This window comes from Kribbella sp. NPDC050820, from assembly GCF_040653975.1.
Classification (GTDB): Bacteria; Actinomycetota; Actinomycetes; order Propionibacteriales; family Kribbellaceae; genus Kribbella.
On the sequence record NZ_JBFAHB010000050.1, the window covers coordinates 1 to 57,671 of the forward strand.

A 57,671-nucleotide genomic window follows, 5' to 3' on the forward strand; every position below is an offset into this window, starting at 1 on the left:
GATGGGCGGTGTGAGAACTCCCATCATCGGAAGACCTCGACCCTACCCGGCCACCGACGCGCCCACCCGCACTACACCCTCAACTGCGAAGAGCCACGTAACCTGCGGTTCAAGGTGCTCATCTTTCTCCTTCCAGATGTTGTGGATGATCAGTACGTCGCACGGCCTCGGCTGGGTCGTTCCACAGCACATGTGGTGAGAGCGCTCGTCAGATTTCAGCCGCGGCACGATGGGGGTCGGCGGATCGCGACCGGACTCACGAGGTGCTCAAGAACGTCGTCCGAGGTGTTCCTCCTTCATCGCGGCTGCGGGCGGCGCCGAGATACCGCTCATCGTGGCCGCGCGGCGCTGGCGAGCGCCACCAAGGCTGCACCTACCCGCGGAAGCCATCGGCGGGGCAGGGCGTGATTCGAAGGTTGCACGGAGTCCTCCACTTTGCTGGCGGGGTTCTCGAGACGCGAGGCCCTGGGCCGCTGTCCTGTTTTGGAACCGGCGTCCCCCGCTGGCCGGACCCGCGGCGGCACTGGATGGACTCTCAGTGCCGTCCTTGAGACATTGCGTCATCTCCTCAGGCCGCGAACCGCCGCACGCCACCGGTTCGCGTGACCTCCCAGACATGTACAGGCCTCGCTCGCTCGGAGGGCCCGCCCTGAGCGTCTTCCGGTCGCCCAGGGCGGACAGCGGGGTGGGATTGGTCCGATATTTCTCCCGTGCCAGCTACTTCGCGACCGCCAATGTGTGGCATGTCGACGGCTGCCGCCTTGAACAGTCTGGCGATCATCATTCGTGAGGCCACGGACGCGTTTGCTGCCTTGCCGGTCGAGCCCTGACTGCTTGATGCCGCCGAATGGAGGCGACCGGGTTTGGCGGCAGGCCCTGACTTGATGGCCGACGACTCCGGTCGCTAGTTGATCGGCGAAGTTGAAGTCACGGTCGAGGTCCTTGGCGATGCGGATGTCGTCACGGCCGAGATCTTCGGACAGATTGCCGCCGTCCAGCCGGTTTCCGGCTCAGGACGAAGCATCGCCCGCGAACAATACCGAGTTCGCCTACGACGTCTCCACCGGCTCCACGAAGTCGAGCGTGGCATGTCACCCCGGCAGGATCGTGGCGAGGTCGATGACCTGTTCAAGGTGCAGGATTCCGTCGATCAGCTTTCTGGCTGGGGCACGGCCCCAGACTGGTTCGAGGAGCGCGGTGCACTTGGCCATCAGGTCGTTGTCGGTGAACGGATCTGCGGGGGTGCCCCAGACGGGATCGGGCACCGTCGCCGCGACGGCGTCACCTGCTCGGCGGTGACAGATGATGCGCGACGGCATGTGCCCGGAGTAAAAGGACACCTCCATCGCCTCGTCGTGATGGACAGCGATGCGGGTGGCAAGATCGAGGATTGCCGGATCGGTGAGGTCTGACTCATGCAGCCCTCGTGCTGGCGTTCGCGCCGCAAGCTCGAGGGCGAGAAGGTACGGCAGGCTGAACTGGGCGTCGACGATGTCCTCGGGAGCTGCGTTAGTGAAGTTCGACGCCAGCTCCCGAAAGGTGTGGACTTCGATCCGGTCGATGTCGACCAGCGCGGGCAGTTTCCCGTCACGCCGCAGCTGTCTGATGCAGTCGAGGGCGGCGTGGGTCCAGCGGCAAGACGCGTATGGCTTGACTTGGGTCAACTGGAGCCGGAACTCATCGCCGAGGCCGGCGGTCAGGAGCTCGGCGTCGAACTGGTCCGAACCGGCCATGACCCAGAAACCGCGATCTCCATCCAGCACCGTCCGGCTGCTCCGGAACCCGTCGTGGGCCAGCATCGCTCCGAGCACCCCTCCCATGGCGGCCCACCCGTAGTTGTTCTTCGCCCAGGACAGTGGCCGATCCTCCGGCTCGAGACCTTCTTTGCGAACGCTCGGGACCGGAGCGTTGAACGCGGCAGCACCGAGGGCATGACGAGTGGTCTCGGTATCGAGCCTGAGCAAGTTGGCGGTCGCCGCCGCGGCGCCCAAGGTCTGCCAGGAGGCGAATCCCCAGACCTGGCGAAGTCGATGCGGACTCGGGAAGGCTGCTTCGGCCACCCGGATCGGAACCTCGTACCCGACCGCTACCGCGGCAAGGACGTTGCGTCCGTGGGCCGACAGTTTCTCCGCCACGGCCAACGATGGCGCGACGGCTGTGGCCCCAGGGTGGAGGAAGGTCTTGTAGGTGTCGTCGAAGTCCAGGGCGTTCGCGCATGCCGCGTTCACATAGGTGGCGGTCAGCAGCGAGGCGCGTTCGCCCGATCCGAGGATGCGAGCCACTGGCTCGGTGCCGAGCTCAGACATGATGCCGTGCTGGATCCGGGATGCTGTCGTGCGGAGACCACCCACAGCATTGGCGACCCCGTCGAGGATGAGCCGCTTCAAGTGCTCGACCGTGGAAGCATCGAGATCCTCGAACCGCGTCTCGGAGACGAAGCGCGCGATCTCACCTGTTGCGTCAGGCCGCTTACCACCGCCCACTGGTGCCCGCTGGTCGAGCCGCGCTGTTTCTTCCAGGTATGTGGGATCCGCGTCCGGCTCTGCTGGCACGGTTTCGACCAGTCGCTTCTCGTCGATCTTGCGCGTGCTCATGGCAACTGTTCCTTTTCGAGACGGGGACTAACACTTCCAAGCGCCGCCGGTCCGCAGTTCGTGTCGAGGTCGAGCACGTGGGTGTGGCGTTGGCGGAAACGCGCAAGCCCTGAATGCCGCGCAATTTCTTGCTGTTCATGAGGTTCTCTCTTCCTCGATTCCCGTGCGCTGTGGCACTCGGCCTCGCGCGAGGGTGTGGCAGTTGATGTCACACCTCGTTGTATGGCTGTCTGCCCGGGCCTCGATATCGTCAAGATTCCTAGGCCCCAGATTGTGGAAGAATCAGAAGGCTGATCTGCTAAAGGGTCGTGTCCGAAAGGTCACAGGCGTGGGACTCTGAAAGTACAGCATTCCCCGGCCGCTGAAGTAGTCATTGAACCGGTCGCTATCGATCTCGTATCCCTCTTGATTAGCGGCAGTTGTACCCGACGGGTTATGCAAGACGAGCACGTCTCGTCGAAGGGCGTACAGCAGTACGAGGTGACCCCCGCGACGTGCTGGCAGCTTTCGCGTTGTCCGCGCATCTCGGATCTCAGGGTGGACCGAGGCGATGGCCATCGCGCCTTCTCTGAGTGCCGATTGAAGCCAGAGTACGTCGCGATGCTCGAATATGGTTAATCTGACATCGTACGTTCGCTGAACCCAATCGACAAACGGTCTGTAAATAAGGCCCTTCAGCCCGATCGGGGTAGGAATGAATGCGCCTTGCTGGGCCGCCGCTTTGGCCATTGAGACAATTGGACCCGAGGAAAGTCCCTCCGCCTCCAAGAGCATTTTCAGGCACGCAAGCCCGCACGCGTGCCAACTCCAATACTCGTAATCCAGCGGATCGTCAGCTCCCGACCGCGTCCAGTCGGGGTCGTCCCGCGCAAGGATCTCGCCGCTCAGTATCGACGCGTTGAGTGAACGTGTCTGCCATTGACTGTGATAGGGGACCAACATCTGTGCAACCTCTGTTCAACGATGTGCGACGGCATGCGCCCGAGTGGAGCGCTGAACCAGAACGCGCGTCAAGGGCGCCGGCGCAGCTGGAAACCGCGGTCCGGTTGCGGGCTCAGGCTTGCCGCCGTGGTCGCGTACTTTCGTGGCGAGGGTGACGAGCGAGTGGTCGCCCGTGGTCCATCCATAGTCGGGGTCGTATGTGTAGCCGAGTGCTTCGGCGAGTGTCGCTATGCCTTCGGCTTGTTCGCTGAGCATGGCGCGTTCGCGCCGCGTGTAGTCGCTCATGGGTGCGTGTCGGGGTCGAGTGGGTCGGGTGCTCGGCAGGGCTGCAGCGCGGAAGCCCAGTGGATGGAACCGCCGCCGATGACCCGTTAGAGGGGACATGTCCGCGAAGTTGGGGTGGCAGCCCGAGGGGGATGAGGCGTACGGAGTGCCGGTGATCCGCGTCTCGCAGCCGTGTGCGCTGTGGTCGTGACCGCGGATGTACTGCTGCTGGCCCGTCATGGGCCCCTGTCGGGCCGGTCGCCACGCGGTCATGGCGCCGGGCGCTGCCGAGCCTGCCGCGGCGATCGAGGGGCCGGCTGTTCTCATGGCGTTGGACCCCTTCACGTCCGTTGCGACGATCTAGGTGTTTGGCGGGGCGGCGGGCCTGGCCTGGAGGGTCCCGCGGGCCGGATCGAGCGGATGGCCACGACTTTCGGCTGGGTCATGGCCAACAGGGTGTCGCGGACTCCTTCGCGGCCGAGGCTCGAACCCTTGGGGCCTCCGAACGGCATGCTGTCCAGCCGGTAGTCGCTGGAGTCGTTGATCATGACCGAGCCGACGGTCAGTCGCTCGGCTAGGTCGAAGGCGCGGTCGATGTCACGGGTGAAGACGCCGGCTTGGAGTCCGTAGTTGGTGTTGTTCGCGGCGCGGACCGCGCTGGCCTCGTCGTGGTAGGTGTTGACGCATACGACAGGCCCGAAGACCTCCCTGGTCCAGACGTCGGTGTCGTGCGGTACCTCGCTGAGCACGGTCGGGGCATAGAAGCTGCCGTAGCGCTGTCCGCCGGTAAGCAGCCTCGCGCCGGCTTTGACGGCCTGGTCGACCCACGCGTCGACACGCCGGGCTTCCGATTCGGTGATCAGCGGCCCGATGTCGGTCGTCTCGGAGCATTTGGTGCCGGTGGTGAGCTGTTTGACCTGCTTGACCAGGGTAGTGAGCAGCTGATCGCGAATCTCGCGGGCGACGAGGACCCGCTGGACCGAAATGCAGTTCTGCCCCGCTACCCCGAACGACCCTTCACGGATGCTCGTCGCGGCGGCGTCGATATCGGCATCCGCGCAGACGATGACCGGGCAGTTGCCGCCGAGTTCCATCAGCATGAGCTTCGCGCCGGCCTGACGCGCGATCTGCTCCGCTGTGTGTGGGCCACCGGTGAAACACACCAGGCGGACCGCGGGCTCCTCGACGAGTGCCCGGCCCGTCTGGGCACGACCCGGCAGGGTGCTGATGCGGTGTGGGGGGACTCCCGCGTCCAGAAGGGTTTCGGTGAGGAACAATGCCGTGAGCGGGGTCCACTCGGATGGTTTGACGGCTAGAGTGTTGCCGCCGAGCAGGGCCGGACCGACTTTGTGGACGAGCAGGTTCAGCGGGTCGTTGAACGAGGAGACGACCGCGACAATGCCGATCGGTGTGCGGGTGAACCAGCCGAAGCGGCCGCTGCCACGTTTGGAGTCCGCGAACGCGATTTCCTCTCCGGACAGGGATCCGGTCGAGCGAGCTGTCAGTTCTAGTGTTTCGACGGCGCGTTTGACTTCTGCTCGTGCCTCTCGGATGGTCTTGCTGCTTTCGAGGCTGATAAGCCGGGCTAGGACGTCATGGCGTTGCTGAAGCAGGTCCGCGGCCCGTGTGAGCGTCTCCCGGCGCTGCCAGAGAGGCCAGGTCCCGTGTTCCAGTTCGCGGGCGAGGTCCGCGACTGCCGCGGTGACGTCCTGCGGAGCGACATCGGCGACGACGCCGACGAGCGTCTCGTCTTCTGGGTTCAGGACTTCGATGGTGGATGGCGAGTCACGCCACCGGCCGGCCCAGAACGCGCCGGCCGGCGGGTGCCACACCCCAACCGACGCGTTCTGGGCAGGTTGGTGTGCCGTGTCCTGAGCGTGCGTCATTTGTCCACCGGCGCCGTCGGCGCGGTGGGGAACCGGTTCGGATCCAGGAGCGCGAGGTTGTTGTCGGAGGAACCGGTGAGTGCGTAGTCGGCGGTGATGTCGCCGAGCGCCGGTGCGAGTTTGAACCCGTGTCCGGACAGGCCGGTGGCGATGGTGACGCGGTCCTCGTCGCGGGCCTGCCCTACCAGTCCGTGCCCGTCAGGTGTGTAGCCCTCCATGTATGCGGTGACGCGGACCGGGTCGGGGTACAGATCCGGGAAGAACTCCGCCGCCAGCGCCCTGAACGTCTGCACTTCGTCGACCGAGACGGTTCTGTCGAGGGTGTCGGGGTCGGCAACAGGCGAGTTGACTTCGCCGGACAGGCCGAGCTTTACTCCGCTGCCGTCCATTGCTGGCAGCCCATACCACTCGGCGGGTGTCGCGCGGAGAAAGCACAGGAACGTGGCTGGGTCGAACAGTCCGCGTTCCTTCGCGACGAACCACGCAGAAACCGGGCGGCGGACGTCGATGACTGGCGCGAGATCGGGGAGGAACTTCCCGGCCCAGGGACCGGTGGTGATCACGACATGGTCGTAACGCTCGGCCTGTCCGGCGGAGTTGACCCAGACGCCATCGTCACGGGTGTCGATTCCCTCGACCGTGGTGTAGGTGCGCAGTTGTGCGCCGAGTGCCTCGGCTCGGCGCGCAGCATGCAGCACGGCCAACTCGGGGCGCAGATAGCCGCCTTCACGGTCGAGGACGACGATGTCGTCGTCACGGATTGGGTGTTGCGGCCAGCGGCTGCGCGCCTCGTCGCGCGGAATGACCGCCGCGTCGACTCCGAATTGGTCGATGGAGGTACTGACGTTAGCCATCTGCGTCGAGGAAACGTCTCCGAGCATCAGATGACCAGTGAGTGTGAGGAGTTCGGTGTGTGTCGCGGCTTCGAGCTGACGCCACAGTGTGTTGGCGTTGCGGAGCAGCGGCACGTATTCGGGATCTTCGAAGTAGGCGGTGCGAAAGATGCGGGACTCGCCGCCGTGCGCGCTGCGGTCGTGAGCGATGCCGAACTGCTCGTAGCCGATGACGTCGGCGCCGCGCGACGCCAGACGCCAGGCGGCCATGCTGCCGACGCTGCCGAGGCCGATGACGGCCACGCGGGGCCTGGCCGAGCTCATGCCGAAACCTCCCTGGCGAGAGCCATCAGCAGACCGTCGGCCGCGACCGCGGGGCTCGTGGTGATGAACAGCGGCGTGCCGGATTCCGGCGCCTCTACTTCGTGAGTCACGTCTCCGAACAAGTCGCTGACCCGGCCGACGAGTTCGCCTGCTTCGATGTGCTTGCCGAGTTCAGCAAGTGGCTCCCACCAGCCGCCGGCAGGTGTGTAGAGCCAGTTCCATCCGTTGTCGTGCTCGATCTGGCAGGGCGCCGGCTCCTGTTCGTAGGGGAGCATCTCGAGGTCGGCGGCGACGTTCCGCAGTCCTCGCAGGTGCGTGGCGATCGACTCGTTGTCCACGACTCCATTCCCGCCCGCCTCGGCGATGATCGCCGGCACGCCGGCATCGGCAGCCGCGGCGCTCGTGCTGCCACCGGTGACCCGTGCCGTGGCCGGCTGCTTGATGACATGGTTGGTTCCGTAGGCCAGTGCCATGCGTCGCGCGGTCTCGCCCACCGGCGACTCGTCGTAGATGGTCATCGCTTCGAGGGCCTCGGGAACGTCGCCCGAATGCAGGTCGATGACATAGTCGGCGCCGCGGATGAAGCGTTCGAACACGTGGTGTGCGAGCACGTCAGAGTAGGTGCCGTTCGGGTCGCCTGGGAAGCATCGGTTGAGGTTCTTGCCGTCGGCGGGAACGACGAACGGTGTCCGGCTCCTGTACGCGGGCAGGTTGACGACGGGAACCGCAGTAATCGTGCCGTGCAGTTCCGCGGGGTCCACCTCAGCAACGAAGGCCCGGAGCGCGGCCATGCCGACGTATTCGCATCCATGCACTCCGGCGAGCAGCGACAGCTGAGGCCCGCTGTGCGCGCCCTGGATCTCTATGTAGGGCAATTCCAGATCCCCGGGCAGAGCCGAGATCCGGAAGTGGTCGCGAGTGACGTTCATTGGTCTCCTCGGGCTATCAGAGGCGAGTTTGTCGGACAATGCTGTCCGACGTGATTGTCTGATAGTATCGGTGAGCGGGACGGCGTCAAGGCTCAGCGAGACGCAATCGGCGGATTCTGAGGAGGAGTCGCAGCGATGGAGAGCCGGTCGGTTACCGAGCCAAGCAGGACAACGATGGCGCGGACAGTCGCGCCCCGGACGTCCCATCGCAACACCCTCGTGGATCAAGTCGTGCAACGGATCCGGACCGAGGTCATCCGGGGAACCCTCGACCCAGGCCGACATCTAGTGGAGATGCGGCTCGCGGAAGACCTATCGGTCAGCCGGGGCACGATTCGTGAGGCACTGGCACGCCTGGCGTCGACAGGCCTAGTCGAATTCGCGCCCGGCTCCGGTCACCGGGTGCGGTACTTCAGCGACAACGACGTGGCTGAGATCGGCGAAGTGTTCGCTGCGCTCGAGGGGCGGGCGGCCATGCACACGAAGCTCCCCCTGCCCGGTGCCGTCCAGAGCACTCTCCGGGAGATCGCGGAGCGGATGCGGGCACTGCGGTTGCCCGAAGACATCGACGATCTGATGACGCTCGACCGTGAATTCCACGGCACGCTGATGAGTCAGCAGCCGAAGGCAAAACTGTTCGAGGCATGGCGCAGCCAGGAGTCACTCCTGGCGGTCATGATGGTGCCGATCGTCCGGCGTGGAGTCGGCAGCGGTCCCGACCAGGCGGCGCGACATCTGAAGCTGTTGGACGCGGCGATGACCGGAGAGCGCGATGCGCTGATCGAGGCGCTGGAACAGCACTACTACCAAGGCGAGCAGCCGCGGTCACCGATCCTCACCTTCTGGACCCGCGGCTTGCCTTCGGCAGAACCCGAAGGGCCGGATCCTGTTGTTTAGCGATCGTCACCGGCAACTCGCTCCGCGCCGGTCCGCCATCGGGAACCCCTGCCCGTTCCGGGCCATTCTTCAGCCTCACCTCGGGGGTGCCGGAGTGTGCTACTCATCAGCCGGCCATCCATTCTGTCCGAGCTGCAGCGCCTTCCATCGATATGGTGACCGGCCGCAATCCTGGCGTTGAACTCGGCGGCTAGGCTCTCCGCAGCACCCTGCTCTGGTCTGTACAGGTCTGGTGCGACAAAGTCGCTCCCGACGACCCGAACCATGTCGAGATACTCCGGAAGGATCGGCACGAAACGTCTGCTGCAGGCGCAGTTGAGCGACGAGGCAAACCTCCTGCGGCGGAGCCTCGCAACCACGGACGCCACGAGCACCAGGCATTCGAGGCTCTTAACGCCGACGGTATCGAGACGGCCACCCCCGAACGCATCCCCTTTGGATGCTCCGTCGGACTGGCCCGGGTCCTTGGCTTCATGGGTACTGAATCCGGGTAGGACACTCACCCTGGTACCGCTGAGTGAACGCGATCTCGCACTCGAACTGGTCGACCATTGGCGAACCTCTAACTTGGCCGATCCGCGGCACGGTGATCGGCCACGCGGCGCCAGGCTGTAACCGCCGCTGCCGGCCGGTCACGCAGGTCCTGGTGGAAGCGGCGTTAGCTTGCACGTGCCGCTGGATGAGGAGGACCGCGGGTGGCGCTCTGGGCGGAGGAACCAGGACTCATCGGCGAGCAGGCATAGGTTGCCGTCGCAGCAGCGAGGCCGAGAAGGCCGGCCGCGTAGTCCGGTCTGTCGCTCCCTTCCGCTGACAGTCCAGTGGCTTGCGTGGTCGCGACCGGAGCCGTCGCGTCAAATAGTCATCATGTGCTTATTCGTTGCCTTGTTCGGGTGTGGTGTCGCTGGTCAGGTGCTGCAGCCGGATGCTGAGGTCGAGGATCAGGCGGTCTTCGGCATGGTTGAGGTCGCGCCCGGTGAGTTCTTCGATCTTGCGGAGTCGGTAGATCAATGAGTGGCGGTTGAGGAACAGCCGACGGGCTGCGGAGCTGGTGTTGCCGAGTTCCTCCAGGAAGATCTCCAACGTGTGCATGAGGTGGCCAGCGTGGTTCTTGTCGTACTGCACCAGCGGGGCGAGCGCCGCGGTTGCGATGCGTGATGCCTCAGGGTCCCGGGCCAGGCTTGCCAAGATGAAGAACGGTTCCAGCGTGTGAGCGTCGCTGATAGCGCCTGGGCCATGGAGTGCTCGTCCGATCTCGGCCGTACGCCGGGCGCGTAACAGCCCTTCAGCCAGCGTGCGCACGGTCACGGTGTGATCCGTGATGCCCCAAGTGAGGGTCTGCTTAGGCAGTTCCTCAGCGAGGCGCCGGATCAGGTTGATCGGGGCCAGCATCGGCGGAACATCATCCGGAACGAGGATCATGACCTCTTGTCCTCGGCGCGTCGCATGGACGCCTCCGACGGCCCCCCGGCGCCGCGCCTGCTGGACGACGTCGTCCAGCAGGCTGGCGTGCTCGGAATGCTCGCTCTGTCCGAGGACGAGCCGGTAGGACCGGTTGAGTGAGTAACCGAGCAGCGTGGCCTTCGCGGCGATCTCCTGGGCGGTGAGCTGGCCGCTGCCGAGCTCCCAAAGGAAGTCGCCATGTACGCGCGCTTCCGCTTCGGCGACTGCCTGTCGGCGCAAGAGCTCGATCGCGACGGCGGCACCTGCGTGCTGCAGCGCGCGCCGTTCGATGGCAAAGGCATTGGCTTGGCGCCCGTCGCCGATAGCAAGTACATAGCCCAGGCAGTGGTCATAAGCCCGTGCCGTCGTCGCGAGCACTGCCGGCAGGCCGAGCGGTTCGATCGCGGCGAGTGTGGTGACCTCTTGCGCCTCGAGTTGCGCGCGCAGCTGGTGCTGGGCTTGCGCCGGCATGTCGACGACGCGTGCGGCTAGGTCGCTGGCACTGAGCAGCGCATGGGCGCGGGGCCCGAGCCACAGTGGCTCGAGTCCGGCATCGAGCACTACGACCGGGCGGCCGATCATTGCCTCAGCAGCTTCGGTCACCGCTGCGAGGCCGTCTCTGTGTAGTAGCGCTCCGGTGAGGCTGGCGGGCATCTGGTCGCTGGCCGGGAGCGCGGTATAGCGGTCGGTCAGCAATCGGTCGGCGAGTGCCCGGATGACGTCCGCGAAGCGGATTTCCCAGGGTAGTTCGATGATCGGGAAGTCCAGTCGGTTACCGAGGTTGAGAACTCCACCCGGTACTTTGGCGAACGGAGCCCCCTTGCCGACGCTCACGCACAGGGCGGCAGCGTCGGCGTTAGCGATCTCGCCGGCGAACCGCGTGAAAGCGTCGTCATTGCAGCCAGCACCAATGGTCACCACGAACTCGCCCGGTGCGACGAAGTCTTCGACCGGACCCTCCATGACGGTGACCCAGCGGACGTGACGTGTACGCGTTCCGTTCTGGCCAGCTACGACGCGTCCGTGGTCGAGGGGCGGAAGCCGCAGCGCAGCCTCAACCGAAAGCCCTGGCTCGAACGTCATGACTGTCTCCGTCGACGAGTCCAAAGAATATGTCGCTGCTCGAAGGGAGGCTCGACCGCGATCTTGATAGCTGTCGTCACCTATCATCGTTCCCTACGAGGCAGACACCAGGGGTGGAGCGGTTGTTGCTGCTCCGAGCGCCGTGATCGCCGCCTGTTTCCACTCCCCGAGTCTGCGGAGTCGCTGGGAGTGGTCGCTGCGAAGCGCGGAGGCTGAGGTGCGTCGTTAGGCCGTCGGGGGAGGGAATGTGCCTTGCCCCGCGCGGGTCATGCGGTGATACGGACCAGCCTGGGGAAACGTCTCGCAGGGTGCCGTGTTCAGCGTGACGCTCGCCCCGCCGCTGCCTCAAAAGGTGACGCGAGGTGATTCTGTGACGCGATGGCGTTCGCGCTGCCCACCGTGGCGAGGGCCATCGTCTGTCCGTGGGGTTCGGCAGCTTGAAGACGGTGTCCACGATCTCCGACGAGGCGGCCGAGGTGCCGAAGCCGTCGCCGCGGTCGACCAATCCGACGACCACCGCAGCGCTGACCGGAATGCACCAACGCCGCACCGTCGCGCACATAAATCGGTTGTTCATCAAGCTCCCTGCTAGTTCAGGCGCATTGCGGCACGACGGTGACGAGCAGTGCTGGTTTGGACGCTGTCAGCCGTAGCCCGTCCTCAGTAGTTTTTTCCGTCGTTGTCGTCACAAATGGTCGCTCGACGTCATCGGGTACACGCTACTGACAATTTGTCCAGCATCGGATGCCGACGTCATCACAGTTTGTCGGTCAGGCAGATGGTGGATCGGCCGTACGGAAACGTAGCGATGCATCCGACTGCCCCGGGGTGCCGAACCAAACGTCCGGTCCCCGCATCGGACACGGACGGGGCGGCGTCCGTAGCGCGCTGACCGCGGAATGCGCGAGGTCGAGTTGCATGCGCCACCGCGGCGTCGGCGCACGGCGGGCAATTGCGCGCCAGCTGCACCTACGCCGCGAACCGGGTGTCGGGACGACGTGCTCGGGCCAACGAGGCCGCGACGGAGGCCATCCACCATGCACCTGCGGCGCTCACGCCGCCCGACGGCTCGCCTCGGGGCGTGAAGCGAGTGACACCGCGGTGAGTTCGGCTGAAACGCGACACCTACCAAGAGCAACCTGATGCGACAGGATCTCGCGACGCTGCGCGTCGACCCGCAACCCCGCTCATCGTCCGATCCCTGCGATGGCGCCATGCTCGCCCACACCCCCCACCTTGCGGCACACCGTGCAGCCGCGTAGCCCTGCGACGCGAGCGGCGTAATTCAGACCACGTGGGCGTGTCGCGTGTACGGAACGTTGGAGGTTCCTGATCGCTGTGGACTCACTACTGGGCCGGAGGGATGTCCGAAATGAGCAACTCAAAGCAGTTGTGCAAGCCTCTGCTGCAGGTACTAACTGGACAAACTGTGATGCTTCGTGGCCTGCGATAACGCACAGATTGCCGGTCGCGGAACCTGCTCGGTCGAGGAAACGATGGTGCTTGACCATGGGCGAGTACGCAGGAGTGGAACATGCAGGCCTTCGCGACATCGGAGTATCGGGCCCGGCTGCACGGTGTGCGGGAGTTGATGTCTGACGCTCAGTCGGACGCGCTGAAGGTGTGTGGGGCGGGCGATCACCTTGGCCGGTTGTCCCGGTCCGGCTACCTCGGCCCACCCCGGCCGCAGTCGAAGCGGATCCGCCGTGCGTTCCGGTCGGTTTGCAAGCGAGGACGCCGTGGCTGATGTCAAGCTGCGTCTTGCTGAGCGGGCGGCCGATCTCATTGGTTCGATCATCGACTCTTCGACGTCCCTGCTCGCGCGTCAGACGCACGACATTGTGCGCTTTGCGATGGGCGCTCCCAGCGATGACCTCATGCCGGTCGAGCTGCTGGACCGGTACGCCGCCTACACGGTGCCGGGCAAGTACGGCTATGGCTCGACCGAGGGCGAGCCCGACCTGGTCGAGGAGGTCCTGAAGATCCAAGCCGAACAGAATTACTCAAGCTCGGCCGACCGGATCACGATTACGACGGGAGGCATGCAAGGGCTGGATCTGGCCTGCAAGCTGTTCATCGACCCGGGCGATCTCGTGATCGTCGAGGGACCTACCTACACCAACGGCAACGCCACGGCTTTGTCGTACGGAGCTGCCCTGCTTGAGGCGCCGCTCGACGAGGATGGCCTGGTCGTCGAGGCGTTGCCCGACCTGGTCGCACGAGCCGGGCGACCTCCGAAGGTGATCTATACGATCCCCAACTTCCAGAACCCTTCTGGTGTCACCTTGTCGTCGCATCGGCGTGAGCAGCTTCTCGAGCTCGCCGCGCGGTGGGGATCGGTCATCATCGACGACGACCCCTATGGGCTGCTGCGCTTCGAGAACAGCCCGATTCCCGCGTTGAACGAGATTGATCCGGGCAATGCGCACATCTTCTCGGTTCGCACCTTCTCCAAGATTCTGGCGCCCGGGCTGCGCGTGGGCTGGGTCGATGCCGACCCGAGCCTCCGGCCGCTGCTCATCAACGCCAAGCAAGCCATGGATACGTGCACGAGTGTGCCGGCGCAGCGAACGGTCGCAGACTTCCTGGCCGGCGGGAACCTGCAACCGCACCTCGACCGTGTCGTCGGTCTTTACCGCGAGCGCAAGCAGGCGATGCGCGTGGCGCTCGAGCGCCACTTCGGCGACGCGGTCCGTGCGACCGACCCGGACGGCGGATTCTTCCTCTGGGTCACCTTTACCGACTCCGAGGTAGATACCGACGCCCTCTTCGAGGTCGCGCTGGCCGAAGGCGTCGCCTACATTCCGGGGTCGGCGTTCTCGACCAACGGTCACTTCCGCGACGCCCTGCGTCTGTGCTTCGCGACGTCCACCCCGGACCGCATCGACGAGGGGATCTTGCGGCTCAAGCGCGCCGTCGACAAGGCCGGAGGCAGCCGATGAGCCGTCGCACCGCCATCGTGACGGGGTCGACCTCCGGGATCGGTCATGAGATCGCTCGGCGACTCCATGCCGACGGATTGAACGTCGTCGTCACCGGCCGCGATATGCGCCGTGGTGAGCAAGTCCGCGAGGAGCTGGGGGAAGGCTCGGTCTTCATTCCACTGGACTTGACCGCGCCCGGCGCGCCAGCGGAACTCGCCGCTGCGGCGATCGACCATTTCGGACGGCTCGACGTCGTGGTCAACAACGCGGCCATGGACCACACAGGCGACCTGCTTGGCGTGCCCGTTGACGATGTCCGGCGGGTTTTCGAGGTCAACACGATCGCCGCGATCGCAGTCCTGCAAGAGGTCGCCAAACGCATGGAGCATGGCGGGGCCATCATCAACATCAGCTCACGGCTGGCCTCGATCGGCGTCCCCACGATGGCCATCTATAGCGCGGCCAAGGGATCGATCAAGGCCGTGACCACTGCGGCTGCGGTCGAGCTCGCCCCTCGAAATATTCGCGTCAACGCTGTCGCGCCTGGCATGACGCGCACGCCCCTGTACGAGACGTGGGTCAAGGAGCAGGTCGATCCGGAACAGACCGAACGGGACGTGGTCGCGGGGATCCCGCTAGGACGAATTGCCGACCCCACAGACGTGGCAGCCGTCGTCAGTTTCCTGGCGTCCGAGGAGGCGTCGTACCTCACCGGCGTCTCCATCCCTGTCGACGGCGGCTACACGGCCCGCTGACCACATGTTTTGCCTGGAGAGATGAGCACACGATGTCCGCACCACGCACCATTCTTGACGGTCCTGCCTTGTGGTCGGCCCAGGCCCACATGCCTTCGGTTGTGGGACGCCAGCTCGTGATTGAGCGTGGCCAGGGCTGCTACATCCAGACCATCGACGGGCGACGCCTGTTTGACGGCACCGCTGGCCTGTGGCACGCCAACATTGGGCACGCCCATCCCGCTCTGGCCGAGGCTGCGCGCGCGCAGATGGTGAAGCTGGAGACTTACCACACGTTCGCGCGGTTCGTGAACGACCGGGCGATCGCCCTGGCCGAGCGTCTGGCGGGGCTGTCGCCCATCGCTGACCCGAAGGTGATTCTCAACACGGGTGGCTCGGATGCGATCGATGTGGCGTGCAAGCTGGCTCGTCGCCACTGGCAGCGTGAAGGACGGTCCACGAAGACGACGATCCTGAGCCGCGAGTACGCCTATCACGGGCTTCACGCCTTTGGCACCAGCATTGCGGGTCTGGACTTCAACCGGGAGGGATACGGCACGGAGTCGCTGGTGCCCGAGACTGCCCGAGTTCCGGTCCATGACCTTGACGCGCTGGCCGGCACCATCGCGCGAATCGGCCCGGAGAACATCGCGGCGATCGTGACCGAACCGATCCAGGGCACGGGCGGCGTCAATCCGCCCGCACCGGGATACCTCGAGGGTGTTCAGCAGCTGTGCCGCCAGCATGACATCTTGTTCATCCTCGACGAAGTCATCACCGGCTTCGGACGCACCGGCAACATGTTCGCTGCTGAGCGATTCGACCTCGAACCGGACCTCATCACCTTCGCCAAGGGCGTGACCTCGGGATATGCGCCACTGGGCGGAATCCTCATCTCGCCGAACATCTGGCACCCGTTTTACGTCGACGACGCCGCCACCCCGGTCTTCCGCCACGGCGCGACCTACGCTGGTCACGCCACAGCGTGCGCGGTCGCCATGGCAAACCTCGACATCCTCGAGCGGGAAGACCTGCTTTCCCGGGTCGCCCAGCTCGAGCAACTTCTCGACCGCCTTCTCAAGCAGCTCCAGGCTCGCCGACCCAGCGTCGTCGACGTGCGCGTCTGCGGATTCCTTGGCGGGGTCACGCTCGCCGAGGACATCGCGGCCGAGCGCGCGGCCGACGCGCTGATCGAGCTCGGCTTCATCTCTCGACCGCTCCGCGGCAACACACTCCAGCTCAGCCCACCCTTCATCACCACCGACGACGAGCTGACCCAGTTCGTCGATGCCATCGACCACGTCCTGTCCACAGAGGAAGCGAAGTGACCACGGATTTGACGACTGGTGCCCAGCGGACAGAACTCGCTGCTGCCAATCCTGAACATGCCCACGCCGCCGACCGAGTTCTGCGCGATCTGGAGTTGCCAACCGGGCCTGTCGAGTTCGACGTCCGCAACCCGGCAACCGACGAGGTGATCGCCAAGCTGCCGGACGCTGAACCCGCGGAGGCGTTGGAAGCCATCGCCGGAGCCGACGAGGCTGGGCGTGACTGGGCCGTCACCTCGCCGCGACAGCGGGCCGACACCTTACGACGGTGGTATGACCTACTCCTGGAGCACGCCGAAGATATCGCGCTGCTGATAACGCGCGAGATGGGCAAGCCGCTTGCGGAGTCGCGCGCCGAGGTCACCTACGGCAGCGATTTCGTGCGTTGGTACGCCGAACAAGCCGTGCGCCCGGGCGGCAACGTTCGTGACGTTCCCGCCGGCGGCGGCACGCTGTTGACCCGCCGCGCCCCGGTTGGGCTGTCGGTCCTGATCACGCCGTGGAACTTCCCGCTGGCGATGGCCACGAGGAAGATCGCGCCCGCGCTTGCTGCCGGCTGCCCGGTGATCATCAAGCCAGCCACCCTCACGCCGCTGACCACCCATTACAGCGTCGGCCTGGCCTACCGGGCGGGTGTGCCGGAGAACCTCATCCAGGTCATCACCACCACCAACGCCGCGGCCTTCAGCGAAGCCGCGCTGGCTGATCCGCGAGTCCGAAAGGTCTCCTTCACCGGATCCACCGAGGTCGGCAAGGTGCTGCTGCGCCTGGCCGCGGACAACGTCCTGCGCTCATCAATGGAACTCGGCGGCAACGCTCCGCTGATCGTCTTCGATGACGCCGATCTCGAGCGAGCCGTCAATGGCACCTACAGCGCGAAGATGCGCAACGGCGGCCAGTCCTGCATCGCGGCCAACCGCATCTATGTCCAAGACGGCATCGCCGACGCGTTCATCGAGGCACTGACCGAGAAGATGTCCAACGCCATCACCGGCGACGGACTCGCCGACAACGTTGACCTCGGCCCCCTCATCGACGGCCGCGCCGGCGCCAGCATGCAGCGACTCGTCGATGACGCGGTCGCGCACGGCGCGAGGATGCTGACCGGCGGCCAAGCCATCGTGGGGCCCGGCAACTTCTTCCCGCCTACCGTGATCGACCAGGTTCCGACCACCGCCGACATCGCGCACAGCGAGATCTTCGGACCTATCGCGGCCATCCAGCGTTTCAGCACTCAGGCCGAGGTACTGCAGCGCGCCAACGCGACCGAGTTCGGACTCGCCGGCTACGTCTTCACCGAGAACCTCGATCGCGCACTCAATCTGGCAGACGCCCTCCAGACGGGCCTTGTGGGCATCAATCAAGGGGCTCCCTCCAACGCCGCGGCGCCCTTCGGCGGCGTCAAACAGTCCGGCCTCGGCCGCGAAGGAAGCGACGAAGGCCTCGATGAGTACCAAGAGATCCGCTTCTACAACATCGCCCGCCGTGGCACCGCCTAGTCAGTTTGCCCCGACCCACACCTACCAACTTCCGAGGACATCATCATGCGCATCTCGACCGTGAAGGAGATCAAGACCAAGGAAGCCCGCGTCGGCATTACCCCGGCCGGCGTCGCGGTCCTTGTGCACGACGGTCACGACGTCTTCGTCGAGCGTGACGCGGGCACCGGCGCGGGCTTCTCCAACGAGGAGTACGAGCAGGCTGGGGCCAAGCTGGTCGACCAGGCACAGGCCTGGGCCAACGCCGAGTTGCTGGTCAAGGTCAAGGAACCCACCGCCGAGGAGTACGGGTTCCTGCGGGCAGACCTGACGTTGTTCACCTACCTCCACCTTGCCGCGGACCGCCTGCTGACAGAGGCTCTGCTGGACGCGAAGACGCTGGGGATCGCCTACGAGACTGTGCAGGATCGTACGGGTCTGCCGCTGCTCACCCCGATGAGTGAGATCGCAGGTCGGCTCGCCGCGCACGCCGCGGCAACCTACCTCACTGCGGCAGAGGGCGGTCCGGGCCGTCTCCTGGGTGGATCCCCCGGGGTAGCCCCGTGCCGAGTGGTGGTGATCGGCGGCGGCATTGTCGGTACTCAAGCCGCCCTCCTGGCCCTGGGCATGCAGGCCGAAGTCACCGTCCTCGACACATCTGCGACCCGGATCCGCGAGCTCGACAACCTGCTGGACGGCCGCGCCCGCGTCCTCATGAGCGACCCGACTACTCTCGCACGCGAGCTCAGCTTGGCCGACGTCGTCATCGGCGCTGTCCTGGTCCCCGGTAAGGCGGCGCCCAAGGTCGTCTCACGCAGCGATCTCGCGCTGCTAGCCGATGGCGCCCTGCTCATCGACGTGGCAATCGACCAGGGCGGCGCTTTCGAGACCTCACGACCCACGACCTACGCCGAACCCATTTACGAGGTCGACGGTGTACGACACTATTGTGTCGCCAACATGCCAGGTGCTGTGCCGCAGACCTCGACTCGCGCCCTGACCAACGCGACGTTCCCCTACCTACGTCGTCTCGCCAACCTCGGGCCTGAACGGGCTGTCGCCGAGGATCCCGCTCTAGCCTTGGGCGTAAACACCCGTGGTGGGGCGATCATCCATGCCGGAGTCGCAGAGGCCTTCCCCGACCTTCCGCACGATCTCATCTGAGCATGGGCGGTTCCAGCGCGGAGCCGCCCATGCTGTGTACCGACAGACATATGACCCGCTCAACGGGGCCATTCTTGGTGCCCCTACCAATCCCCGACCGCCGCTGGTAGGCGGGTTGCGCGCCGACCTGTTCGAGCTCAACTGCGGTGGAACTTGAGCGGCGGTTGCAGCACCTCGTCCTGGACCTGGGGGAGTGTGTTGTCTCGTCGAGTGAGGACGGCCGGGGGCGAAGCCCCCAGGCGGCCAAGCGCCAGCGGTCCCTGGAGCGACGGGCTGGTGGGTGGAGCGTCGTGGCCGCGCGGCGCGTGGGTCGGTGGCTCGAGAACGACTGGCACAACTGGTCGCGTGGCTGCAAATCTGCCGCAGCGGCAAGGTGGTCCGGTTCGTTGCCCCCGCTAACCGGCTGGCGGTGCGGGAGGCCAGCTCGCGGTTCCTGCCAGGGGAGGAGCGGATCGAGATCGCGGGTCTGCATCAGGCAGGTGTGAGCGTTTGTGGGGTCGCGGATCCTCTCAGCCGGGCGCCGTCGGCGATCTCGCGTGAACTTCTGTCGTCGTTTCGACGCGCACCGTCATGCGACCGTCCGGCAGGGCACCTCGAACCCCGGGGCGTTCTCGACACCAACCCACGAACTTCCTGACCCAGTCGGAGCGCTGCTGGCGCAGCGCTGGATCCCGCAGCAGATCGGCCGGCACCTTCGGCGTCACCATCCCGAGCAGCCGCAGATGTGGCTGTGTCACGAGATCGTCTACCAGGCCGTCTGTCAGCCTGGAACCTTGGTGCTGCGACCGTCGTTAGTGGCCTCGGCATCGTTCGCTGCTGCACAACAGAAACGGAATCTCGCCGACCCCGCTTCGAGTAGCCGATGCCATCGATCCACGAACGGCCCTCCTCACCCGCCGCGTCCTCGGCGACCGCACACCAGCCGACCTGTTCGCCGCAACAACGCCGCCGCTGCGACTTGACCAGACCCTCCGGACAGCCGGGTCAAGGTTCGACCGGCGCTGACGCGCGAGATCGAGACCTACCAGATCGCTACCCCGGTCGCACGGTCAAGTGAGCCAGCGACGTCCCTGCGCGGCGAGGACGCGGCCGGATCGGGGCTCGGGGAAGTCTGCGCCGGTGCCAGGGGTCGCAGGATCCTCAAATTCGCGGAACAGTCGTTCGCGGACTTGTCTTGCCAGCTTTGGATCGACGTCGGCGATCGATTACCAGGCGGGCTCGTCGAGCTGCACTGGGCAGACGATGGCGTCGCCGAATAGCAGGGCGCGCGCTGGCCATGAGTTGGCACGATGACGCTGAGGTGTCCAGGCGTGTGTCCTGGTGTCATGGTGACGGTGACGCCGGGCGCGATGGCGGTGTTGCAGTTCAGAGGCCGGAGGCGGTCGCCGTGCTCTGACGCGGCGCGGAAGCCATGGCGGATGTGGTCGAACATCCACATATCGGGGTTTGCGACAAAGTGGTCCGAGTGTGCGCGCCGAACCGCCTGCACGGGGAGCCTAACTTGCGTTAGCTCGCGGGTTCGAAGTCGTGGGGGAGGAAAGCGCTGACGTCTCAGATTCGAACGGGGCGAAGATCGAGTCGCGCCACTTGATTGCGGCCGCAACGCCTTCAGCTTCCTGTAGCTCACGGAAGTGCTTGAACTCCGACTCCGAACTGTTCATGATCAGACAAGCTTCGGCGGCATACCGCTGAGCAGAGTCGAATCCTGCTGCTAGGAGCGTGTTGTTGAGCGCCTTCTTGTTCCACACCAACGTTGGCAAGGCGACGCGCGAGATACGTTTGGCGATGCGGGTGACTTCTTCCTCGAGCCGCTCCTTCGGGAAGACGCGATTCACTAGGCCCAGCCGATACGCCTCTTGGGCGTCGAACATATCTCCTGTGTAAATCAGCTCGCGACAACGCTGACCGATGACCCATGGCATTACCATTGTCAGGGAGCCGGCTGCAAACCGCGTCTGCGTGACACCGAAGCGCGAATCGTCGGAGCAGTAGCGAAGGTCGCACATCAGGGCGAAATCTAAGGCGCCTGCAAGGCAGTACCCGTTGATCATCGCGATGACTGGCTTGGAGCAGTGGAACACAGAATAGTCGAACGCGATGTCTTCGTTGTGGCGTTTCTTCCAGTCTTCGAGGCTCCGCCGACGTGGTTGCCCTTTTTCGTCGTCGTCGTCGAGATCGTGACCAGACGAAAATGCGCGACCATCTGCGCCTGTAACCACGACGACGCGAACGTCTGGATCGCGATCGGCGACGGCGAGCGCATCTTCGAATTCGGCGGCCAGCCTGAGAGAGAGCGCATTCATTTTGCTCGGCCGGTTGAAAGTGATCTGCGCAACGCGGTCGTCTACCTCATAAAGAATCGTGCTGTACGCCATCAGGGCGACCTCTTTCTAAGTTGATTGCCAATACCACATTGGGTGACTTCACGACTCAATCCGAACGCTCCCCGGCGTCGTCGCCATCATTCTGGAGGTCCGCAGCGGCATCACGCGTGGGTCGGTGGCCTCATCGTGCGCGACCCGTTTACGTGGGGCGCGGCACGACAAGCGCATCCACCGCAACGACTCCCTGCTTGCGCACGAAGAGCGGATTGATGTCGATCGAATGGAGCTGGTCACCGAGAGTTCGCGCAATCGTGTCGAGTCGCCTTACGGCATCAGCGAGAGCTTGTGTGTCGAGGGCGGCGGCGCCACGGACGCCCTTGAGGATTCGTTGCACCCGAAGTTCAGCAAGCATCTGCTCCGGTTCACCAACCCTGAGACCTGCGGGCCGGAGCGCTGCGTCATCCATGACCTCCGTCCAGATGCCGCCTTGGCCAACCAGGACGAACGTCCCGAGGACGTCGTCTGTTTGCAGACCGAGGATCATCTCGATCCCGTCCCGCACGTATGGTTGAATGATGAGGATGTGCGCGTCCGACGCGAAGAGTTTTTCCGCTGCCGCGGCCACCTCTTGCGCATTCCGCAGGTTCACCATCACGCCGGAGAGTTCAGTTCGATGTAACGCACCGGTGTCGCCGATCTTCGCGACGACGGGGTAACCGAGCTCTTCTGCCGCGCCGACGGCCGCATTCACGCTATCTACGAAACGGCTCTCAACGACAGAGATGCCTGCGTCGCCCAGGAAATCCAACGCCGGCTTTCCCGCGAAGGGCTTTCCCCCGAACTCGCGGATTCGCTTGGCCATCCCCGCCTTTTCGATCGGCGCCTCGTCCGCGATCGGAGGCACGGGTCGCGTCCAGATTACGGCCCGATCCAGGGCGCGAAAAGCCTCATGGATCCCGAGGACTACGACATTCTTGTCCAGGAAGTTCTCAACTGTTTCGGGTGGCGTCGAACCATCCAGTGGCGTAACCAGGGTGACGAGCTTGTTCGTCGCCGCAGCGGCTCTGACCGCGCTGTCAGCGGTCAGTTCGTGTTCTATCGAGTATCCACCACCGAGTTGATTCGGATCATAGTGTGCGACGACGATGTCGACATTCGGGTCGTGTCCGGCGGCCGCTAAGATCTTGGGATTGGAGTCTCGCAGATTCGCGAGGCTGTTGCCGATGTCGACGGGGTTACTCCGCCCGCGATAGCCAGGTACGAGGCCCTGAAGTGTGTTCGCGGTGTGCTGCTCAAAGTCAGGGTAGCTGAGCGACGGGTACTTTGCCGACTCGTCCAGGATCAACTCGAGCAGTCCGGCTGACGGATGGACCGCTGCAAGGCGTCCTTCTCCCGGCGGTCGTTTCACCTGCATGGTGATGGCGGACGCGAGCAATTCATCGAACGAGTCCACCTGCACGACGCCGTGCCTTCGGAAGAGTTCGCGGTAGAGCCGATATGGCGCGGCAAGTGCGCCTGTATGCGCCGTGGCCATCTTCCGGGCGGCTTCAGAGCGTCCTGATTTGAGGATGATCACGGGTTTTCCGGCGGCCCGTGCTCGTTCGCATTCGAAGAAGAATCGCTCGGGATCGCGGATTGTTTCGATGAAAGCGCAGACGACTCGTACCTGTGGGTCATCGATGAAGTACCGGAGGAAGTCGGCACTACCCGTGACGGCTTCGTTCCCACAGGTCACGACGTGGCTCCAGCGCACGCCGCGCTTGTTTCCGAAGAGGGATGTTTTGGGTCCTCCACCATGCGCAATGAGGGCAACGCAGCCCGGCCCCCTGAGTTCGGCGGCTCCCAGGTGGAGAGGCACGCGATCAACCCAGTTGATCAGCCCACTGCAGTTCGGACCGACGACCGCCATTCCTGACGCTCGCGCCACGTTCGCAATCCGCGCTTGCGCTGCTGCCCCCTCTGCTCCAACTTCGGCGAAACCCGTCGCAAAGGTCACCGCCGCCCGCACGCCGACCTCTGCAGCCTCCTCAATCATGGAAACCGTCGAGGCAGCATTGCGTAAGATGACGACAGCATCCGGAACGAATGGCATGCTTTTAATCGACGGATAGCACGGGAAACCTTGGACCTCTTGGTACTTCGGATTCACCGCGGCCACTTTCCCCGAGTACCCGAAGAGCCGGAAGTTTTCCAGCGTTTGACGGCTCCAGAGTCGAGTATAGCTTTCGCTCGAGCTTACGCCGACCACCGCTACCGACTTGGGTCGGAAGAGAGCCGATAGATCGTTGTTGCTGACCGTCTGCGGTTCCTTCATGCTGCTGCGGCTCCTACCTGGTCGCCCGACGTTGACGTCATTCTGACCTGGCGACCTGACGGCAGCGACCCACAATCTGTCCAGTATCAAGCCGCTCGACTCAACACAGTCTTACGCCTCATTGCACCGTGCGGCGCTGCCAGTGCTCTGGGTGTGCACGGGACGTCACGGACGACGAAGCCCATCGTCGGCGCCTCAGGCGCGCAGATCGGGGGCGCCAGACGGGAACGCCGCCGGCGCTGGTCGCCAGTGCGAAGGATGTCGCGGTCGAGTCCGGGCCCAACTCGGGGAGATGGCCGACTGGGCGCGGCCACAGGACTGAGATCGACGTGGCGTGCACTTGACCGGCGTCGGATTTCAGTCTCAGCGGGGGGCTTGGAGCACATCTGACCAGATCGCCAACGTCGTCTCGGACTCCCCCCACGAAGCCCACCTCGACTGCTGAGAACACCTCTTGTGCAGGCCGTGGGACCTACGCGGAAGCGCCGCTGCCGGATCGCAACCCCATTCCCGGGTAAATACCGGGTCAGGTTCAGCGGTGCTGGAGACTGGACGACAGGCTGGTGGCCAGTGAGGACCGGCTGTCACAGAGGCCAGGCACGGAGTCCTCGCCCGCCAGCAGACCAGACCCCCAAGACGCGCTGAAGGCCAGCGCGTGGGCAAACTGTCAGGCGGCCGACGGGTGATGCCCGACAGATTGTGGGTCGCGGAACTGGGTGGGCAGCGCAACCATGGCGGTTGAGATGGGTGACCAGTGGGAGGCGAATGTGCAGGCATTTGAGACATCGGAGTATCGGGCCCGGCTGGACGGTGTGCGGGCATTGATGTCGGACGCTGGGTTGGACGCGCTGCTGGTGACCTCGGAAGGCAATCTTTGCTACCTCACCGGTTATGAGGAGTGGTCCCCGTACCAGCAGCAGGCTGTGCTCGTCACGCTCGAGGACGACCCGTACCTCATCACGAGGAAGATGGAGCTCAGGAACGCGGAGAGCACATGCTGGCTCCCGCAGGATCACCTTGTTCCGTACGCGGAGAGCTATGTCGGGTCGGCAGAGCGCAGTCCGTGGGAAGCCATCGGCCAGTTCATCAAGGGCCGGATTGGTGCATCGGCACGGATCGGCGCCGAGCTGTCCGGTACTGCGCTGGGGGTGACCGCCTACGCGAAGCTCGTCGACGCGCTAGGAGTGGAGGAGCTGCGTGACGCGACGGGCTTGGTGTCCAAGTGCAAGCGGGTCAAGTCCGAGCGTGAGCTGGCCTACATGACTGAGGCCGCGGCGATCGTGGATCAAGCGATGCTCGCTGGTATCGACAAGATCGCCGTAGGAACCCGGCAATCTGACGTGGCGGCGACGATTATGTCGGCGCTGTGCTCTGGCACTGAGTCCATTCCCGGCGGCCCGCCGCGTCAACTGCCGTTTATGCCCGTGGGGCGAATTGCCAACGCGCCCCATCTGAAGTGGTCTGACGAGGTGTACTCGGCCGGCCAGCAGACCAACTTCGAGATCGTCGCGACTCGGCGCCGCTACTGTTGCCCGTTGGCGCGGACCGCCTACCTCGGTTCGCCCCCGCCGCGGTTGAAGCAGGTCCACGACGCCGTGCTCGACGGATGGCATGCCGCCATTGACGCGATCCGACCCGGAGTAAGGTGCAGCGATGTCGCGCGAGCATTCGACGTGGCCTTCCGTCCGCACGGGATCCAGAAAGACTCTCGCATCGGATATTCGGTTGGTCTCGATTGGATCGACGGCGGGGCGAGCCTGGGGGACAACGATCACAGCGAGATCGTCGCCGACATGACCTTCCACGTCATCGTCGGGATCTGGGAACCCGAAGAAGGCTACGTGTTCAGCGAGGTCGTCCGCGTCACCGACGACGGCGCGGAGCCACTGTCCAACATCCCGCGCCTGCTGTTCGAGCGCCCCGCATGACCCAGACGCGAAGCGGCATGGCACATCTGGGTACTCAGCGAGTCGGCGCCGACCTGCTGGAGGAGATGACGGCGTGGCGCAGGCATCTTCATGCGCACCCTGAACTTGGTTTTGAGGAGCATGACACAACCGCGTTCATTCGTTCGCTGCTCGATGAGTGGGGCCTGCCCTTCGACGCGCCGCTGAGCACGGCGACGGTGGCCCATGCGCGGGGTCAGATACCTGGTCCGGTGCTGGTGGTCAGGGCAGACATCGACGCGCTCCCGATCCAGGAGGAGAACAAGGTCAGCTACGCCTCCACGCGGCCCGGGGTCATGCACGCCTGCGGCCACGACGGCCACACCGCGATCCTGCTGGGCCTGGCGAAGCTGCTGTCTCGGCGTCGCGATCGGCTCCGCGGGGAGATCAGGCTGTTGTTCCAGCCTGCCGAGGAACTCGCCGATGGCGGGGCCGAGAAAGTCATCGAGGCAGGCGCCGTCAACGGTGCAATGGCCGTGGTCGGATTGCACCTCAGTAGCAACCTGGACACCGGGCTGATCGGACTGAGCGATGGCGCAATTATGGCCAGTGATGATCGGTTCGATATCACAATCGTAGGTAACGCCGGACACGCCAGCTCTCCACATCAGACCACCGACGCCCTGACAATCGCCGCAGGGTTGGTGTCGCAGCTGCAGACGCTGGTGAGCCGGCGCATTGATCCACTCTCACCAGCAGTGGTGACCGTGGGTTCGCTCCACGCCGGAGACGCGTATAACGCAATCCCGGGAGAGGCGCGATTGAGCGGCACGGTACGGACGCTGTCACCGGCGACACGTGATCTGCTGGAAACCGAACTCGTCGGGCTCACCAGGGGGTACGCTGCCGCACACCATGCCAAGGCCGAGGTGGCATACCACCGCGGCAGCCCACCGCTAATCAACCACAGCAAAGTCGTTGAGTTCGCCCGCCCCGCCGCCGAAGCAGCCGTCGGCGCCCACCGGGTCGCGTCGCGGCCGCCCGGGATGGGAGCGGAAGACTTCGCCTTCTACGGCGAACACCTACCCTCCGCTTTCGCCCTCATCGGCGCCGCCACCGAAACGAGCTTCCCTCACCATCACCCCCGATTCGACATCAACGAACAGGCACTGGCCGTCGGCCTACGCTTCCTTCAGCACCTCGTCGAACGATGGGCCGGTCCCGACACGCCAGCCCCCGACCTCCATCTCTCGTGAGGTTGAAGACCGGTGGCTGCGTGACGAGGAGACACAACCGGGCAGCTGAGATGCCTCCAACAACCGCGCCCGCACTGCCGGCAATGCTACTCCGAGCGCGAATCTGCGCTCCGGCAAACGCACATCTCCCGCCGGGGTGACCCGGATTGAACCGGCATTGCTTGGACTCGCTCAGGACGCTTCACCGCAACAGTTGACAACTAGCGAAACCTACACGCTCTACCCATCTGCTTTGAGTTCAGTTGGGCTCTCCCTGCCCGGACGTGGCGGCGCGGGTCAACGGCGCCTATCCGCGACGAAGATATGAGGAAGGTATGAACGACAGAACAAGCGGAACCCCTGATATCACGGTGGTCACTGGCGCGGCCGGTGGTATCGGCTCGATCACTGTCCGCATGCTGCTCGAGCGTGGCGACCACGTGGTGGCCACGGACATGAGCGAGCCCGGCCTGAGCTCGCTACGGACGGAGCTCGGTGGTCTCTCACGGCGCCTTCACGTCATGACACATGACGTCACGAACGCGGGTGACTGGACACGTGTCTGTGAGGAAACCCAAGATCGGTTTGGTCCCGCGACGATCCTCGTGAATAACGCCGGGATCTCTCCGAAACGAGATGGAGTGCGCGTTCCGGGACTCGAGGTCAGCCGGGAAGAGTGGGACAGTGTCCTCGCTGTGAACCTCACCGGCTCTTTCCTCGGCATCCAAGCGTTCGCCGGTGCGATGAAGCAAGCCGGCTACGGGCGCATCGTCAACCTCTCGTCCATTGCCGCGCGCAACGGCGGAAAAGTCGCCGGGGTGGCTTATGCGGCGGCGAAGAGCGGGATTATCGGGCTTACCCGGGCATTTTCCAATGAGCTCGCCCCGCACGGGATCACTGTGAACGCAGTCGCCCCAGGCCGGATCAATGCAGGCATGGTCAACATGGTGAGTGACGAGGTCAACGCTCGGTTTCTCGCAACCGTCCCCGTGGGGCGGCTCGGTGACCCGTGTGATATCGCGCGCACCATCGCGTTCCTGACCGACCGAGGCGCGGGGTACATCACCGGCACAACCGTGGACGTCAATGGCGGCTTGTACATGAGTTGAAGTCAAGCGGGCGTCGGCCGGCCCAACCAGGACGCGGTCCAGACCGGTAGCAAGCGGAACGACACACCGGTCCTTCGGGGATCAGCGGGATCGGCCGACGCAATTCGCTCGGCTGTGCGTTACAGCACGGCGCGGCAGTAACGCATTCCAGGCGGCGACGCTTCGAGCCATGGCGAATGGGCACCGGCGGTCGAGGAATGACCCGAGCCGGTTGGCCGGGGGAGGCGGAAGCGTTGATCGGCCACTTGCGGCGTGTGCGCCCACGGTGGGCTCGCCGGATCTGCTGCAGCGTGATGAAAAGAGGCGCTGACCCGCACTGCACTGGTTCGATGCGCCGGCGCAGCTGCACAAACACCAGGACAAGCGTCGAGAGCGGGCGGCGCCGACTCCACTTGTGTCAGATCGACATCGTTGGGGTCTGCCTCTGGCCTTTGCGACTGAGTACAAGCTGGAATCGCGTCCAGGCCCTCATGTGCCTCTCCTCTTGTGTTCTTCGGTCGGTTCACCAAAAGATGCACGCGATGACCCCCGGCTGTCTCGCTCGGCGCGGCGGCCCGCTAACCGGAGAGGACGCCACTAGCCCTGGCCCCGACGAGTCTGCGCCTCCGTTCGGCTGGTACTGCATAAAACTGTGTTGAGTACCGGCAACTATCGCTGGACAGGTTGTGGGTCGCGGGATGCAGACGCGGTGGTCAGCATTGAGGAGAACAGGCTTGCCGTCGTTAATGACCAGCAGTCGGCCATCGACGCGTGCTGTTCGGGCGCGCGGCAGGACAAGGGAAGCGAATCGAGCATGGTCCGGCCGATGCGCCCCACGTCGACCTGTGACGCCTTAATCGGATCCGGGTCGACAGCTGAAGTGACGGCAGAACAACAACAAGATCACCAGAGGCACTGACATTGACTGAGCCGGCCCCTTATGCAACTGGGAAGTCACCGAGTGAGTCCACCGGGCAAGCAGGCCACGATGGTCTGCCCGGTCGACGACCCAGTTTCACTTCTCTTCTATTCGCAGGCACGGGGAGCTCGCCCGTGAGCATTCATCCCGACGCAGTTGAGCGCACCGTAGTGCTGGATGACGCCGAGGTGGTCTTCTATGACACTTGCAGCGCCAAGACGCCGCTCGTCCTGCTGCACGGGACTGGCGGAAGCGTGCGAAGTCACTTCGGCAGGCTGTTCGCGATGCTCGCCCCGCGGTATCGGGTCATCGCCCTGGAGTTCGCCCCTGCTCCCGCAGGGGAGGCGTTAAGCCTCGACTGGCTGGTGCGCCAGGTGAATGCCGTGCTCGGTGAGGCCACGGACGAGCCGGTGGTCCTGGTTGGGTACTCGCTCGGAGCCGTGGTTGCGGCAGCGATGGCTGCAGCACATCCGGCGCGGGTGAAGGACCTCGTGCTGGTGGCCGGATGGATGAAGAGCGACTCTCAGCAGCGGCTACGCAACGCGGTCTGGCAGCGGCTTCGGCAAGCCAATTCCCCGGCGCTTCGCGAGTTCATGCTCTACACCTCCTATGGTGCGCCGTTCTTGGCGGCAAGGACCGAGCCCGAGATTGAGGACATGCTGGCGCGGGTCTCGGTCGACGGTCGGGATGAGCAGATGGAGCTCAACCGGGATGTGGACCTGTCCTCAATCCTGGACAAGATCCGGGCGCGAACACTGGTCATCGGCTGCACCTATGACCAGATGGTCCCGCTGCATCACAGCCACTCGCTGTTGGGCGCCATCGCCGACGCTCGGCTAGCCACCATTGACAGCGGTCACGCCGTCATCATCGAGCGTCCAGCCGAACTGTTCCACCTCATCGACGCTTTCGCCGCTCGTCGAATCGACGCGCCTGCCGGCTGCCGGCTGGCCACTCCGACGATCTGAAAACGTCCGCTATTCACGCCCGACGGGAGATTCGAACCTTGAGCACCAGCGACCCGAACCCTGCGCAGAATTTCATCGAGCCACTCGCGGACTCGGTGAAGGACGTTGAGGTAATTGTGGTGGGCGCCGGCTTCGGCGGGCTGGGCATGGCCACTCAGCTACGGCGGCGGGGCCACGCGTCGTTCGTGCTGTTGGAGCGTGCCGATGACGTCGGTGGCGCATGGTGGCATAACCAGTACCCCGGGGCGGCTTGCGATGTCCCATCGCACCTGTACTCGTTCTCGTTCCGCAAGAACCCCGAGTGGTCGCACGTCTACTCCCCGCAGCAGGAGATCCTGTCCTACCTTCGAGAGACGGCCCGTGACGAGCAGCTCACGCCTCACATTCAGTTCGGAGCTGAAGTGGTGGATGCGCGCTGGGACGAGGCCGATTCGCGTTGGACGGTGCGCACCCGCCGAGGTGCGTATCGGGGCAAGGTACTCATCAACGCCGCCGGTCACCTGTCAGATCCGAAGCCGCCCGCGATCCAGGGACTGGACACCTTCAGCGGTCACCTGTTCCACTCCGCCGCCTGGAACCACGACGTGGACCTGGAGGGCAAGCGCATCGGCGTCATCGGTACCGGCGCCTCGGCCATCCAGATCGTGCCCGAACTCGCCAAGGTGGCCGGGCACCTTACTGTCTTCCAGCGCAGCGCTCCGTACATCATCCCGCGAAACGACCGGCCCTATACAGAGATCGAGAAGACGACGTTCCGCCGGCTCCCAGAGAGAATCGATGCCCTGCGTGCCGAGATTTTCTGGGCGAGCGAAGCCCGGTTCGTCGAGCGTCAAGCGGTCCCGGCCGTGCTGAACGAGGTCGCCCGGGTCGCTCTGGACCACATCCACGCCCAGGTCGACGATCCCGATCTCAGGTGCAAGCTCACCCCCGACTACCAGTTCGGGTGCAAACGAATTCTCAGGTCCGACGACTACTACCCGACCCTGTGCCGTTCCAACGTCACTCTTGAAACGAGCCGAGTTGCGCGGATCGAAGGTAACACTGTCACGACCGTTGCCGGAGCCCAGCATGAACTGGACGTTCTCGTGCTCGCCACCGGATTCGAAGCCAGCGACCTGCCGATCGCACATCGGATCACCGGCAAGGACGACCAGCTTCTGGCCGACCAGTGGGAGACGGGCATGCAGGCGTATGCCACGACCGCCGTCCACGGATTCCCCAACCTCTTTATTATGAACGGCCCCCACACCGGCACCGGGCACAATTCCGCTATTTACGTCATCGAGTCCCAAATCAGTTACATACTCGGCGCACTCGAGTACATGAACACCGAGAACATCACGGCGATGGAGGTGTCAGCCGAAGCCGAGGCGGACTACGTCCAACGCATCGAGGACCGCAGCCAAGGCACCGTCTGGTTGACAGGCGGTTGCCAGTCCTGGTATCTGGACCCGCGCAACGGTCGACTCATCTTGTGGCCGGACTTCACGCACACCTTCCGCGAGGAGAACGGCACGTTCGACCCGGCGCCCTACCTCGTCGAACGAACCGAGCTACGGTCCCCAGTCCCGGCAGGGCCGGCCCACCGTGAGGAGCACTGAAATGCAAATCCAGGGAGCCGTCCTTGAGCAGAGCGGGGCAGCACGCCCTTATACGCGCTCTCGTCCGATCGCTGTCGCGACGCTTCAACTCGACCCACCGGGGCCGAATGAAATCCTCGTCCAGATCGAAGCGGCAGGGGTATGCCATTCGGATCTGTCCGTCGTCGACGGGACTCGTGATCGTCCTGTCCCAATCCTGTTGGGTCACGAGGCCGCCGGCCGCGTCGTCTCGGTCGGGGATGGAGTTGACGACCTCGTCGAGGGACAAAGAGTGGTGATGACCTTCCTTCCCCGGTGTGGTGAATGCGCGGCATGCGCCTCGGCCGGGAAGATTCCCTGCACGCTGGGCAGCCGCGCCAACGCACACGGAGTCCTTCTCGGCGGTGGCTTCCGGCTCCACCTGAAGAAGAAGGAGATCCACCACCATAATGGCGTCTCCGGTTTCGCCACCCACGCCGTGGTTGACCGCCGGACCGTCGTGCCGGTTGATGAAAGCGTCCCCCCGGCGATCGCCGCGGTTCTGGGGTGTGCAGTGCTCACCGGAGGTGGGGCGGTGCTAAACGCTGCTCAACCCGCCCCCGGAGACACTCTGATGGTCGTCGGGCTCGGAGGCGTCGGCATGGCCGCGCTCATCACTGCGGTGTCGCTGGAAGGAGTCCACGTCATCGGCGTCGATACCTCCGAGGCAAAGTTGGCGATAGCACGCCGGTTGGGCGCCTCAGCGACATACACGCCCGCCCAAGTAGCCGAGCATCGCATCCTGGCGACACATGTAGTCGAAGCCGCGGGCCACCCCAAAGCGTTCGAGACCGCATTCGCGGCCACGGAATTTGGGGGTAGGACCGTCACGGTCGGATTGCCTGCGCCTGATGCCACTGCGGCGATCTCCCCGTTGACGATCACTGCCCAGTCTCGCACGATCATCGGGAGCTACCTCGGCTCGGCCGTCCCGTCCCGCGACATCCCAGGCTTTGTCGAGCTCTGGCGCAACGGGAACCTGCCTGTGGAACAGCTCATAACCTCGTACACCTCCTTGGAGGACATCAACCAGGCAATGGACACCCTTGCCGACGGCTCAGCCCTACGCCAGATGATCATGTTCAACTAGGTTTCACCAGGCATGCTCGGTCGATGTGACCGTCAGGCTTGCGCAGCGGATGCGACGGTGGAACGCACCCGACGTCGCCCAACGAGCGAGCCGAGGTCGACCAATGCCGTCATGAACATTGACTTCGCTAGCACCGCCGACGCGCCATGCGCCCATGCTTCGCGACCTCGACACCCGAACGAATCGACCACGGCGCCGCATGACTCAAGACGCCGTCAACCAGATCGGAGCTTGGTAGATGAGTCACCGAACCGCCATCGTGACGGGCTCGACCTCCGGCATCGGGCATGAGGTCGCTCGCCGACTCCACGCCGATGGATTCAACGTCGTCATCACCGGCCGCAATCGGCAGCGCGGTGAGCAAGTCCGTGCGGAACTGGGGGAGAACGCCACCTTCGTTGCCTTGGACTTGACCACGCCCGGCGCACCAGCGGAACTCGCCGCCGTCGCGGTCGACCAGTACGGCTGCCTCGACGTGGTGGTCAACAACGCCGCCATGGACTACACCGGATACCTGCTCGACGTGCCAGTGGAAGACATTCGGCGCGTCTTGGAGATAAACGCGATTGCGGCGATCGCCGTTCTGCAGGAGAGCGCCAAACGCATGGACCGCGGCGGGGCGATCATCAACATCACCTCGAGATTGGCCTCGATCGGCCTGCCGACTGCGGCGATCTATTCCTCCGCGAAGGGCGCGCTGAAGGCCCTGACTACTGCCGCCGCGGTCGAGCTGGCGCCGCGCAATATTCGGGTCAACGCGGTCGCGCCGGGTCTGACGCGCACGCCCCTGTACGAGGCGTGGCTCAGCCGGGAGGCCGATCCGGAAGAAACCGAACGCGACCGCGTGGCGGACATCCCACTGGGACGTGTTGCCGACCCCAAAGACGTGGCAGCCGTCGTCAGTTTCCTGGCGTCGAAGGAGGCGTCGTACCTCACCGGCGTCTCCATCCCTGTCGACGGCGGCTACACGGCCCGCTGACCCACCTCTCGCTCGTCAAGAAGGACGCCAGCCGATGTCCGCGCCACGCACTGTCCTTCAGGCCCTGCCCTGTGGTCTGCCCATGCCGCCGGTGGCGGGACGTTAGGTCGTGCTCGAGCGAGGGAGAGGGTCCTACCCTTACACCACCGACGACACTCCTGGTGCCGCTGCCAGTCCCCGAACACCTACGAAACCCCTCCACCGTCCTCCCCGCTACCTCCCCGTCAGCGGCGTAATCCACCCACCGTGTCCAAGAACCGGGGGTAAGGCCCCCCGGGACATCGTTCTATCACTCCGCGCTGAAGCCCTTTCTGCGGCGCATCAACCTACCTGGTGCGCTGGATCCGCAGAAATACAAACGGCTCGCCGGGTTCAACAAGGCCAAGCGTTGCTTCCAGAGAATCACGCAGCGATATCCGCAGGATGTTCGCAGTGGTCCCGCAGCGTCTGGTGATCAGGGTGGCAAGAGCCGTGTAACGGGAGACCTGTTACCGACGGTTGTGTGGGAGCCGAGGGTGAAACTCCCTCCGGCCTGACTCGTGCCACCGGGGTACGTCATTGAGGGGTGAGGTCGAGGGCGTCGAGGATGGACGTCGCGGCTGGGGTGAGGGGGTCTTCGGCGAGGTGCTCGTGGCCGGCGATGCGGACGCTGATTTCCTGCAGCGGTCGTAGGGTCTGAACGATCTTCTTGATGCTGATCCCGGTCGCGTCTTGCAGGTGGCGGGCCACGGCCAGTGCGGCGAACACGATGGTCAGATGAGCCTCGATCGCCTCGCGGGTGTGGTGGAACATCGGTCTGGCGCGCAGGTCGGTCTTGCTCATCCGGAACGACGCCTCGACCTGCCACAGGTCGTGGTAGCTGGCGATGACCTCACCGGCGGGCATCACGGCAGCGGGGATATTGGTCACGTACCCCTTGAGGCCCACGAGGCGTCGCGCCCTGGCAAGGGATGCCTCGTCCAAGGACTGGGTGCCGTTCCTGGTGGTGATGAATCGTGGTGTTCGAGCGGCCTTCTCGCCGGCGATCACGGCCTTGGCCCGGTTCTCTTGCAGCGTGAGGGTCTTGCCGTCACGGACCGCGCGTTTGCGCGAGTACGCCCACACCGCCCGCCAGGACCGAGTGTGCACTGCCGGGTCCCACACCGGCTCGGCGCGCTTGTTCACGTCGTTGTCGTCCCGCGCTGCGGTCGTGGCCACCCGCGGGGTGATCGTGTCGATGACCTGCCCGTCGGCGAACGCGTCCCCGTGCCACCGGAAATGCGAGGCCAGGTCGGCCGGGGCCTTGGTCACCCGGGACCCGACGATGAACCTCAGCGCGGCCTCGTCGAGCTCCTTGAGGTTGGAGGCCGAGAGCATCCCGGCGTCAGCAACGACCACCATGTCCGCCAGGCCGTGGCGGGCCTGGAACTGCCTGATGATCGGGACGATCGTGGCGGTCTCTGCCTTGTTGCCCTCCCAGCAGCCGATCTCCAACGGGAACCCGCCCCGATCCACCAACAGCCCGACAACGACCTGCGGGTCGACCCGGCGTTCCTTGGAGTTATGCCGACGTCGGCATAACTCCAATTACGCCGAGGTAGCGGTTATGCCGAGGTCGACTCCTTGGGGTTGGTGTTCGTGCTGGTCAGCGGCCCGGGCGGGAGTCGCGAGCGCGGCATAATCCTCGCGGTGCGGGTGCTGATGTGCCTGTCTGGTGGTGCTCTCGCATGCCCACCAGGAGGAGGAAGAGATGGACCCGGAAGGCACCGTCGATGTCCGCGAGGACACGGCTTTGGTGAGGGATCTGCTCGTGGAGTTCGGTGAGTGGCTGGATCGCCAGCGCGGCCTGGCGCCGATCACCATCCACAACTACTGCTGGAACGCCGAGCAGTTCCTGGCGGCGCTGCCCGAGCCCACGCAGGTGTCGGTGAGTCTGATGGACGCGGGGACTGCGACTGCGTTCATGGTCGAGTACTGCCGGGATCGCAACACGTACTCGGCGAAGTCGATGGCGAGGTCGGTGCGCTCGTTCCTGCGGTTCGCGCACGCGACGGGACGGACGTCCGCCGAGCTGTGGGGCGCGGTGCCGTCGTCGGCAGGCTGGCACCAAGCGTCGCTGCCTCGGTCTGTGCCGGTGGCTGACGTCGAGCGGCTGCTGGCAACAACCGGGTGGCTGCGGTTCACGGCCATGGGTCGGCGCAACTACGCGATCCTGCTGTTGCTGGCCCGGCTCGGGCTGCGGCGAGGCGAGGTCGCATGCCTTCGCCTGGACGACATCGACTGGCGCGCCGGCGAGCTTACTGTCGCCGGCAAGGGCAACCGGGTCGAACGACTGCCCCTGCCGACTGAGCCGGGAGAAGCGATCGTCGCGTGGCTGACCAATGGGCGGCCTGAGTGCGAGACGCGGTCGGTGTTCACCACGCTGCGACCACCCGGACGGCCGCTGACGTCTGGGGCGATCGGCCATGTCGTGGGCACCGCATGTCAAAACGCCGGGCTTGCCCGAATCGGCGCGCACCGTCTGCGACACACGCTGGCCACCGCCATGCTGCGAGCCGGGGCATCGCTGCCGGAGGTGGGGCAGGTGCTGCGCCACCGGAGCGCGCGGTCGACCGTGATCTACGCCAAGGTCGATGAGGTTGCTCTGCGACCGCTCGCCCGGCCTTGGCCTGGTACGACGCCTGGCGTCACCGGTGGTGACCCTGCTGCTCGGAGTCTGGCACGACCGTGGCCGGGGTCTCGATCATGAGCACTCTGCGCGAGAACGTCACCGACTACCTCGCCATGCGCCGGGCGATGGGCTTCAAGGTCGAGGGCCTGGGCAAGCTACTGCTGAGCTTCGTCGCGTTCTGCGAGGTGCGCGGAGCAACCCGCGTCCGGACCGACCTCGCGGTGGAGTGGGCCACCTCGACGATCAAGGTTCACGTCAATGACGCCTTGTTCGCCCGCAGGATGGACGCGGTGCGGATCTTCGCCCGGTATCAGCATGCGCTGGACCCGGCCACCGAGATTCCTCCCGAGGGAATCTGCAACCGGCGATACCGGCCCAAGGAACCGAATGTGTTCAGCGAGGCCGAGATTCTCGCCCTGTTGACTGCCTCCGACGCCTTGTCCCCAAGATTCAAGGCGGTTACCTGGCGAACCCTGATCGGCCTGCTCGCAGCGACGGGGATGCGTCCCGGCGAGGCATGCCGCCTGACCCTGGGCGACATCGACCTAGACAACGGCGTGGTCCAAGTTCTGCACACGAAGTTCGACAAGTCCAGGTTCGTCTTCATCCACCCAACCACTGCCACTGTTCTGGGCCAATATCTGCAGGTTCGCCAGGACTGGGTCGGGTCCACGGCACGGGCTTGCCCAGCCGTCTTCGTCAACAGCCGGCGCGGGGCGCTCAACCCGGACCGGTTGAGCGCTACGTTCAGACAGATCGTCGCCACTGCCGGCGTCGCCACCGCACCAGGGCACCGGCCGCCGAGGCTGCATGATGTCCGGCACACCTTCACCGTGAACACGCTGCTCGATTGGTACCGCGACGGCCTTGACGTCCAAGCGCGGCTGCCGCTGCTGTCGACCTGGCTCGGCCACGTCGATCCTGCATCGACCTACTGGTATTTGCACGCAGTACCCGAACTGCTCGCCCACGCCACGGACCGCCTCGAGGGTCAAACTGCTGCGTCCGCTTCGGGGGCGGTGTCATGACCGAGCCGACCGTGGCCTCACTTCTCCAGGGGTTCTTCACCGAACGACTGACCCGGCACCTGCAGGCCAGCCCACAGACCGTCTCGGCCTACCGCGACACCATGAAGCTCCTGCTGCTGTTCGCCGCGCAGAAGACGAACAAGGCTCCATCCCGGCTCACGATCGACGAGCTCGACGCCCGCACCATCGGCGCCTTCCTCGATCACCTCGACAACGAACGGCACAACAGCACCGCGACCCGCAACGCGCGCCTGGCCGCGATCCACTCCTTCTACCGCTACGCGCTGCCGCTGATCCCTGACCGGGCTCACACCGCGAGTCAAGTCCTGGCGATCCCGCAACGCCGTCACGACCGGGCCATCGTGTCGTACTTGACCGGCCCGGAGACCGATGCCCTCCTCGCTTCGCCAGACCGCGCGACCTGGTACGGCCGTCGGGACCACGCGCTACTCCTCACCGCCGTTCAAACCGGGCTCCGTCTCTCGGAGATGATCGGGCTGACCATCCAGGACGTCACCATCACCACGCCCGGCGCCGCCGTCCACACCACCGGCAAGGGCCGAAGAGAGCGCGCAACCCCGCTCACAAAGCAGACTGCGGCCGTCCTCCGCGCCTGGTTGCCAGAGGCTGGACCTCCGCCGATCGGCCCGGTATTCCCAACACGCCGCGGAACCCGGATGTCCGCCGACGCCGTTCAACGTCTCGTCGCCAAACACGCCGCGGCCGCCGCGCTCTCCTGCCCCTCGATCGCATCCAAGCACGTCACCCCGCACACCCTGCGGCACACCGCGGCGATGGCGCTGATGAACGCGGGCGTCGACACCTCCGTCATCGACACCGAGTATGTCGGTGAGGTGCGTGATGAGCATGCGCCAGGTATCGCGGTAGGCCGCGACGGTATTTGGGGAAAGGTCGCGCTGCGCGTGGGCGTAGCTGGTGAAGTACTGCTGCAGCGCGATGGCCAGCGTGTTCATCGTCCATCCGCAGCTGGGTTTGGTGGTTCGAGGCGTTCGGCTGCCAGCGCCATCAGCTGCGGCGTGGCGCTGAGGTACCAGTAGGTGTCTGCCACATGGGCGTGCCCGAGCCAGGTCGCCAGCAGCGACAAGGTCCGTTGAGGATCGCGTCGGTCTCGGTAGGCGGCGGCCATGTGCGCGGTAGCCGCCGTGTGCCGCAGATCGTGCAGCCGCGGTCGGGCACGTCCACGCGGTTCCAGCCCCGCGGCACGCGTTAGGCGCCTGAAGTACTGCTCGATCATTTCGATCCCGAACCCGGTGCCCTTGTAGGTGACGAAGATCGGGCCGCGGGGGTCGGGGCGGGTGGCGGCGCGTTCGGGCATGCCGAGGTAGTCGACCAGCACGGCCGTGGTGGTCGGGTCGATCGGGACGAGGCGGTCCAGTGGCGTCTTGCTCCCGCGCACGAGGATGACGTCGTTGTCGGTGTCGAGGTCTGGGACCGTCAACGCAACGGCTTCCCCGATCCTGATCCCGGTCGCGGCCAGCAAACCAACGATCGCCCGCATCGTCGCGGCCACCCTCACGTTCTCGAACACGGCCGGGCACGCGCCGAGCAGGGCGTCCAGGTCGGCTTGGGTGTAGATGAACGGTGTCGCGCGTGTGGTGACCCTGGGGAGCAGGGCACGCGGGATGACGGGCACCTCCCGGCCGCAGGCGTTGAGGTAGGCCGCGAACGGACGCAGCACGGTGAGCCGTTGGGACCACCACACCGGCTGCGCGTGGACCGGCTCACGCGCCCACGCCACCGCGTCTTCGATCGTGAACGTCTCAAGCTGGCCGCGTGCGGCGAGCCAGTCGCAGAACTGTCCAAGCAGGTACTCGCTCGTGGTCAGCTTGTAGCCCAGGGACCGTCGGGTGCTCAGGTAGGAGTCGAGCTCATCGCGAAGCGTCATCACGGCAGCCGCCCGAACGGCACGACCAGCGACCGTAACGAGGCAAGGTCGGTCCTGGCATAGATGCGCGTGCTGTCGGCGCCTGCGTGCCCGAGCAGCTCTTGAGCTTCGATCAGGGTGCCTCCAGCGGCGATGACGTTCATCGCCGCGGTATGACGCAACCGGTGCGCATGCATCGGCTCGAGCCCGGCTCGCTCGGCCGCATGCGCGACGATGTCCGAGATCCCGGCGCTGGTCAGCTTGCCGATCGGTGCTCGCAAACGGACGAACACAGCCCGGTCATACGCGTCGGTGGGGCGCACCTGCAGCCAGGCGACAAGGGCTTGACCCACATCGGCGGGCACCGGAAGAGTCAGACGGCGTTGCCCTTTGCCGACGACGCTGAGCCGGCCAGCCGCCCAGTCGATGTCGTCGAGCATGAGGCCGGCGGCCTCACCGGCACGGAGTCCAAGACGCGCCAAGGTGATCAGCACGGCTCGGTCCCGCACACCGACTCGGGTCGCCGGGTCAATCGTAGCCAGCAGCGCATCGAACTGGGCTGGGGTCAGCCCGCGAGGCAGCGTCGCGCGCGTCGCCCGCGTGCGCAGAATCCCGTGGGTCAGGTCCCGGTCGATCCGGCCCGTCACGAGCGCCCAGCGCAGCAGCGACCGCATTGCGCTGACCAGCAATGAGCACGACGGCGGTGCGTAGCCCTTCCCACGCTCAGCGATGTAGGCGTTGACGGCGCCCACGTCGACCTCGTCCCACCCGACCGTTTCGTCGTCGAGGAGTGTCGCGACGAACGCGCTTACCCAGTGGCGCCGATTCCGAATGACAGCCTCGCTGATCCCGCCTTGTTCGCGTTGCCAGACCGCCCACGCGTCCAGATCGCGACCTGCCGGTCCGACATCGTCGGGGGCTCGCGTGCGGAGTGACCGGCTATGCGGATCGAGAAGGTAACGACGAGCGAGGGGAAGCCGACCCAGGACCGTCGCGCGACCTGGAGTACCTGGCGCGAAGCCCGCCCTGAACTGATCGAGCACTCCATCATCAACCGCGTCGAGCGCGACTCCGTGATCGTCCATCCATGCGCTCAGCCACAACGCGACGTTGACGACCTGGGGAATCGTTCGCGGTGAGTACCGCTGGTCCGTCAGCCAGTCGCGAAGGTCAGCAGCCGCCGCGTCCGCAAGGGGACCCCTCGCCGGGCCAGAGTGAACAGGTCGCATGAGACCACCTCCAAGTAGGGAACTACTTGAAGGGTCGACCCTCAGATTATGCCGACCTTCTGAGCCGTCCCGGCCGGGCTGACCTGCGGCGACGCATCCAACATCGGCATAACCAGAACGTCGGCATAAACCTTGTTATGCCGACGTCGGCATAACAGCGTGGTCACGTCATACAGGCACAGCGAGACATCACCACTGGTCGCCGCACGTGTGAAACACGCCGTCGCGATCTGGGCACGATAATCGCGATCCGCAGCTCGCTGCAGCGACCGGAACATCGTGCGCAGCGACGCATGAGCGATGCCGAGCTCGTCCAGCACCCTCACCGAGTCAGCCTTGCTCGTCGGCTCCACGATCCGCGCCAGGACCAGCTGCTTGAAAGCCTCATCGTCGAGGGCACTGAAACCCAGCCGGTCGTACACCGACGCCAGCACGCGCCACAGCACCGCGGACCGCTTCCCGGTGATCACCCCCGGCCTGCCCTCGTCCTGCATCCCAGCAACCTTCAAATCGAACGCATCCTGCCCCGGCCTCAACCGCCCACGAGCCTCGGCCAACAACACCGCCAGCTCGGCCTCCGACCGCGCAGTCCCCACATGCTCCAAGATGTGGTTGCGCCCGCCCCGCCGCTCCGCGATCTGAACCTTCGTGGCGCCCGAACGGCCAGCAGACTTGCGAATGAACACCACGACCCCGACCCTACCGACGACCGGGGTACGTCAATCAAACCGCTCGCAAGCCCCTGACCAGCACGAATACCCCGCCGAACCGACAACCAGCCCTCAAGTGGCACGAGTCAGGTCCGGCTACCCGGCCCGACGTAGCGCTGGTTGGGAGCCCGGAGCGGTGAGGTCACGTTTGAGCAGGTCGGGCACCTTCTGATCCGCGGGTTCGGGGATCGTGGTCTTGACCCGTCGCCGGCGCCGGTAGCCGGCGATGCCGTGCTCGCGCATGACTCGGACGACCGTTTGTGGTTGACCCGGCTCCACCGGCGCCAGCACCGTCGTTGAGTTCGGCGGTGCATGGCGAGCTATGCGCAAGAGTGTGTTGAGTTGCAGGGTTTGATTTCTGGACACGTTGTGGGTCGCTGCCGCCGACACGGGCGGGTAACCATAGCAACGTCGCCGGGCTACGGCTATGAGTCGGGCGAGTATGAGGGAGCCGCGAATGGCCCGCCTGAAGACAGGAGTTGGCGTATGAGCGAAATTGACCTGACCCAGCTGTCGGCCCTTGAGCTTGCTGCCGCGATTCGTGCGAGGGAGATCAGTCCGGTCGAGGTCATGGAGGCCACGCTCTCTCAGGTAGACGCGGTCAACGACAAGGTCAACACCGTCATCTGGCGCAATGACGACGAGGCGCTGGCCTGGGCCAAGGCGGCCACCGATGCGATCACGCGTGTGGATCGAGGCGAACTGCCACCATTTCACGGCGTGCCGATTCCGATCAAGGACGATTGTCCGGTCGCAGGTTGGCCCGTTACGCTCGGGTCTTGGACCACGCCGGACACTCCGTCGGCGGAAAGCGAGCTCGTCATCGAGGCGTTACAGCGGGCCGGGTTTGTGCTGACCGGCCGCACCAACACTCCAGAGTTTTCGTACCTCGGCGCGGCGGAGAACGACCGCTACGGCATCACGCGCAACCCCTGGAACCTGGACCGTACCCCTGGGGGGTCCAGCGGCGGGGCGGCGGCAGCAGTTGCGGCGCGGATGTTCGCCGTTGCCCAGGCCAGTGACGGCGGCGGGTCGATGCGCGTCCCGGCGTCGTGCTGCGGCCTGGTCGCACTCAAAGCGAGCCGGGGCAGGGTACCGGCAAGAGTGATCAGGGGGGTGGGCACCTCGCTCAATGGAGTTCTCACCCGCGATGTGTCCGACACGGCAGCGATCCTGGACGTGATCAGCGGACCTGACCGCGGGGCCTGGTACAATGCGCCGACGCCGGAACGGCCGTTCGTATCTGAGGTTGGCGCCGACCCTGGTCGGCTGCGCATCGGCCTCGTTGATGCGGCGCCGCTCGGCCTGCCCATAGACCCTGAATGCGCCGAGGCAGTCCGTGAGGCAGCAGCCGCACTGGAGGACATCGGGCACCACGTGGAGCACACGCAGTTCCCAGAGTCGGAAGAGTTCATCGCCGCCCATCTGAACCTGATGAAGGCCGGGCTGTTCGGCGACGACGTCGACTGGGAACGCGCGGAACCCCACATCCGGCATGTGAGGTCGGTAGCCCAAGCGATCGACGCGGAGACCTACCTGCGTTCCGTCTATGTCCTTCAGCGTCTTAGCCGCAATCTTGTCAGCCGGTGGGGGAGCGAGTTCGACATTCTGCTCACCCCGACGATGTCCATCGTTCCGCCCCGGGCTGGTGAACTCAGCGCCGCCGCCCACGCCTCGCAACTTGGTCCTGACGGTCTCGACGCCGTCCTGAGTTGTGCGGTGTTCACGCGAAAGTTCAACATGACTGGCCAACCGGCCATCTCCGTGCCCACGCACATGGCTGCCGACGGAGTGCCGATCGGCGTCCAACTCGTAGCTGGGCCGTGGGAAGAGGCGCTCCTCATCCGATTGGCGTCGCAGCTGGAGGAGGTCCTGCCCTGGTCCGAGCGCCGGCCGCCGACGTGCGCCACCAACTAGACTAGCTACGGAAAATCATCTGCCTCGAGATGGCCCGAGCGACAACCGTGAACTCGAAAGCGCAAAGTCCCCGAACAGGAGGGGGCATGCCACGGGGAGCGGATGAATCGATCGTCGCGTCTGAGGGCAGGGTATCAGGGGAGGCGGAGTCCAAGGACCGTGTCGCGTGGATCAAGCTAAATCGGCCGCACAGGTTGAACGCGCTGTCTCTGAAGCTTTGCGCCGAATTTCAGGACGCCGTCGCCCTTGCCGATCGTGACCCGGCAGTTCGCGTTATCCTAATTACAGGCGCGGGCGATCGGGCATTTTCGACCGGATTTGACCTCGATGATGACGACGAAGAAATCCGGCCGGGCGGGCGAACCCTCGAAGATTGGCAAAGGCGTCACAGTCGCGACATCAAATTCCATAATTCGGTGTTCGAGTGCTCCAAACCGGTCATCGCAGTGATAAATGGCTATTGCCTTGCGGGGGCTTTAGAACTCGCGCAGATGTGCGACATTCGTTACTGTTCAGATGACGCGCGCTTCGGCGTCACGGAGACGCGGTTCGCTGCGGGAGTTCTAACTCTGGCGATGCCATGGGTACTCGATCAGCGCTGTCGTGAGCTGATCTACACAGGTGACATGATCGATGCGCAAGAGGCTTATCGGTTGGGTCTGGTGAACCACGTCTTCCCCAAGGATCGACTGGAGGAAGAAGCAACCCGCATTGCGAACCGAATGTCGCGCGTCGCCCTGCCGACGTTGGTGTGGAACAAGAATGCCATAAATCACACACTGCAGGCGTCAGGATTTGAATCCGCTCTACGGTATGGTGCCGAGGCGTGTCTGATCATGGAAAACTCAGACTCGGAGTTCGGACGCTTCCGCGAACTCCTTGAGACTGAAGGCATGGCTGCGGCGATCCATTGGCGCAATTCAATCTTCGCGCCCTTCGAGTCTGGAACGTCGGCATCCGCCGGAGCGGCAGCCGACCCATCGAAGAAGGCAGGGTAGGGCATTCACAGTCGATTGCTGCGTTCAGTGCAAACCATCTCAGGATAGAGGGCCTATTCATGCGTACTTCCCCGCTGCCGCCGGCTTCGCGGCGCGGCGTTGCCACTACGGTTGCCACCGAAGGCGAGTTCGCGGGTTGGCGTACCTTCAACGACGACGGCTTTGAAACCCATATCGGTGCCCTCTGGTATCGGCAAGAACCCGACGACAGCATGCGCTGCGCCTTTCGCGTCGAAAAAAAGCACACCCGGGACACGGGCCAGGTCCACGGCGGCTGCCTGATGACGTTCGCCGACTACTGCCTGCATGTCATCGCCAAGCCCGTCATGGAGGAACACGGCGTCACCATCAACTTCGCCGGTGACTTCATCGACGCCGCGCGTGAAGGCGACCTAATCATCGGCACGGGCGAGGTGATCCGCGCGGGAGGCTCGCTGATCTTCGTACGGGGTCAACTAACGGTAGCTGAGAGAACGTTGTTCACCTTCTCGGGCACGATCAAGCGGCTAAGACCGCAGCGGCCAGAAGCGTAACTTGCCGGCCTTCCTGTGCGTGCCGAGACCGAACTGACGCGTACGCGAAGACGCCGAAAGCCAGGAAGGCCATCGGCGTTTGTGCCCATGACTGGATTGGACCATGAACGCTGTAGAGGGACGCGTCGGCGATGCCTGCGCTGGTTGTGCCACGAAATTTGATGGCGTCTTCGACCAGTTGGTGCGCAGGTGGTCCGCAGCGGCCAGCCGGTCCGTGTGTGGTCGCGCAGGTCGACTCATGGCCCCCCGCTCTCGGGATCGACGGCCTGCCGACAAAACTCCTGGTAGGCCAATGGTTCTGAACCATCTCGCTTCCCCAGTCGGCCGGCAACTACTCACCTCGATCGCGGAAGCTGCGGAGCTAATCAGTGAGTTCGCGCCTGATCGAGTCACTAGTGGGTGCGCCCGTTAGTTCGTCGGTGGTTGCCAGGCTGTGGGGTCGTTGAGGTAGAGGCCGCAGGCGCAGTCGAGACGGCAACAACTCCCCGGGCCCGCTCGGTTTCGGCTAGCTTGAGGATCGCATTGGTCGCACCGCGCAACTTGAAACTGCCGGTGGTCTGATGGTGCTCGAGCTTCAGGCTTACAGGAACGCCACACATGTCTGAGAGCGTCGGCGAGGGTACGAGCGGTGTCGGGAGGATATGATCGATGATGCGATTGCGTGCATCCTGAATAGCATCGAGGCCGATCATAAACGCTCCTCAACTCGCGAACGCCAATGCTCGCCTGTGGTGGCGCACCACCATTGCCGCCGCGGCCCCTTCCGCAACCAACAATCCGTCCAGCATCGAACGCAGCAAATCAGCACAGGTTGTCCAGTAGAAGGGCGGGCGCGACGGTCGGTCGCCGATGGTTCGGCGATCAGTCGTAGCTGCCGGCGCTTGGTGTTCCGCGGCTACATGTCCAGTTGGCAGATACGGAAGCGCCACAGCATCTGCTGGTGATGACCAGGTGATGGTGGCAGCAAGGTGTGGGTCCGCGCGGCCGGCGACGAGCTCGTCATCGTCGCCGACAACACCGAGGCCGGGCGTATCGTGTTGTGGCTTCAGAGTTGGTCTGACAGACCGTGGTGCGCTTGTTGTCCCTGACCGGGCAAGCCGGTGCTCGGCCAGCGATCACGGTGCCTTCCCAGCAACAGTGGCTACCTCGGCTGAGATATCGCTCGGAGTGGGATTACCCGTGGCATCAGGGTTCAGCACATGGGTGCGGTCGACATCAATGCGCAGCGTCACCGTCGACCCCTCGTAGATGTGATCGACTCCGGCCTGGCGGGTCTCAGTGAATGTTCGAGGCAGTCGAACGATGAGGTCTCCGAGCGGACTGGCGCATCGCCAGGCGAGTTCCCGGCCGGCAAAGCGGCGGCTGAGCACTGTTGCTTCGATGCAGCCAGCGGCTCCCGGCGGTTCGCTGGTCAGGTCGAGGCGTTCTGGTCGCACCGCCACACAGCAGTCACCAGCCGCTGGTTTGTCGCTGCCCGACCACAACACGACGTTGCCACTGCGGCTTCGCACCTGCCATCCCTGAGGGCCGGGCTCGACTGTGCCATCTATGAGGTTGCAATCGCCGACAAAGTGGGCGACGAAGCGCGACACGGGCCGGTCGTAAACGTCCTCGGGAGATCCAATCTGTTCGATCTGTCCATCGCGCATGACTACCACGACGTCGGACATCGCTAGCGCTTCTTCTTGATCGTGCGTGACGTACAGGAACGTGCTCTTCACTCGGTCGTGGAGATCTTTTAGTTCAACCTGCATTGCTTCGCGGAGTCGCCGGTCCAAAGCGCCGAGCGGCTCATCGAGCAGGAGGACCGGTGGTTCGTAGACGAGGGCGCGCGCCAGCGCGACTCGCTGCTGCTGGCCGCCGCTGAGCTCAGCTGGCCTGCGGTGGCCGAGGTTACTCAGTTCGACGAGATCGAGCGCCCGCGAGACGCGCTGTGCGACCTCGGCGCGCCGGATAGAGCGTGCTTCCAGCGGGAACGCGACGTTCTGGCGCACGGTCATGTGAGGGAACAGGGCGTAGTTTTGGAACACGACCCCGAGGTTTCGGCGGTCTGGCGGGACACCAATGAGGTCGCGCCCTGCCAGTCTCACGTCCCCCGAGTCGGGCTGGACGAAGCCGGCCAAGATTCCGAGCAGCGTCGTTTTCCCCGATCCGCTGGGGCCCAGGATCGACACGAAATCTCCATCGCGGACTGTCAACGACACGTCACGCAGGGCGGTGGTGTCGCCGTAGGTCTTGACCAGTTTGTCGAAGGCGAGATAGCCGTCGGTGTTGTTTGCGGTGCTCACGTTGGCTACATCCCTGCCGGCGGAGGAAGTTGGGTCGATCACGGCGTGTTCGGTCATCATTCACTCCTATGAGTCTTGGTGCCGCGCCGCATCACGTACAGTCCGAGAGCGGCCAGCGCTGCGACGGCCACGACGAATCCAGTCAGCAAGACGCCGACTACGGCCAGCCCTGGATCGAAGTTCTGTTGGGCCTCGCTCCAGTACCTCAATGGCAGGTTCTGGAACGTAACACCGGCTGTGAACAGGGTCACCGTGAATTCATCGATCGACAGCAGCATCGCTAGAAACGCACCAGTAAAGAGTGCCGGTCGAAGCAGCGGCATGGTGACCTTGCGGAGACGTCGCCAAGGCGAGGCGCCCAGCGAGTAAGCGGCCTGGTCCCACCGGGGATCGTAAGCGTTCAACCCATTGATGACATTGACGTAGACGTAGGGCAGCGCAAGAACGCTGTGGACGAGCGCAATCGCCTTCCAATTGCCGAGCAGATTGAATTCTGTGAAGACGGTGAAGATACCGGTGGCGTACATGACGGACGGGACGATCAGGGGGAGTAAAGCCGTCGCAACCACGGTCGCACCGGCAAAAGGACGCAGCTTCGAGGTGCGCAATGCCAAGAAGCTCCCAATCACGAGCGCGACGATGGTTGCCAGCAGCGCGACCTTCACCGATTGATGGACTGCCGCGCCCCACGATGGGTCAGTGAGCACCTCGTCGTACCACTTTGTGGACCACTTCCCGCTGGGAAAGGCCAACACCGGCAGTGGCTGGAATGACATGCCGACCAGATACACGAACGGGCCGTCGATGAGCACCACAGCGAGTAAGACCATCACGCCGACGAGGAGGTGATGGCGGCCAGAACCAGGGATTCGGCGAAGTACAAACGATAACGGCCGACGTGGTTGCCGTTCTGGTCGTCCTGACCGTCGGCTGGGGCGACGCTCAGAACGACCAGGCACACTCTTCAACCCGAGCACTTCGCCTAGTCCCACCGATCGGGCGGCCAGCGTCAGGACGATAGCGACGACAACGCCGAGGATGACGGTCAGCGCAGCTGGGTAAGCAGGCGAGAGCCCATAGAACGAGCTTTGCGTGACCTGCTGCACTACCAGGCTGACCAAAGTCGTCTGTGTGGGCCCGCCGATCAGCGCCGGCGTTGCGTACATACCGACGCTGCTGATGAAGATAACCACACTGCCAGCCACCACGCCGGCCATTGTCTGGGGCGCGTACACCCGCCAGAAGCTTTCGAGATGATTAGCACCGAGAGTGCGCGCTGCTCGCAGATGGGACGGGTCGATGCGAGACATCGAGACGTAGCAGGCGAGGATCATGACCGGCAAGAACACATGGACGAGGACGATCAAGACACCGACAGCGGTGTAATTGTAGGTGACCGTGTCGCTTCCGAGTCGGTGCATGAGCGGGCCGATCGGGCCATTGACGCCAAGAATCCCGATCCAGGCGTACGTGCGGACCAAGAACGACGTTAGGTACGGAAATACCAACAGCGTGAGACACACTGTGCGACCGAGCCTGCCCAGCAAGGTCATCGCGTAGGCAACCGGGTAGCCGATGACCAGCGTGATCACGGTGGCGTACACCGCCAATAGCAGCGTCCGTTCGAGGATGATCAGGATCGAGGACGAGGTCAACTGGCTGCTGTAGGCCCGCCAGAAGGGGTGGATGTCGACACTGCTGCGAAGCGTGACGGCCAGCGGCACCGCGAGCCCGAGCATGAGGTACGTCGCCGCCACTAGCCAAGCCAGGCAGCGGCCAGACGTACGAATTAGGATCGGGTTGCGGAGACCCGCAAGCTTGCGACGGGGGCTGGTCCCGCCCTCCACGAGGAGAGTGGAACCAGTCCCGGGATCAGATGCGACCACGGCGGTCAGCTTCCGGATTGCCACTTGGTGTATCGGTCCTGGAGCGCATTATAGTTCTTCCGCCAGTAATCGTTGTTCAACGGGATAACCTGACTGAGGTTCTCCGGCGTCGTGGGCACATACTTCTGCATGCTCGGATCAACGAGCTTGGCAGCCGCCGGGTAGGCCGGTCCTACACCGGATTCGTTCGTAAGTGCAGCCTGGATACTGGGAGCCATATAGAAGTCGATGAACGCGATCGCTCCGTCGACATTCTTGGCTGTGGCCGAGACCGCCGCGCCGCTTCCCACGAGCAGCGCCTGCTTGAACGTCATATCCAGCGGCAGGCCCTGCTTCACACCCGACGCCACGCGGTTACTGAACGTCCACGTGTAGCCGATCTCGCCAGTGGAAAGCTGGTTAACCGAATCGGCCCCGTTCCTCCAGAAGTGGACAGTTGCGTTCTTACGCAAGGCGTCCAGAACGTCGAACGCCTTGTCAACGTCGAGTGGGTACAAGCTGGACGGCGTCGTTCCCGAGGCCAACAGCGCGATCTCCAAGTCGCCGGTCGCGGATGTGTGCAACCCGCGCGGTCCCTTGAACTTCGAGGTGTCGAAGAACTCAGCCCACGAGCTGGGGTGGTCGTTCCCATACTTAGCGGTGTTCCACGCCAGAGCCTCCGCGTAGAAGTTATTCGCGATCAAGTCGCTCTGGTACCAGTCGGCCTGCAGCCCGCGCGCCTTGGCGATCTGAACCAGCCGTGGATCCGACTTGAGTAATCCCGCATCACTCTGGGCCAGCATCGGCCCGTAGTCGTTGCACATGTCGACATCGCTGGCGAACTGGCGCGCCTTGACCAGCTTGTCGAACGAGGCGCAAATGGTATCGCTGTAAACAACCTTCGCCCCGGTCGCCTCCTCGAAGGGGGCGACGACCGTCTTTTTAATTGCATCGCCGAACGAGCCACCCGCGCTGCCGACGACCACCGTCTGCCCCTTGAGGTTCGGGATCCCCAGCACGGTGTCCACCTTCGCGGATGAAGCACCCGGGGTACCGGAACTGCTGCTGCTACCGCAACCGGCCAAGGCAACGACCAAAGCGGCACTCGCCAAAACGGCACAACCGCGGGAGCTGCGCACCCAACACTGCCTATTCATGAGGCCCTTCCTCCCCGGCTCACGCATGCCCCGCTGCGCGGGTTGACGCGCGATGCTGGTCCGAATCCGTCACTCGATCGCACGAACTCACCTCTCCTGCCGTCGTTGGTTCTCAGAATGATGGCCCCGGCCCATCGGCTCCGCGACCAACAACCTGTCCAGCATCGAGCGTCAAACGTCGTCACAGGTTGTCCACTCAGTCACCTCGATGTCACGGCACAGTTGCAGACAGCATGTCTGTGTCGGCGCAGCTGCCTACGGACCAGCGCGGCGAGGTGGTTACGACCGGCGGGTTGCAACACCTCGTCGTGGATCCGGAGGTTGCGTCTGTCTTCGTCTCGTCGTGTGAAGAAAGCGCCAGGGTCGTCCGCAGCCGGCAAAGCGTCAGCGGTTCGTGGAGTTGCGGGCTCGTAGGTGGAGCATTCTGGCCGCGGCTCGCGAGGTCGGCGTCTCGAGGACCACTGGGAACAACTGGTCGTGTGGCTACACGATCTACCGCAGCGGCAAGGTGGTCGCGTTCGTTGCCCCGCTCGACCTGGTGCGGAAGATTATCCTGCGGTTCCGGTCAGGGGAGGAGGCGGATCGAGATTGCGGAGCCCTCAGCAGATCAGCCGATACCTTCGGCTTCACATCCCGAGCAGCCGCAGATGTGGCTATGTCACGAGACCGTCTACCAGGCCGTCTGTCAGCTGTCGGCAACGTCGGTGCTGCGACCGTCGTTAGTGGCCCTCGGCATCGTTCGCTGCTGTGTACCGGGCACACCGGAGCGCGCACCAAAAGGCGGAATGTCGCCAGCGCACCGGTGCTGGCGGGTGTTCGCCCGAACTCGTTCACTTCACCGGCAACCTGTCGGTCTATGGGGCTCAAAGCATGGTGGCCAGACATGAGGGGGACCAACCAAGCTCGCCGGGAGCTCTTCGGATTAGTCATGGGAGCGGGTCTTGACGGAAGGGCAGGGCTGCCGACTCCGGATTTACCGCAGCCCAGCCCTGCATCGATCGGTACGCTCGCGGTTGGCCGCAGTGAGCCGGCGTCATCTCAGACGGTCTCGGTTCGCTCGAGCGCAGCGATCGCGCGATTGAGGGCGCTCCGTGCGGCGCGCAGCTCGGCGAGGACGTCGACCGGGCGCGGTTGCGGGTCGGTGCGCAGCACGAAGACGCCGACGCCCTGGCGGGTTTCGACCAGGCCGTCGTCGACGAGCAGTTGCTGGGCCTGGCGGATGGAGTTCAGTCCGGGGACGTCGTAGTGCTCCTGCAGTGTCGTGATCGTGGGGAGCTGTTGGCCGGGGGAGAACTCGCCGGCGCCGATGCGGCGGCGGAGGTCGTCGGCGATCTCACGGTACCGAGCCATGCCCACATGTTAGCATGTCACCACAGATTATCTAGTGGGCTTGTGTGTTCTAGTTGACATAAGAACCATTATCGGCGTTCCTTGAGTCGGCACTCTACTGCCGATATCGGCACTGAACTGCCGTGATCGGTAGTACACTGCCGATATGGACATGTCCAACCCAGCGAGCACCGTCATCCAAACCCTCGACGGCCCAATCCTGTCCGTCCTCGCCCGCACGACCGCGCCGCTGACCGGTCGCCGAGTGCATCAGCTCGCCGCCACGGGAAGCGAACGAGGTGTCAGGAACGCGCTTCATCGGTTGGCGGAAACCGGGCTGGTCGACGCGACAGCAGTCGGACCTTCTGTCCAGTACACCCTGAATCGCGAACACGTCGCCGCGGCCGCCGTACTCGAACTGACCTCCCTGCGGCCGAGACTGTTCGACCGCTTTCGGGCGTCGATCGACGCGTGGGCGATCAAGCCCGAACATGCCAGCATCTTCGGGTCGGCGGCCCGCGGAGACGGCAACCTGGACAGCGACATCGACCTGCTTATCGTGCACCGATTCGACAAGCCGTCGGCAGCGTGGGAGGAACAGCTCAGCGAACTGAGCAGCCAGGCCCTGCGTTGGAGCGGGAACTACCTCCAGACGTACGTGCTTAGCACCGATGGCCTGCTTGCTCACCTGGAAGCCGCTGAGCCGATCGTCGACGACTGGAAGCGCGATGGCGTACGGATCCACGGACCCGAAATCCGAACCCTCATCAACCAGCTGACCCACAGGGAGAGCGCATGAACCGCCGAGCCGGCCGGGCCGAGGACTGCAACCGCGCCCAGGCCGCCGTACGGCTCACGCACGCCCGCGCGTTCATCGAGGTCGCGGACCTGGTCGGCGACGTCGACGACGAACTGGCCAACGACAACGTCGCGGCGGCGCTAGCCGTACTCGCTGGGATCGCCGCGGCCGACGCGGCATGCTGCGTGGCCCTCGGCCAGCGCTCCCGCGGCCAGGACCACCGGCAGGCGATCCAGCTGGTCTCCCAGGTAGGCAGCGACGGTCAGCGACTCGCCCGCGCGCTGAAACGCCTGCTCGACGTCAAGGATGGCGCACACTACGGCGCGGTCTATGTCGGGGCGAAGGAAGCGATGGAGGCGCGGCGGAGCGCCCGCATACTGCTCGACGAGACCGAACGACTGTTCCAGGCGACGAACGGATGAACCCCTGAAACCGGGCGCGCAGCCAGCGGCCGGTCCCCAAGGAGCGGGCCGCGACGCCCTGGCATAACCGCACTGGCCGTGGGATCGGGCGTCGCGGTCAACTGGAAACGACGCGCTGGGCTTTCGCATCCCCGTACAGCTTGGCCAGACCTTGCCAGAGCCGAGGCTGGGCAGGGCGCATCTCCATCCACGGATGGGCGTGCGGATGATCCGGAAGTACCTCCGCGCCGGTTTCACCGTCGAAGTACAGGCCGGTCTCGAACCAGACCTGCTGCCAGCTCGGCTGCCACCGCTGGTCACCGGTGAGTACGGCGACCACGGTCGCCGGGTCAGATCGAGCCACGGCCGGCCCGGCGCCACAGGAAGGCGCCACTCGCGTTCATGCATCCACTCCGACCGACCTGCGGCGCTGGTATCCAGCCGCACGGCCCACGCCCGCTGCTCGTCCGACAGACCCTCGTACTGCTGCGGACGGGCATGCCAGACCGGCCCGCCGCCGGCAGGCCGGGAAGTGGAGTCAGTCCTTCGGGGGATGCGGCCCGGCCAGTCCGGTTCGCGGTCAGGTCACACACGGCCAGGTCTCGAACGCCGATTCTTCGACCGGGGTGGAAGAGCGTGCAGGAGTGCGGGTGTTGAGAATCGATCGATTCCGGGGCAAGCTGGCCCGCGCCGTGTTCCCGGCGAGGGTTCGTAATGGCGTCAGCACGCCCTCCACTGCTCATCGCGGCGTGGCGACACCAGGGTCCGACTGCATGCGGTCCGGACCTTCTGATGCCGCCGCGACGACGTGGGCGACCTCGATGCGTCGCACCTGACAGTTATCTGGCCGACGGCTTCCCCATTTTCGCCTCGTGCCCGACGAAACCTCGCAACGTGTTCAACGCTCGGTGCTGCGCGACCCTCACCGCCCCTGGAGTCATGCCCAGCGCTCGGGCGGTCTCCTCGGCTGACATTCCAGCTACCACCCGCAGCCGCAGGATCTCCCGCAGTTTCGGTGGCAACTTCTCCAGCAATCCCATGATGTGCTGGACCTCCGATTGCCTGACCGCTTGCTCCTCTGACGTCAGTGGCTCGTCCGCGGCGGCCGGCTGTCCCGCGAGTGCGCGCTGGGCGTCCGCAACCTTGCGCGCGGCGATGCCGTAGACGAAGGCCTCGAACGGACGCCCCTCATCGCGGTACCGGCTGAGCGCACCGAACACCGTGACACAGACGTCCTGGGCGACGTCATCGACCATGTCGGCTCCGCCCGGAGAGTTCCACAGCCGCGACCGCACGTACCGGTGGGCCACGGCGCGCACCCGGGTGAGCAGGTCATTGAGAGCAGCCCGATCGCCGTCGCTGGCAAGGACCGCCAGGTCCCGGAGCTCGACCCGATCGTGGATGCGGGGTGGACTCGCCTGCCCACCCGCGTCTGCGCCCTCGGACGCAGGCGGGAGCTCGGCGTCCAGCCTCGCGTCGAGGGTTTTGGCGACCTTGGTCGTTGTCCGGTGCGAGTCGGTTCTCCAGCGAGCAACGGCAGGTTTCGCGGAACCGACCGCGACAGCCTCGGCGGCACGAATACCAACGAGGAGACGGTCAGCGATAAGCTCTTCCTGCATTGCGCGCTCGGCTCGCGCGACGGCAAGTGCGCGCTCGGCGATCCGATCGGGCACAGCTTCGATGAGTGACTCTGCCCCTGGTGTGCCCAGGGAAGTCCGCTCGAGCAGCCGATCAAAGTCGTCCATCACGCCCCCTACTCCTCAATTTGCGCTGCCGCGCGCGCCAGCGCTCGAGAGTCCGCTCGATCGCTTTGACTGTCTTGGCCTTGATCTCAGCTATCTCAGCGTTGGAGTAGCCGTCGTAGTGGAGCGCGACGATGTCCTGCGTCCCCGCAGCCAGCTTGCGAAACTCCACGATGACGGCGTCTCGTTGGGCGAGGATCTCGGCTGGGTCAGTCAACCAAAGCTCCTTCGGGACACTGGCGACCGGCCATCGCCGCCACCGCCTCTCCTCCCCCTGCCACTTGCGAAAGTGATTCGGGAACTTCTGATCACCCAGGTCATGAAGTACGTGGTGATGCTGGCTCCCTTCGACCGCTGCCACCCTCCGTCGATGAGTGCCTCATGCCGAAACCTGGTGATCGCTGTACCCACAACGAGCGTTGAGAGATCTTCTCGATCCTCAGGGCTTTCCGCGAGCCGGTTGCGCTCCAACTCCGTGGGATCGAGTCAACGCCCGATCGCCGCGCATTCCCGAAAGATCTGCCCGCGGCGCATCCAGGCATCCAAGATGTTCAACGCATAGCGCACCAGATGTCTCTCGAAACGGTCATACTCCTCCCCCCTGAATCCAAGCTTCCGCAGCCGCGTGATCAACTCGTCGTCGGCGGCTCGCCGCCGCGATCTCTCAAGCTCGTCTCGCTCTGTCGTACCGGGTCTTAGGCCGGATTCGACGACTGAGCGCGCCGGCGGTGACACACCTGTGGTCGCCGAAGTATCCACCCGCTGGACCTTTCCACCTCGGTTCTTCTCTTGGGCCGAACTGCCCTCTTCTAGGTCCACCCGCTCTTCCCTTCCCCCTCCCCCGCCAGAACTTTTCTGTGGGCTCTGCCACGGGGGACGTCGATGAGTTCCGCACCTTCGATTGGGGTGTAGGAACACCTCGACACCGAAGGAGCTGGAACATGGGCTCGAAGCAGGCCGGCAGCAGGCTGATCCCGGTCAGGTCGGCCGTCATAATGACGCTCGCGTTGCTCGTCGCAGTCGGCGCCGGCGTCCTGACTTATCTCCAGGAGCCAGCACTACCGACCGCCGTACTTGTCGGCGCCGGCGCATGGGCAGGAGCGGTGACCTTCTTCAACGCCCTCATCGACAGGGACTGATCTGCGGCCGCGGTGAGGCCGGGCGCCCGCCCGAGGAGCTTCGTGCAGATCGACATGGTTGCGTCCGCGACGTTCTATGTCAGCGCAGCCTGCGTTGAGTACGGGCGCATGCGCATAGCCGGCATACCGGACCCACTCGTCTGGGTAGTCGCTCGTGACCAGATCTATGCTGCGCCGCCCGGTCCAAGGCGCCACGATCTTGATTCGCCGGCTCATCGTCCCCCGGCTGGCCTATCGCTCGCGGGAAGGTCTCTGTTACTGCGCTCGGCTCGACGTGTCACTAGGTGTTGAGAATCGGTCGTTTGCACCGACGACTCGAGCGATGCCGTACACGCGCCGAGAGTGGTTCTTATGTCAACTAGTGCGTGCGAGACCACTAGATAACCTGTAGGGACATGCTAGCATTCGGGCATGGCTCGATACCGTGAGATCGCCGAAGACCTCCGCCGCCGCATCGGCACCGGCGAGTTCTCCCCCGGCCAGCAACTCCCCTCGATACCCAAACTGCAGGCGCACTACGACGTACCCGGGCTGAACACCATCCGCCAGGCCCAGCAACTGCTCGTCGACGACGGTCTGGTCGAAACCCGCCAGGGCGTCGGCGCCTTCGTGCTGCGCACCGACCCGCAACCACGACCGGTCGACGTCGTCGCCGAGCTGCGCACGGCGCGCAGCGCCCTCAACCGCGCGATCGCCGCGCTCGAGCGAGCAGATGCCGTCTAAGACGGAGTCGGCTTAATGCCGCCGCCGTGAACGTACCGGTCAATGTAGTGATGGTTGCGGTCAAGTCCGGGACCTGTAGCCACGAGGCTTCCAGGCGAGACTTGTCGTGGCCGGGTCGAAGAGCTCCCGGCGGGCTTGGTGGTTTCCGCTGAGGGGCCCACCCGCCGTGTGTGACCGCTTCGAGGGAGGCGGGTCAGTCCACTGAGTCCGTTCGGACGACCGACGCGACCCAGCGAGGAGCCCTACCACGTCGTAGGCGCATCGTGAGCAGGATGGCGGCGATCAACAGCGTGCTGATGCCAGGCAGGGCGCCGGCGAGCAGCATGCCGGTGCGGGGGCCGAACTGCTGCACGATGATGCCCAGCAGCGGGCCGCCGACAGCGCTGCTGCCGAGATAGACGAGAAGGTAGATGCCGACGATCCGGCCGCGGATGTTGTCGTGGGCGGCGAGCTGGACAGTGGAGTTGGCCGAGGTCTGCAACAGCAGAGTGCTGGCGCCGATGCCGAGCAACAGCGCGCAGAAGAGGATCTGCGCCTGTGCCGCCGCCGCGACCATGTACAGCGCGGAGAGCAGGGCTGCGAAGAGCATCAGGGTGCGCAGGCGTGTGTGGCGCAGGCGGGCGGAGATGAGCGCCCCGCCCAGCGAGCCGACCGCGACGCTCGCGGTGAGAAGCCCATAACCGCCCGGTCCCGTGTGGAAGATGGACTTGGCGTAGACGGCCAGCGTCACTGCCAGGTTGGTGGTGAACATCGCGTACAGGCCGACCAGGATCGTGGGCCAGAGCACGTCTGGGTGGCTTACCGCGTAGCGCAGCGCGGCGCGGAGTTGCCCGCGCTGCGCCGGTACTGGCGGGCGCGCATGCAACTCGTCGGCGCGGATCCGGGTCAGCGCGACGATCGGCGCCAGGTAGAAGACGGCGGTCATCAGGAACGACCAGCCCGGCCCGACCGTGCCGATCAACAGGCCGCTGACCGCGGGCCCGACGAGCCCGGCGAGGTAGACCACGGAGGAGTTGATGCTGATCGCGTTGCGCAGCTGGGCCGGTCCGACGAGCTCGCTGACGAATGCCTGCTGGGCCGGAAAGCCGATGGCGAGCACGACGCCGGAGCAGGCCGCGATCACCTGGACCTGCCAGGCCTGCACGACATGCGCGAGTGTGAGACCGGCGAGGAGGGCGGCCGCGCAGGTCCACCCCGCGTAGTAGAACAGCAGGATCCGGCGCTTCGGGTACCGGTCGGCCAGCAGCCCACCGGCCAGACCGAACACGAGGGTCGGCAGCGACCCCAGCGCGGCGGTCAGCCCCACGGCGGCAGGGCTGCCGGTGAGGCTCAAGACCAGCCAGTTCTGCGCGGTATACGCCACCCACCAACCGGTGTTAGACAGCAGTTGAGCGGTCGCCATCAAGCGGAAGTTCGTAGTACGCAGCGAGCCGAAGGTAGTACGGCGTTGCACGGTCGGGGTGTCGGGTCGAGAGGAAGCTTCCTCATTGGCCGCGGCAGTCATGGGCATCCACATCGTCGTTACGTGTCGGTGCTATCAGTCTCGCCACAGCAGAATCATTCTGAAATAGAATTAATCAAATTAGTGCTATTTCTATTCGCGATAACTGAGGCCCCGGTTACCAGACCTAATCGGACCAGGCTCATTCCCGCGCCCGTACAGCGGTGATCTCAGCGACACGTCCAGGTGGCTCCAGTCGGCGCCTCGATCCGATGTCCTGGCGATGATCGCGGCAATCAACGCTTCAACGGCATCGCTAGCGTTGCGCTGCTTGGTGAGCAGAACGAGATCGATTTCGCCGAGGTCGGGCAGGCCGGCGGCGGCGGGGAGTTCGACGAGATCGTCCGGTACCAGGCTGCGCGCGAAGATCGCCAAGCCCAGGCCCGCGCGGGCAGCCGCGGCCGCGCCGAGTACGTTCCTCACCGTGCAGCGAACCCGATAGGGCACGCCGGCCTGCTCAAGGACCTGCACGCCGAGTGAGCGGGTGATGCTCGGTGCCTGGTAGACGATCAGCGGGACGGGCCGGTCGCGGCCG

General features: G+C 64.9%; 47 protein-coding genes and 1 pseudogene (1 of these 48 running past the window's edge). 26 read left to right on the forward strand and 22 right to left on the reverse strand.

The genetic code is table 11. The annotated features are described in order from the left end of the window. Positions 1-1,091 precede the first annotated feature (1,091 nt). The 4 genes from AB0H36_RS32515 to AB0H36_RS32530 form a co-directional block, all read right to left on the reverse strand. Entirely contained in the window at positions 1,092-2,594 is a 1,503-nt protein-coding gene (locus tag AB0H36_RS32515) for an MmgE/PrpD family protein (RefSeq protein WP_360532322.1), read from the reverse strand. A 1,547-nt stretch (positions 2,595-4,141) separates the two neighbouring features. Further along, on the reverse strand, positions 4,142-5,686 hold the full coding sequence (locus AB0H36_RS32520) for an aldehyde dehydrogenase family protein (protein ID WP_360532325.1): 1,545 nt from the start codon (positions 5,684-5,686) through the stop codon (positions 4,142-4,144). Next, on the reverse strand, positions 5,683-6,843 hold the full coding sequence (solA, locus tag AB0H36_RS32525; RefSeq protein ID WP_360532328.1) for an N-methyl-L-tryptophan oxidase: 1,161 nt from the start codon (positions 6,841-6,843) through the stop codon (positions 5,683-5,685). The genes AB0H36_RS32520 and solA overlap by 4 nt, the downstream gene beginning before the upstream one ends. After that, positions 6,840-7,772: a succinylglutamate desuccinylase/aspartoacylase family protein gene (locus tag AB0H36_RS32530; protein WP_360532331.1), complete on the reverse strand. Its 933-nt coding sequence runs from the start codon at positions 7,770-7,772 to the stop codon at positions 6,840-6,842. Before AB0H36_RS32530 ends, solA begins: the two co-directional genes overlap by 4 nt. A 174-nt stretch (positions 7,773-7,946) precedes the next feature. On the opposite strand from AB0H36_RS32530, the gene AB0H36_RS32535 reads away from it, so the two are divergent. Further along, on the forward strand, positions 7,947-8,669 hold the full coding sequence (locus AB0H36_RS32535; RefSeq protein WP_360532334.1) for a GntR family transcriptional regulator: 723 nt from the start codon (positions 7,947-7,949) through the stop codon (positions 8,667-8,669). A gap of 870 nt (positions 8,670-9,539) precedes the next feature. On the opposite strand, the gene AB0H36_RS32540 is transcribed toward AB0H36_RS32535, so the two are convergent. Next, positions 9,540-11,192 (reverse strand): PucR family transcriptional regulator ligand-binding domain-containing protein, encoded by a 1,653-nt coding sequence (locus tag AB0H36_RS32540; RefSeq protein ID WP_360532337.1) that lies wholly within the window; start codon positions 11,190-11,192, stop codon positions 9,540-9,542. A 422-nt stretch (positions 11,193-11,614) separates the two neighbouring features. Between AB0H36_RS32540 and AB0H36_RS32545 the strand changes: the two genes are divergently transcribed. The 7 genes from AB0H36_RS32545 (at position 11,615) to AB0H36_RS32575 (ending at position 19,457) form a co-directional block, all read left to right on the forward strand. Then, positions 11,615-11,845 (forward strand): hypothetical protein, encoded by a 231-nt coding sequence (locus AB0H36_RS32545; protein WP_360532340.1) that lies wholly within the window; start codon positions 11,615-11,617, stop codon positions 11,843-11,845. 1,086 nt (positions 11,846-12,931) lie between these two features. Then, positions 12,932-14,134 carry a PLP-dependent aminotransferase family protein gene (locus tag AB0H36_RS32550; RefSeq protein ID WP_360532343.1) on the forward strand — a complete coding sequence of 401 codons (1,203 nt, stop codon included), beginning with the start codon at positions 12,932-12,934 and terminating at the stop codon, positions 14,132-14,134. Then, positions 14,131-14,871, forward strand: a complete 741-nt coding sequence (locus AB0H36_RS32555; protein WP_360532346.1) for a glucose 1-dehydrogenase — start codon at positions 14,131-14,133, stop codon at positions 14,869-14,871. Before AB0H36_RS32550 ends, AB0H36_RS32555 begins: the two co-directional genes overlap by 4 nt. A gap of 32 nt (positions 14,872-14,903) precedes the next feature. Then, positions 14,904-16,178: an aminotransferase class III-fold pyridoxal phosphate-dependent enzyme gene (locus AB0H36_RS32560; RefSeq protein WP_360532349.1), complete on the forward strand. Its 1,275-nt coding sequence runs from the start codon at positions 14,904-14,906 to the stop codon at positions 16,176-16,178. After that, complete coding sequence (locus AB0H36_RS32565) at positions 16,175-17,677, forward strand: NAD-dependent succinate-semialdehyde dehydrogenase (RefSeq protein ID WP_360532352.1); 1,503 nt, start codon at positions 16,175-16,177, stop codon at positions 17,675-17,677. The genes AB0H36_RS32560 and AB0H36_RS32565 overlap by 4 nt, the downstream gene beginning before the upstream one ends. Positions 17,678-17,722: 45 nt before the next feature. After that, positions 17,723-18,820, forward strand: coding sequence for an alanine dehydrogenase (gene ald / locus AB0H36_RS32570; RefSeq protein WP_360532355.1), 1,098 nt, complete (start codon positions 17,723-17,725; stop codon positions 18,818-18,820). Between the two features lie 409 nt (positions 18,821-19,229). Then, entirely contained in the window at positions 19,230-19,457 is a 228-nt protein-coding gene (locus tag AB0H36_RS32575) for a helix-turn-helix domain-containing protein (RefSeq protein ID WP_360532495.1), read from the forward strand. 859 nt (positions 19,458-20,316) lie between these two features. On the opposite strand, the gene AB0H36_RS32580 is transcribed toward AB0H36_RS32575, so the two are convergent. Further along, positions 20,317-21,195, reverse strand: coding sequence for an enoyl-CoA hydratase/isomerase family protein (locus AB0H36_RS32580; RefSeq protein WP_360532358.1), 879 nt, complete (start codon positions 21,193-21,195; stop codon positions 20,317-20,319). A 148-nt stretch (positions 21,196-21,343) separates the two neighbouring features. Then, entirely contained in the window at positions 21,344-23,458 is a 2,115-nt protein-coding gene (locus AB0H36_RS32585) for an acetate--CoA ligase family protein (protein ID WP_360532361.1), read from the reverse strand. Between the two features lie 731 nt (positions 23,459-24,189). On the opposite strand from AB0H36_RS32585, the gene AB0H36_RS32590 reads away from it, so the two are divergent. From AB0H36_RS32590 to AB0H36_RS32620, 7 genes are all read left to right on the forward strand, one after another. After that, positions 24,190-25,386: a Xaa-Pro peptidase family protein gene (locus AB0H36_RS32590; protein WP_360532364.1), complete on the forward strand. Its 1,197-nt coding sequence runs from the start codon at positions 24,190-24,192 to the stop codon at positions 25,384-25,386. Next, the gene (locus AB0H36_RS32595; protein ID WP_360532367.1) at positions 25,383-26,600 is read left to right on the forward strand and encodes an amidohydrolase; all 1,218 of its coding nucleotides are present in this window, start codon (positions 25,383-25,385) and stop codon (positions 26,598-26,600) included. The genes AB0H36_RS32590 and AB0H36_RS32595 overlap by 4 nt, the downstream gene beginning before the upstream one ends. Positions 26,601-26,914: 314 nt before the next feature. Next, on the forward strand, positions 26,915-27,688 hold the full coding sequence (locus AB0H36_RS32600; protein WP_360532370.1) for an SDR family NAD(P)-dependent oxidoreductase: 774 nt from the start codon (positions 26,915-26,917) through the stop codon (positions 27,686-27,688). A 1,032-nt stretch (positions 27,689-28,720) separates the two neighbouring features. After that, complete coding sequence (locus tag AB0H36_RS32605; RefSeq protein WP_360532373.1) at positions 28,721-29,554, forward strand: alpha/beta hydrolase; 834 nt, start codon at positions 28,721-28,723, stop codon at positions 29,552-29,554. 38 nt (positions 29,555-29,592) lie between these two features. After that, complete coding sequence (locus AB0H36_RS32610; RefSeq protein WP_360532376.1) at positions 29,593-31,155, forward strand: NAD(P)/FAD-dependent oxidoreductase; 1,563 nt, start codon at positions 29,593-29,595, stop codon at positions 31,153-31,155. 1 nt (position 31,156) lies between these two features. Then, the gene (locus AB0H36_RS32615) at positions 31,157-32,263 is read left to right on the forward strand and encodes an alcohol dehydrogenase catalytic domain-containing protein (RefSeq protein ID WP_360532379.1); all 1,107 of its coding nucleotides are present in this window, start codon (positions 31,157-31,159) and stop codon (positions 32,261-32,263) included. Positions 32,264-32,501: 238 nt separating this feature from the next. Then, positions 32,502-33,242, forward strand: coding sequence for a glucose 1-dehydrogenase (locus AB0H36_RS32620; RefSeq protein WP_360532382.1), 741 nt, complete (start codon positions 32,502-32,504; stop codon positions 33,240-33,242). A 555-nt stretch (positions 33,243-33,797) separates the two neighbouring features. On the opposite strand, the gene AB0H36_RS32625 is transcribed toward AB0H36_RS32620, so the two are convergent. Continuing rightward, on the reverse strand, positions 33,798-34,808 hold the full coding sequence (locus AB0H36_RS32625) for an IS1634 family transposase (RefSeq protein ID WP_360532385.1): 1,011 nt from the start codon (positions 34,806-34,808) through the stop codon (positions 33,798-33,800). A 163-nt stretch (positions 34,809-34,971) separates the two neighbouring features. On the opposite strand from AB0H36_RS32625, the gene AB0H36_RS32630 reads away from it, so the two are divergent. The 3 genes from AB0H36_RS32630 to AB0H36_RS32640 are packed head-to-tail and all read left to right on the forward strand — an operon-like array spanning position 34,972 to position 37,978. Continuing rightward, positions 34,972-35,970 (forward strand): tyrosine-type recombinase/integrase, encoded by a 999-nt coding sequence (locus tag AB0H36_RS32630; RefSeq protein WP_360532388.1) that lies wholly within the window; start codon positions 34,972-34,974, stop codon positions 35,968-35,970. Continuing rightward, on the forward strand, positions 35,967-36,920 hold the full coding sequence (locus AB0H36_RS32635) for a tyrosine-type recombinase/integrase (RefSeq protein ID WP_360532391.1): 954 nt from the start codon (positions 35,967-35,969) through the stop codon (positions 36,918-36,920). Before AB0H36_RS32630 ends, AB0H36_RS32635 begins: the two co-directional genes overlap by 4 nt. After that, complete coding sequence (locus tag AB0H36_RS32640) at positions 36,917-37,978, forward strand: tyrosine-type recombinase/integrase (protein ID WP_360532394.1); 1,062 nt, start codon at positions 36,917-36,919, stop codon at positions 37,976-37,978. Before AB0H36_RS32635 ends, AB0H36_RS32640 begins: the two co-directional genes overlap by 4 nt. Here AB0H36_RS32640 and AB0H36_RS32645 read toward each other — a convergent pair. The 4 genes and pseudogenes from AB0H36_RS32645 to AB0H36_RS32660 all read right to left on the reverse strand — a co-directional run. Continuing rightward, positions 37,891-38,826 carry a tyrosine-type recombinase/integrase gene (locus AB0H36_RS32645; protein WP_360532397.1) on the reverse strand — a complete coding sequence of 312 codons (936 nt, stop codon included), beginning with the start codon at positions 38,824-38,826 and terminating at the stop codon, positions 37,891-37,893. The genes AB0H36_RS32640 and AB0H36_RS32645 overlap by 88 nt on opposite strands. After that, the gene (locus AB0H36_RS32650; RefSeq protein WP_360532400.1) at positions 38,826-39,890 is read right to left on the reverse strand and encodes a tyrosine-type recombinase/integrase; all 1,065 of its coding nucleotides are present in this window, start codon (positions 39,888-39,890) and stop codon (positions 38,826-38,828) included. Before AB0H36_RS32650 ends, AB0H36_RS32645 begins: the two co-directional genes overlap by 1 nt. A 185-nt stretch (positions 39,891-40,075) precedes the next feature. Beyond that, a complete protein-coding gene (locus AB0H36_RS32655) occupies positions 40,076-40,723 on the reverse strand; it encodes a hypothetical protein (RefSeq protein WP_360532403.1) in 648 nt (215 codons plus the stop codon). Between the two features lie 153 nt (positions 40,724-40,876). Next, positions 40,877-41,054 (reverse strand): annotated as a pseudogene (locus tag AB0H36_RS32660) (IS3 family transposase); the annotation flags it as partial. A 176-nt stretch (positions 41,055-41,230) separates the two neighbouring features. Between AB0H36_RS32660 and AB0H36_RS32665 the strand changes: the two are divergent. The 3 genes from AB0H36_RS32665 to AB0H36_RS32675 all read left to right on the forward strand — a co-directional run bounded on the left by AB0H36_RS32665 (position 41,231) and on the right by AB0H36_RS32675 (position 44,192). Next, a complete protein-coding gene (locus tag AB0H36_RS32665) occupies positions 41,231-42,661 on the forward strand; it encodes an amidase (RefSeq protein WP_360532406.1) in 1,431 nt (476 codons plus the stop codon). An 86-nt stretch (positions 42,662-42,747) separates the two neighbouring features. After that, positions 42,748-43,659: an enoyl-CoA hydratase/isomerase family protein gene (locus tag AB0H36_RS32670; RefSeq protein WP_360532409.1), complete on the forward strand. Its 912-nt coding sequence runs from the start codon at positions 42,748-42,750 to the stop codon at positions 43,657-43,659. 59 nt (positions 43,660-43,718) lie between these two features. Then, positions 43,719-44,192 (forward strand): PaaI family thioesterase, encoded by a 474-nt coding sequence (locus AB0H36_RS32675; RefSeq protein WP_360532412.1) that lies wholly within the window; start codon positions 43,719-43,721, stop codon positions 44,190-44,192. A 392-nt stretch (positions 44,193-44,584) separates the two neighbouring features. Here the strand turns inward: AB0H36_RS32675 and AB0H36_RS32680 are convergent, their stop codons facing one another. The 5 genes from AB0H36_RS32680 to AB0H36_RS32700 all read right to left on the reverse strand — a co-directional run bounded on the left by AB0H36_RS32680 (position 44,585) and on the right by AB0H36_RS32700 (position 50,852). Then, positions 44,585-44,884 (reverse strand): pyridoxal-phosphate dependent enzyme, encoded by a 300-nt coding sequence (locus AB0H36_RS32680; RefSeq protein WP_360532415.1) that lies wholly within the window; start codon positions 44,882-44,884, stop codon positions 44,585-44,587. A gap of 423 nt (positions 44,885-45,307) precedes the next feature. Then, a complete protein-coding gene (locus AB0H36_RS32685) occupies positions 45,308-46,537 on the reverse strand; it encodes an ABC transporter ATP-binding protein (RefSeq protein WP_360532418.1) in 1,230 nt (409 codons plus the stop codon). Continuing rightward, positions 46,537-48,237: an ABC transporter permease subunit gene (locus tag AB0H36_RS32690; protein WP_360532421.1), complete on the reverse strand. Its 1,701-nt coding sequence runs from the start codon at positions 48,235-48,237 to the stop codon at positions 46,537-46,539. The genes AB0H36_RS32685 and AB0H36_RS32690 overlap by 1 nt, the downstream gene beginning before the upstream one ends. Before the next feature lie 134 nt (positions 48,238-48,371). Next, positions 48,372-49,373, reverse strand: a complete 1,002-nt coding sequence (locus tag AB0H36_RS32695) for an extracellular solute-binding protein (protein WP_360532424.1) — start codon at positions 49,371-49,373, stop codon at positions 48,372-48,374. 1,167 nt (positions 49,374-50,540) lie between these two features. Then, positions 50,541-50,852, reverse strand: a complete 312-nt coding sequence (locus tag AB0H36_RS32700) for a GntR family transcriptional regulator (RefSeq protein ID WP_360532427.1) — start codon at positions 50,850-50,852, stop codon at positions 50,541-50,543. A gap of 244 nt (positions 50,853-51,096) precedes the next feature. Between AB0H36_RS32700 and AB0H36_RS32705 the strand changes: the two genes are divergently transcribed. Continuing rightward, positions 51,097-51,630 (forward strand): nucleotidyltransferase domain-containing protein, encoded by a 534-nt coding sequence (locus AB0H36_RS32705; RefSeq protein WP_360532430.1) that lies wholly within the window; start codon positions 51,097-51,099, stop codon positions 51,628-51,630. Continuing rightward, complete coding sequence (locus AB0H36_RS32710) at positions 51,627-52,052, forward strand: hypothetical protein (protein WP_360532433.1); 426 nt, start codon at positions 51,627-51,629, stop codon at positions 52,050-52,052. The genes AB0H36_RS32705 and AB0H36_RS32710 overlap by 4 nt, the downstream gene beginning before the upstream one ends. A 97-nt stretch (positions 52,053-52,149) precedes the next feature. Here the strand turns inward: AB0H36_RS32710 and AB0H36_RS32715 are convergent, their stop codons facing one another. Further along, positions 52,150-52,395 (reverse strand): hypothetical protein, encoded by a 246-nt coding sequence (locus AB0H36_RS32715; RefSeq protein WP_360532436.1) that lies wholly within the window; start codon positions 52,393-52,395, stop codon positions 52,150-52,152. Positions 52,396-52,870: 475 nt separating this feature from the next. Beyond that, a complete protein-coding gene (locus tag AB0H36_RS32720; RefSeq protein ID WP_360532497.1) occupies positions 52,871-53,350 on the reverse strand; it encodes a sigma-70 family RNA polymerase sigma factor in 480 nt (159 codons plus the stop codon). Between AB0H36_RS32720 and AB0H36_RS32725 the strand changes: the two genes are divergently transcribed. Further along, a complete protein-coding gene (locus AB0H36_RS32725) occupies positions 53,333-53,719 on the forward strand; it encodes a hypothetical protein (RefSeq protein ID WP_360532500.1) in 387 nt (128 codons plus the stop codon). The genes AB0H36_RS32720 and AB0H36_RS32725 overlap by 18 nt on opposite strands. Before the next feature lie 43 nt (positions 53,720-53,762). Here AB0H36_RS32725 and AB0H36_RS32730 read toward each other — a convergent pair whose 3' ends face one another. Next, on the reverse strand, positions 53,763-53,990 hold the full coding sequence (locus AB0H36_RS32730; RefSeq protein WP_360532439.1) for a hypothetical protein: 228 nt from the start codon (positions 53,988-53,990) through the stop codon (positions 53,763-53,765). Positions 53,991-54,714: 724 nt separating this feature from the next. On the opposite strand from AB0H36_RS32730, the gene AB0H36_RS32735 reads away from it, so the two are divergent. Then, the gene (locus AB0H36_RS32735) at positions 54,715-54,912 is read left to right on the forward strand and encodes a hypothetical protein (RefSeq protein WP_360532442.1); all 198 of its coding nucleotides are present in this window, start codon (positions 54,715-54,717) and stop codon (positions 54,910-54,912) included. Positions 54,913-55,323: 411 nt separating this feature from the next. Then, a complete protein-coding gene (locus AB0H36_RS32740; protein ID WP_360532444.1) occupies positions 55,324-55,635 on the forward strand; it encodes a winged helix-turn-helix domain-containing protein in 312 nt (103 codons plus the stop codon). Between the two features lie 193 nt (positions 55,636-55,828). Here the strand turns inward: AB0H36_RS32740 and AB0H36_RS32745 are convergent, their stop codons facing one another. Next, positions 55,829-57,088, reverse strand: coding sequence for an MFS transporter (locus AB0H36_RS32745; RefSeq protein WP_360532447.1), 1,260 nt, complete (start codon positions 57,086-57,088; stop codon positions 55,829-55,831). 141 nt (positions 57,089-57,229) lie between these two features. After that, positions 57,230-57,671, reverse strand: the 3' end of a protein-coding gene (locus tag AB0H36_RS32750; RefSeq protein WP_360532450.1) for a LysR substrate-binding domain-containing protein. The gene runs 515 nt beyond the window's last position; the window shows 442 of its 957 coding nt (coding positions 516-957); its start codon lies off the right edge, out of view; the stop codon is at positions 57,230-57,232.

Excerpts from the sequence above, each read along its gene's own strand:
- AB0H36_RS32710 (WP_360532433.1), top strand. The coding sequence starts at position 51,627 with ATGAACCGCCGAGCCGGCCGGGCCGAGGACTGCAACCGCGCCCAGGCC.
- AB0H36_RS32555 (WP_360532346.1), top strand. The coding sequence starts at position 14,131 with ATGAGCCGTCGCACCGCCATCGTGACGGGGTCGACCTCCGGGATCGGT.
- AB0H36_RS32665 (WP_360532406.1), top strand. The coding sequence starts at position 41,231 with ATGAGCGAAATTGACCTGACCCAGCTGTCGGCCCTTGAGCTTGCTGCC.
- ald (WP_360532355.1), top strand. The coding sequence starts at position 17,723 with ATGCGCATCTCGACCGTGAAGGAGATCAAGACCAAGGAAGCCCGCGTC.
- AB0H36_RS32680 (WP_360532415.1), bottom strand. The coding sequence starts at position 44,884 with ATGATCGGCCTCGATGCTATTCAGGATGCACGCAATCGCATCATCGAT.
- AB0H36_RS32585 (WP_360532361.1), bottom strand. The coding sequence starts at position 23,458 with ATGAAGGAACCGCAGACGGTCAGCAACAACGATCTATCGGCTCTCTTC.
- AB0H36_RS32640 (WP_360532394.1), top strand. The coding sequence starts at position 36,917 with ATGACCGAGCCGACCGTGGCCTCACTTCTCCAGGGGTTCTTCACCGAA.
- AB0H36_RS32530 (WP_360532331.1), bottom strand. The coding sequence starts at position 7,772 with ATGAACGTCACTCGCGACCACTTCCGGATCTCGGCTCTGCCCGGGGAT.
- AB0H36_RS32600 (WP_360532370.1), top strand. The coding sequence starts at position 26,915 with ATGAACGACAGAACAAGCGGAACCCCTGATATCACGGTGGTCACTGGC.
- AB0H36_RS32650 (WP_360532400.1), bottom strand. The coding sequence starts at position 39,890 with ATGGACGATCACGGAGTCGCGCTCGACGCGGTTGATGATGGAGTGCTC.
- AB0H36_RS32540 (WP_360532337.1), bottom strand. The coding sequence starts at position 11,192 with ATGACGTTCGAGCCAGGGCTTTCGGTTGAGGCTGCGCTGCGGCTTCCG.
- AB0H36_RS32735 (WP_360532442.1), top strand. The coding sequence starts at position 54,715 with ATGGGCTCGAAGCAGGCCGGCAGCAGGCTGATCCCGGTCAGGTCGGCC.
- AB0H36_RS32635 (WP_360532391.1), top strand. The coding sequence starts at position 35,967 with ATGAGCACTCTGCGCGAGAACGTCACCGACTACCTCGCCATGCGCCGG.
- AB0H36_RS32580 (WP_360532358.1), bottom strand. The coding sequence starts at position 21,195 with ATGGCGTACAGCACGATTCTTTATGAGGTAGACGACCGCGTTGCGCAG.
- AB0H36_RS32645 (WP_360532397.1), bottom strand. The coding sequence starts at position 38,826 with ATGACGCTTCGCGATGAGCTCGACTCCTACCTGAGCACCCGACGGTCC.
- AB0H36_RS32675 (WP_360532412.1), top strand. The coding sequence starts at position 43,719 with ATGCGTACTTCCCCGCTGCCGCCGGCTTCGCGGCGCGGCGTTGCCACT.
- AB0H36_RS32595 (WP_360532367.1), top strand. The coding sequence starts at position 25,383 with ATGACCCAGACGCGAAGCGGCATGGCACATCTGGGTACTCAGCGAGTC.
- AB0H36_RS32515 (WP_360532322.1), bottom strand. The coding sequence starts at position 2,594 with ATGAGCACGCGCAAGATCGACGAGAAGCGACTGGTCGAAACCGTGCCA.
- AB0H36_RS32685 (WP_360532418.1), bottom strand. The coding sequence starts at position 46,537 with ATGACCGAACACGCCGTGATCGACCCAACTTCCTCCGCCGGCAGGGAT.
- AB0H36_RS32740 (WP_360532444.1), top strand. The coding sequence starts at position 55,324 with ATGGCTCGATACCGTGAGATCGCCGAAGACCTCCGCCGCCGCATCGGC.
- AB0H36_RS32560 (WP_360532349.1), top strand. The coding sequence starts at position 14,904 with ATGTCCGCACCACGCACCATTCTTGACGGTCCTGCCTTGTGGTCGGCC.
- AB0H36_RS32670 (WP_360532409.1), top strand. The coding sequence starts at position 42,748 with ATGCCACGGGGAGCGGATGAATCGATCGTCGCGTCTGAGGGCAGGGTA.
- AB0H36_RS32615 (WP_360532379.1), top strand. The coding sequence starts at position 31,157 with ATGCAAATCCAGGGAGCCGTCCTTGAGCAGAGCGGGGCAGCACGCCCT.
- AB0H36_RS32620 (WP_360532382.1), top strand. The coding sequence starts at position 32,502 with ATGAGTCACCGAACCGCCATCGTGACGGGCTCGACCTCCGGCATCGGG.
- AB0H36_RS32590 (WP_360532364.1), top strand. The coding sequence starts at position 24,190 with ATGGCGGTTGAGATGGGTGACCAGTGGGAGGCGAATGTGCAGGCATTT.
- solA (WP_360532328.1), bottom strand. The coding sequence starts at position 6,843 with ATGAGCTCGGCCAGGCCCCGCGTGGCCGTCATCGGCCTCGGCAGCGTC.
- AB0H36_RS32630 (WP_360532388.1), top strand. The coding sequence starts at position 34,972 with ATGGACCCGGAAGGCACCGTCGATGTCCGCGAGGACACGGCTTTGGTG.
- AB0H36_RS32535 (WP_360532334.1), top strand. The coding sequence starts at position 7,947 with ATGGCGCGGACAGTCGCGCCCCGGACGTCCCATCGCAACACCCTCGTG.
- AB0H36_RS32520 (WP_360532325.1), bottom strand. The coding sequence starts at position 5,686 with ATGACGCACGCTCAGGACACGGCACACCAACCTGCCCAGAACGCGTCG.
- AB0H36_RS32700 (WP_360532427.1), bottom strand. The coding sequence starts at position 50,852 with ATGGCTCGGTACCGTGAGATCGCCGACGACCTCCGCCGCCGCATCGGC.